This window comes from Pseudomonas farris (assembly GCF_019145235.1).
GTDB lineage: Bacteria > Pseudomonadota > Gammaproteobacteria > Pseudomonadales > Pseudomonadaceae > Aquipseudomonas > Aquipseudomonas farris.
The window spans coordinates 170612-217809 of the sequence record NZ_JAHSTV010000012.1 but is presented as its reverse complement, the minus strand read 5'-3'; the positions used below and the strand labels follow the sequence as shown (position 1 = coordinate 217809).

55 protein-coding genes and 4 tRNA genes (1 of these 59 cut by a window edge) are annotated in these 47198 nt (G+C 55.5%); 52 read left to right on the top strand and 7 right to left on the bottom strand.

Annotated elements, in window-relative coordinates:
- The first annotated feature begins 87 nt into the window (after positions 1-87).
- From birA to bfr, 50 genes are all read left to right on the top strand, one after another.
- Entirely contained in the window at positions 88-1047 is a 960-nt protein-coding gene (gene birA, locus KVG95_RS24425; RefSeq protein WP_217858222.1) for a bifunctional biotin--[acetyl-CoA-carboxylase] ligase/biotin operon repressor BirA, read from the top strand.
- Positions 1037-1786: a pantothenate kinase gene (locus KVG95_RS24420; RefSeq protein WP_052967039.1), complete on the top strand. Its 750-nt coding sequence runs from the start codon at positions 1037-1039 to the stop codon at positions 1784-1786. The genes birA and KVG95_RS24420 overlap by 11 nt, the downstream gene beginning before the upstream one ends.
- Before the next feature lie 7 nt (positions 1787-1793).
- On the top strand, positions 1794-2234 hold the full coding sequence (locus tag KVG95_RS24415) for a hypothetical protein (protein ID WP_217858221.1): 441 nt from the start codon (positions 1794-1796) through the stop codon (positions 2232-2234).
- A 142-nt stretch (positions 2235-2376) separates the two neighbouring features.
- Positions 2377-2461, top strand: a tRNA-Tyr gene (locus KVG95_RS24410).
- 24 nt (positions 2462-2485) lie between these two features.
- A tRNA-Gly gene (locus KVG95_RS24405) sits at positions 2486-2559 on the top strand.
- A 26-nt stretch (positions 2560-2585) separates the two neighbouring features.
- Positions 2586-2661, top strand: a tRNA-Thr gene (locus KVG95_RS24400).
- A gap of 84 nt (positions 2662-2745) precedes the next feature.
- Positions 2746-3939 (top strand): elongation factor Tu, encoded by a 1194-nt coding sequence (gene tuf / locus KVG95_RS24395; RefSeq protein WP_007896619.1) that lies wholly within the window; start codon positions 2746-2748, stop codon positions 3937-3939.
- A 53-nt stretch (positions 3940-3992) separates the two neighbouring features.
- Positions 3993-4068, top strand: a tRNA-Trp gene (locus KVG95_RS24390).
- Positions 4069-4113: 45 nt separating this feature from the next.
- Positions 4114-4482 (top strand): preprotein translocase subunit SecE, encoded by a 369-nt coding sequence (gene secE, locus KVG95_RS24385; RefSeq protein WP_007896620.1) that lies wholly within the window; start codon positions 4114-4116, stop codon positions 4480-4482.
- 9 nt (positions 4483-4491) lie between these two features.
- Positions 4492-5025 (top strand): transcription termination/antitermination protein NusG, encoded by a 534-nt coding sequence (nusG, locus tag KVG95_RS24380; protein WP_217858220.1) that lies wholly within the window; start codon positions 4492-4494, stop codon positions 5023-5025.
- 117 nt (positions 5026-5142) lie between these two features.
- Positions 5143-5574 (top strand): 50S ribosomal protein L11, encoded by a 432-nt coding sequence (gene rplK, locus KVG95_RS24375; RefSeq protein WP_008008888.1) that lies wholly within the window; start codon positions 5143-5145, stop codon positions 5572-5574.
- Entirely contained in the window at positions 5574-6269 is a 696-nt protein-coding gene (gene rplA / locus KVG95_RS24370) for a 50S ribosomal protein L1 (RefSeq protein WP_007896626.1), read from the top strand. Before rplK ends, rplA begins: the two co-directional genes overlap by 1 nt.
- 198 nt (positions 6270-6467) lie before the next feature.
- Positions 6468-6968, top strand: a complete 501-nt coding sequence (gene rplJ, locus KVG95_RS24365) for a 50S ribosomal protein L10 (RefSeq protein WP_007896629.1) — start codon at positions 6468-6470, stop codon at positions 6966-6968.
- An 80-nt stretch (positions 6969-7048) separates the two neighbouring features.
- Positions 7049-7414: a 50S ribosomal protein L7/L12 gene (gene rplL, locus KVG95_RS24360; protein ID WP_008073881.1), complete on the top strand. Its 366-nt coding sequence runs from the start codon at positions 7049-7051 to the stop codon at positions 7412-7414.
- Positions 7415-7634: 220 nt separating this feature from the next.
- Positions 7635-11708 (top strand): DNA-directed RNA polymerase subunit beta, encoded by a 4074-nt coding sequence (gene rpoB, locus KVG95_RS24355; protein WP_007896631.1) that lies wholly within the window; start codon positions 7635-7637, stop codon positions 11706-11708.
- Positions 11709-11772: 64 nt separating this feature from the next.
- The gene (gene rpoC / locus KVG95_RS24350; protein ID WP_217858219.1) at positions 11773-15972 is read left to right on the top strand and encodes a DNA-directed RNA polymerase subunit beta'; all 4200 of its coding nucleotides are present in this window, start codon (positions 11773-11775) and stop codon (positions 15970-15972) included.
- 216 nt (positions 15973-16188) lie between these two features.
- On the top strand, positions 16189-16560 hold the full coding sequence (gene rpsL / locus KVG95_RS24345; protein ID WP_002555494.1) for a 30S ribosomal protein S12: 372 nt from the start codon (positions 16189-16191) through the stop codon (positions 16558-16560).
- Positions 16561-16678: 118 nt separating this feature from the next.
- Positions 16679-17149 (top strand): 30S ribosomal protein S7, encoded by a 471-nt coding sequence (gene rpsG / locus KVG95_RS24340; RefSeq protein WP_002555493.1) that lies wholly within the window; start codon positions 16679-16681, stop codon positions 17147-17149.
- 30 nt (positions 17150-17179) lie between these two features.
- A complete protein-coding gene (gene fusA / locus KVG95_RS24335; RefSeq protein ID WP_038981309.1) occupies positions 17180-19285 on the top strand; it encodes an elongation factor G in 2106 nt (701 codons plus the stop codon).
- Positions 19286-19316: 31 nt separating this feature from the next.
- Positions 19317-20510, top strand: coding sequence for an elongation factor Tu (gene tuf, locus KVG95_RS24330; protein WP_007896660.1), 1194 nt, complete (start codon positions 19317-19319; stop codon positions 20508-20510).
- Between the two features lie 157 nt (positions 20511-20667).
- Positions 20668-20979: a 30S ribosomal protein S10 gene (gene rpsJ / locus KVG95_RS24325; protein WP_003186070.1), complete on the top strand. Its 312-nt coding sequence runs from the start codon at positions 20668-20670 to the stop codon at positions 20977-20979.
- An 80-nt stretch (positions 20980-21059) separates the two neighbouring features.
- Entirely contained in the window at positions 21060-21695 is a 636-nt protein-coding gene (gene rplC, locus KVG95_RS24320; RefSeq protein ID WP_003186059.1) for a 50S ribosomal protein L3, read from the top strand.
- 12 nt (positions 21696-21707) lie between these two features.
- A complete protein-coding gene (gene rplD / locus KVG95_RS24315; RefSeq protein ID WP_007896707.1) occupies positions 21708-22310 on the top strand; it encodes a 50S ribosomal protein L4 in 603 nt (200 codons plus the stop codon).
- Positions 22307-22606 carry a 50S ribosomal protein L23 gene (rplW, locus tag KVG95_RS24310; protein WP_002555488.1) on the top strand — a complete coding sequence of 100 codons (300 nt, stop codon included), beginning with the start codon at positions 22307-22309 and terminating at the stop codon, positions 22604-22606. Before rplD ends, rplW begins: the two co-directional genes overlap by 4 nt.
- Positions 22607-22620: 14 nt before the next feature.
- A complete protein-coding gene (rplB, locus tag KVG95_RS24305) occupies positions 22621-23445 on the top strand; it encodes a 50S ribosomal protein L2 (protein ID WP_003176423.1) in 825 nt (274 codons plus the stop codon).
- A 16-nt stretch (positions 23446-23461) separates the two neighbouring features.
- Positions 23462-23737 carry a 30S ribosomal protein S19 gene (gene rpsS / locus KVG95_RS24300; RefSeq protein ID WP_002555486.1) on the top strand — a complete coding sequence of 92 codons (276 nt, stop codon included), beginning with the start codon at positions 23462-23464 and terminating at the stop codon, positions 23735-23737.
- Between the two features lie 13 nt (positions 23738-23750).
- A complete protein-coding gene (gene rplV / locus KVG95_RS24295; protein ID WP_003103908.1) occupies positions 23751-24083 on the top strand; it encodes a 50S ribosomal protein L22 in 333 nt (110 codons plus the stop codon).
- Between the two features lie 13 nt (positions 24084-24096).
- Positions 24097-24783 (top strand): 30S ribosomal protein S3, encoded by a 687-nt coding sequence (rpsC, locus tag KVG95_RS24290; protein WP_003176422.1) that lies wholly within the window; start codon positions 24097-24099, stop codon positions 24781-24783.
- A gap of 12 nt (positions 24784-24795) precedes the next feature.
- Positions 24796-25209, top strand: a complete 414-nt coding sequence (gene rplP / locus KVG95_RS24285) for a 50S ribosomal protein L16 (protein WP_007896757.1) — start codon at positions 24796-24798, stop codon at positions 25207-25209.
- A complete protein-coding gene (gene rpmC / locus KVG95_RS24280) occupies positions 25209-25400 on the top strand; it encodes a 50S ribosomal protein L29 (RefSeq protein ID WP_002555481.1) in 192 nt (63 codons plus the stop codon). The genes rplP and rpmC overlap by 1 nt, the downstream gene beginning before the upstream one ends.
- A gap of 2 nt (positions 25401-25402) precedes the next feature.
- Complete coding sequence (gene rpsQ / locus KVG95_RS24275) at positions 25403-25669, top strand: 30S ribosomal protein S17 (protein WP_003176419.1); 267 nt, start codon at positions 25403-25405, stop codon at positions 25667-25669.
- A gap of 23 nt (positions 25670-25692) precedes the next feature.
- Positions 25693-26061 carry a 50S ribosomal protein L14 gene (rplN, locus tag KVG95_RS24270; protein ID WP_002555479.1) on the top strand — a complete coding sequence of 123 codons (369 nt, stop codon included), beginning with the start codon at positions 25693-25695 and terminating at the stop codon, positions 26059-26061.
- An 11-nt stretch (positions 26062-26072) separates the two neighbouring features.
- Positions 26073-26387, top strand: a complete 315-nt coding sequence (gene rplX, locus KVG95_RS24265) for a 50S ribosomal protein L24 (RefSeq protein WP_003176416.1) — start codon at positions 26073-26075, stop codon at positions 26385-26387.
- Between the two features lie 20 nt (positions 26388-26407).
- Positions 26408-26947 carry a 50S ribosomal protein L5 gene (rplE, locus tag KVG95_RS24260; RefSeq protein WP_003176415.1) on the top strand — a complete coding sequence of 180 codons (540 nt, stop codon included), beginning with the start codon at positions 26408-26410 and terminating at the stop codon, positions 26945-26947.
- A gap of 13 nt (positions 26948-26960) precedes the next feature.
- Entirely contained in the window at positions 26961-27266 is a 306-nt protein-coding gene (rpsN, locus tag KVG95_RS24255) for a 30S ribosomal protein S14 (RefSeq protein ID WP_003176414.1), read from the top strand.
- Positions 27267-27475: 209 nt separating this feature from the next.
- Positions 27476-27868 (top strand): 30S ribosomal protein S8, encoded by a 393-nt coding sequence (gene rpsH, locus KVG95_RS24250; RefSeq protein WP_003186040.1) that lies wholly within the window; start codon positions 27476-27478, stop codon positions 27866-27868.
- Between the two features lie 12 nt (positions 27869-27880).
- Complete coding sequence (gene rplF, locus KVG95_RS24245; RefSeq protein ID WP_003176412.1) at positions 27881-28414, top strand: 50S ribosomal protein L6; 534 nt, start codon at positions 27881-27883, stop codon at positions 28412-28414.
- A 10-nt stretch (positions 28415-28424) separates the two neighbouring features.
- Positions 28425-28775 (top strand): 50S ribosomal protein L18, encoded by a 351-nt coding sequence (gene rplR / locus KVG95_RS24240; RefSeq protein WP_003186037.1) that lies wholly within the window; start codon positions 28425-28427, stop codon positions 28773-28775.
- 3 nt (positions 28776-28778) lie between these two features.
- Entirely contained in the window at positions 28779-29279 is a 501-nt protein-coding gene (rpsE, locus tag KVG95_RS24235; RefSeq protein ID WP_003186035.1) for a 30S ribosomal protein S5, read from the top strand.
- 2 nt (positions 29280-29281) lie between these two features.
- Positions 29282-29458: a 50S ribosomal protein L30 gene (gene rpmD / locus KVG95_RS24230; RefSeq protein WP_003186033.1), complete on the top strand. Its 177-nt coding sequence runs from the start codon at positions 29282-29284 to the stop codon at positions 29456-29458.
- Positions 29459-29461: 3 nt separating this feature from the next.
- Positions 29462-29899: a 50S ribosomal protein L15 gene (rplO, locus tag KVG95_RS24225; RefSeq protein WP_007896782.1), complete on the top strand. Its 438-nt coding sequence runs from the start codon at positions 29462-29464 to the stop codon at positions 29897-29899.
- Positions 29900-31228 carry a preprotein translocase subunit SecY gene (gene secY, locus KVG95_RS24220; RefSeq protein ID WP_008073883.1) on the top strand — a complete coding sequence of 443 codons (1329 nt, stop codon included), beginning with the start codon at positions 29900-29902 and terminating at the stop codon, positions 31226-31228.
- A gap of 27 nt (positions 31229-31255) precedes the next feature.
- Positions 31256-31372 carry a 50S ribosomal protein L36 gene (gene rpmJ, locus KVG95_RS24215; RefSeq protein WP_002555468.1) on the top strand — a complete coding sequence of 39 codons (117 nt, stop codon included), beginning with the start codon at positions 31256-31258 and terminating at the stop codon, positions 31370-31372.
- A gap of 130 nt (positions 31373-31502) precedes the next feature.
- Positions 31503-31859 carry a 30S ribosomal protein S13 gene (gene rpsM / locus KVG95_RS24210; RefSeq protein WP_003186020.1) on the top strand — a complete coding sequence of 119 codons (357 nt, stop codon included), beginning with the start codon at positions 31503-31505 and terminating at the stop codon, positions 31857-31859.
- A 30-nt stretch (positions 31860-31889) separates the two neighbouring features.
- Complete coding sequence (rpsK, locus tag KVG95_RS24205; RefSeq protein ID WP_002555466.1) at positions 31890-32279, top strand: 30S ribosomal protein S11; 390 nt, start codon at positions 31890-31892, stop codon at positions 32277-32279.
- Between the two features lie 18 nt (positions 32280-32297).
- The gene (gene rpsD / locus KVG95_RS24200; protein WP_003176404.1) at positions 32298-32918 is read left to right on the top strand and encodes a 30S ribosomal protein S4; all 621 of its coding nucleotides are present in this window, start codon (positions 32298-32300) and stop codon (positions 32916-32918) included.
- A 22-nt stretch (positions 32919-32940) separates the two neighbouring features.
- Positions 32941-33942 carry a DNA-directed RNA polymerase subunit alpha gene (locus KVG95_RS24195; protein WP_003186012.1) on the top strand — a complete coding sequence of 334 codons (1002 nt, stop codon included), beginning with the start codon at positions 32941-32943 and terminating at the stop codon, positions 33940-33942.
- A gap of 42 nt (positions 33943-33984) precedes the next feature.
- Complete coding sequence (rplQ, locus tag KVG95_RS24190) at positions 33985-34371, top strand: 50S ribosomal protein L17 (RefSeq protein WP_007896790.1); 387 nt, start codon at positions 33985-33987, stop codon at positions 34369-34371.
- Between the two features lie 240 nt (positions 34372-34611).
- Complete coding sequence (locus KVG95_RS24185) at positions 34612-36060, top strand: catalase (RefSeq protein ID WP_217858218.1); 1449 nt, start codon at positions 34612-34614, stop codon at positions 36058-36060.
- A 155-nt stretch (positions 36061-36215) separates the two neighbouring features.
- Positions 36216-36680: a bacterioferritin gene (gene bfr / locus KVG95_RS24180; RefSeq protein WP_123359019.1), complete on the top strand. Its 465-nt coding sequence runs from the start codon at positions 36216-36218 to the stop codon at positions 36678-36680.
- A gap of 71 nt (positions 36681-36751) precedes the next feature.
- On the opposite strand, the gene uvrA is transcribed toward bfr, so the two are convergent.
- Positions 36752-39586 (bottom strand): excinuclease ABC subunit UvrA, encoded by a 2835-nt coding sequence (uvrA, locus tag KVG95_RS24175; RefSeq protein ID WP_052967045.1) that lies wholly within the window; start codon positions 39584-39586, stop codon positions 36752-36754.
- 191 nt (positions 39587-39777) lie between these two features.
- On the opposite strand from uvrA, the gene KVG95_RS24170 reads away from it, so the two are divergent.
- Positions 39778-41175 carry an MFS transporter gene (locus tag KVG95_RS24170; RefSeq protein ID WP_217858217.1) on the top strand — a complete coding sequence of 466 codons (1398 nt, stop codon included), beginning with the start codon at positions 39778-39780 and terminating at the stop codon, positions 41173-41175.
- A 9-nt stretch (positions 41176-41184) separates the two neighbouring features.
- Positions 41185-41712: a single-stranded DNA-binding protein gene (locus KVG95_RS24165; protein WP_016969466.1), complete on the top strand. Its 528-nt coding sequence runs from the start codon at positions 41185-41187 to the stop codon at positions 41710-41712.
- Positions 41713-41784: 72 nt separating this feature from the next.
- On the opposite strand, the gene KVG95_RS24160 is transcribed toward KVG95_RS24165, so the two are convergent.
- From KVG95_RS24160 to KVG95_RS24135, 6 genes are all read right to left on the bottom strand, one after another.
- The gene (locus tag KVG95_RS24160; protein WP_217858216.1) at positions 41785-43989 is read right to left on the bottom strand and encodes an OsmC domain/YcaO domain-containing protein; all 2205 of its coding nucleotides are present in this window, start codon (positions 43987-43989) and stop codon (positions 41785-41787) included.
- Positions 43990-44096: 107 nt separating this feature from the next.
- Positions 44097-45254, bottom strand: coding sequence for a glutathionylspermidine synthase family protein (locus KVG95_RS24155; RefSeq protein WP_217858215.1), 1158 nt, complete (start codon positions 45252-45254; stop codon positions 44097-44099).
- 12 nt (positions 45255-45266) lie between these two features.
- Complete coding sequence (locus tag KVG95_RS24150; protein WP_217858214.1) at positions 45267-46004, bottom strand: DUF1190 domain-containing protein; 738 nt, start codon at positions 46002-46004, stop codon at positions 45267-45269.
- Between the two features lie 19 nt (positions 46005-46023).
- Complete coding sequence (locus KVG95_RS24145) at positions 46024-46452, bottom strand: DUF350 domain-containing protein (protein ID WP_217858213.1); 429 nt, start codon at positions 46450-46452, stop codon at positions 46024-46026.
- Between the two features lie 14 nt (positions 46453-46466).
- Positions 46467-47141: a DUF2491 family protein gene (locus KVG95_RS24140; RefSeq protein ID WP_217858212.1), complete on the bottom strand. Its 675-nt coding sequence runs from the start codon at positions 47139-47141 to the stop codon at positions 46467-46469.
- On the bottom strand, positions 47128-47198 hold the end of the coding sequence (locus KVG95_RS24135; protein WP_217858211.1) for an ion channel. 964 nt of this gene lie beyond the right edge of the window; only the last 71 of its 1035 coding nucleotides appear in the window; the start codon falls outside the window, past its right edge; its stop codon occupies positions 47128-47130. The genes KVG95_RS24140 and KVG95_RS24135 overlap by 14 nt, the downstream gene beginning before the upstream one ends.

Here is a 47198-nt window from a genome sequence, read left to right as displayed (position 1 = left end):
TCCGCAGGAAAATCTCGCTTGTAGGGTTTCTATGCAACAGCCCGGGGCATGGCTATCATGCGGGCCTCATTGTGAGGCGAGGCTTGCATGCTGACCTTGTTAAAGCTTCTTAAGGATGGTCGATTCCATTCGGGCCAAGCCCTGGGTGCTGCCTTGGGCGTCAGTCGTAGCGCTGTATGGAAGCAGCTTCAGCACTTGGAGGCTGAGCTCGGTTTATCCATTCATAAAGTGCGCGGTCGTGGCTATCAACTGGCTGCGCCGTTGACACTGCTTGATCCTGCGGAAATAAGCGCGCGGGAGCCTTCTTGCGAGTGGCCCATTCTAGTCTTCGATTCAATTGACTCTACCAACGCTGAAGCCTTGCGGGCTATCGAGCGTGGCCAGCCTGCGCCATTTCTGGTGCTCGCTGAGCGGCAGACGGCTGGTCGTGGGCGGCGTGGACGCAAATGGGTGAGCCCGTTCGCGGAAAACATCTATTACAGCCTGGTACTGCGCATTGATGGTGGGATGCGGCAGCTGGAAGGCTTGAGTCTTGTTGTCGGGCTTGCCGTAATGCAAGTCTTGCGAGGGCTTGGTATTTCAGGTGTGGGGTTGAAGTGGCCGAATGATGTTCTGGTGGGTCAGCAAAAGATTGCAGGAATACTGCTCGAATTGGTGGGGGATCCTGCTGATGTGTGTCACGTGGTGATCGGTGTCGGAATAAATGTGAACATGCAGATGACCGATGAGGTTGATCAGCAATGGACGTCCATGCGCCTCGAGTCGGGTAAGGCTGTTGATCGCAATCATCTGGTTGCGGAGTTAGGGTTGATGCTCCAGGCCTATTTAGATCGCCACCAGGCCGGCGGATTTCCGGCAATCCAGGCGGAGTGGGAGCAAAATCATCTATGGCAGGGGCGGGCGGTATCGTTGATTGCCGGTGTTAGTCAGATAGATGGTGAGGTGCTGGGTATCGATGGCCAGGGTGCCTTGCGCTTGAAGGTGAATGGTGTGGAGAAGGTCTTTAGTGGTGGCGAGCTCAGTCTGAGGTTACGTGATGATTCTTGAGCTCGATTGTGGAAACAGTTTCATCAAGTGGCGTGTGCTCGGCGAGGATGTCAGGCGGGTGATTGGCGAGGGGGTCGTTGATTCAGATCTCGCATTGCTGGAGAGCTTGAAAGGCCTCAAGGGGCTCGCTCTCATGCATTGTCGCTTAGTCAGTGTCAGAACCGCCGAAGAAACAAGTGCGCTGATTTCTCTGCTGACCGAGGCTTTCGGCGTTTCCGTAGTGTGCGCGACACCGGCTCGGGAGATGTCCGGGGTTCGAAATGGCTATGAGGAGTTCGAGCGGCTAGGGCTTGATCGCTGGCTTGCAATGCTCGGAGGATTTCATCTGGCTTCGGGTGCTTGTCTGGTGCTCGACTTTGGTACGGCGGTTACGGCTGACTTTATTGCAGGGGATGGTGAGCATCTCGGGGGATTTATCTGTCCGGGGATGCCTTTGATGCGCAACCAGCTGCGTACCCATACCCGTAGAATTCGCTATGGAGATCTTGCTGCCGAGCGCGCTTTGGAGAGTCTTGTTCCTGGACGTACAACCGTCGAGGCGGTCGAGCGTGGTTGTTTGCTAATGTTGAGAGGGTTTGTCCTGACTCAGCTAGAGTTGGCGCGCAGCTATTGGGGAGATGATTTCGCAGTCTTTCTGACTGGCGGGGATGCTGATCTGGTCTCCGAGATTGTGCCCGAAGCCAGGGTGGTTCCAGATCTGGTATTTGTAGGTTTGGCGATGGCGTGTCCCTTGTCCTGAGGTTTTTATGCGTTGGTTGTTTCTGCTGCTGCTTGTTCTCAATGTGTTCTATTACATCTGGCACCAACAAGAGGCTCCTCTGCGCGCAAAGGATGTAACCCCTTTGAGTTTGTATCGGGGTTCGCAGCAGGACATTCGCTTGTTGAGTGAAACGACTGACGCGGCTCGTGATAAAGGAAAGCCTGCCCAGGCAGACGATGGATGCCTCTATCTTGGCGGTTTTTCTCGTCAGGAAGCGGCTCAGGCGGTTGAGCGGCGATTGAGTAGCATGGAAATCAAGTTCGAGTCCTTGCTGAGGGCTCCCGCCGAGTCTGATGGTTACTGGGTGCGTGTGGCACCAGAAAGCCGGCGTTTGCTGGGTGACTCGCAGTTGCAAAACCTTTCTAAAGAATTCAATGGGTTAAAACATAAAATAATGCCGTGCGAGGGGGTTGCACCCGTCGAATAGTTTGCATAGAATGGCGCCCGCTTCGCAGTGAAGACCTTTAACAGTCAGCAGTGTGAAGCGAGGTCAACGCAGCTAACCTCAGGTTTTTAATGAGAAAATGCTTGACAGAAGGCTGGCATGATATAGAATGCCGGCTCGCTTAGGAGGGGTTCCCGAGCGGCCAAAGGGATCAGACTGTAAATCTGACGTCTACGACTTCGAAGGTTCGAATCCTTCCCCCTCCACCATTTTTAGCGAGAGCTGCAAGCTCCGCGGGTATAGTTTAGTGGTAGAACCTCAGCCTTCCAAGCTGATGATGCGGGTTCGATTCCCGCTACCCGCTCCAAGTTTGCAGGTCCTGCAAAGTGTTACGCTCTTGTAGCTCAGTTGGTAGAGCACACCCTTGGTAAGGGTGAGGTCAGCGGTTCAAATCCGCTCAAGAGCTCCATATAACAAGGCAGATATGAAAATATCTGCCTTTGTTTTAATGGCTGATAGTACTTGCTTAATTCTTCTGCTAGGGGTGATTTCGATGGCTAAGGAAAAGTTCGAACGTAACAAGCCGCACGTCAACGTTGGAACCATTGGTCACGTAGACCATGGCAAGACAACTCTGACCGCCGCTTTGACCCGTGTCTGCTCCGAAGTGTTCGGTTCGGCAAAGGTTGACTTCGACAAGATCGATAGCGCCCCAGAAGAAAAAGCTCGTGGTATCACCATTAATACTGCTCACGTTGAATACGATTCGGCTGTGCGTCACTACGCACACGTTGACTGTCCAGGTCACGCCGACTACGTAAAAAACATGATTACCGGTGCTGCACAGATGGATGGTGCGATTCTGGTTTGCTCGGCCGCTGATGGTCCGATGCCGCAAACCCGTGAGCACATCCTGTTGTCCCGTCAGGTTGGCGTTCCGTACATCGTTGTCTTCCTGAACAAGGCTGACATGGTTGACGATGCTGAGCTGCTGGAACTGGTTGAGATGGAAGTGCGCGATCTGCTGAGCACTTACGATTTCCCAGGTGATGACACGCCGATCATCATTGGTTCGGCGCTGATGGCGCTGAATGGTCAAGACGACAACGAGATGGGCACTACCGCCGTCAAGAAGTTGGTCGAGACTCTGGATAGCTATATTCCGCAGCCTGAGCGTGCTATCGATAAGCCGTTCCTGATGCCGATCGAGGATGTGTTCTCGATCTCCGGTCGCGGTACTGTTGTGACTGGTCGTGTTGAGCGTGGCATTGTCCGCATTCAGGAAGAAGTTGAGATTGTTGGTCTTCGTGACACTGTCAAAACTACTTGCACTGGTGTTGAGATGTTCCGCAAGCTGCTCGACGAAGGTCGTGCGGGTGAGAACTGCGGCGTTCTGCTGCGTGGTACCAAGCGTGATGATGTTGAGCGTGGCCAGGTTCTGGTTAAGCCCGGCACCGTCAAGCCGCATACCAAGTTCACTGCTGAGGTTTACGTTCTGAGCAAGGAAGAAGGTGGTCGTCATACGCCATTCTTCAAGGGCTACCGTCCACAGTTCTACTTCCGTACAACTGACGTGACTGGTAACTGCGAGCTGCCGGAAGGTGTTGAAATGGTGATGCCGGGTGACAACGTTCAAATGACCGTTACCCTGATCAAAACCATCGCGATGGAAGATGGTCTGCGTTTCGCTATCCGTGAGGGCGGTCGTACCGTCGGCGCTGGTGTCGTAGCAAAAGTCATCGAGTAAGTTGTTGTAATGTCTTTTTCGGGCCGGCATAATGGTCGGCCTGATTTTGTTTTAGGTCAGTAGCTCAATTGGCAGAGCGACGGTCTCCAAAACCGTAGGTTGGGGGTTCGATTCCCTCCTGACCTGCCAGATTCACTTGGTGTGTCTGGCTTTCTTTTCACAGGATCTTCATAGATGACTCCTAAAGCTGAAGCTCAAGGCTCTCGCTTCGATCTGCTCAAGTGGCTAGTAGTAGTCGCTTTGGTGGTTGTTGGCGTTGTTGGCAATCAGTATTACTCTGCTTCGCCGATCCTGTACCGCGTACTCGCTTTGCTTGTCATTGCTGCTGTAGCTGCCTTTGTAGGCCTGCAGACAGTCAAGGGCAAGTCTTTCTTTGTACTGGTTAAGGAAGCTCGCACCGAGATTCGTAAAGTCGTATGGCCAACTCGCCAAGAAACCACGCAGACCACGCTGATTGTTGTGGCTGTTGTTCTGGTTATGGCGTTGCTGTTGTGGGGGCTTGATTCCCTGCTCGGCTGGCTTGTTTCCTTGATTGTCGGCTAAGGGTGTCCCGTGGCTAAGCGTTGGTACGTTGTGCATGCTTACTCCGGTTACGAGAAGCATGTCATGCGCTCGTTGGTAGAGCGCGTAAAGCTGGCTGGCATGGAAGATGGCTTTGGCGAAATTCTGGTTCCCACTGAAGAAGTGGTTGAAATGCGTAATGGCCAGAAACGCAAAAGCGAGCGCAAGTTCTTCCCAGGTTATGTGCTGGTCCAGATGGACATGAGCGAGGGTACTTGGCACTTGGTCAAGGATACTCCTCGGGTGATGGGTTTCATCGGCGGTACTGCTGATAAGCCTGCACCGATCACTGATAAAGAGGCAGAAGCGATTCTGCGTCGCGTTGCTGATGGTAGCGACAAGCCGAAGCCGAAGACGTTGTTCGAGCCAGGCGAGTCGGTACGTGTCAATGACGGACCGTTTGCTGATTTTACTGGCACGGTTGAAGAAGTTAACTACGAGAAGAGCCGGATCCAAGTGGCAGTGCTCATTTTCGGTCGCTCTACTCCGGTAGAGCTAGAGTTCAGCCAGGTCGAAAAGGTCTAGTTGAGCAAGCATCCCAACCCCGCAGCCCTAGGCTGTGGGGTTTTGTCGTCACTGGGATAAACGCGCAAGTAACCGGGGAGCCTTTCGAGGCGTTCGAACCCGTAATTGGAGTGCCTCATGGCCAAGAAGATTACCGCTTACATCAAGCTGCAAGTGAAGGCCGCTCAGGCTAACCCAAGCCCACCTGTTGGTCCTGCTTTGGGTCAGCACGGCGTGAACATCATGGAATTCTGCAAGGCTTTCAACGCCCGTACTCAGGGTATTGAGCCAGGTCTGCCGACTCCAGTGATCATCACTGTCTACAGCGACCGTAGCTTCACTTTCGAAACCAAATCCACACCTGCTTCGGTTCTGCTGAAGAAGGCTGCTGGTCTGACTAGCGGTTCTGCTCGTCCGAACACCGTTAAGGTTGGCACCGTGACCCGTGCTCAGCTGGAAGAAATCGCGAAAACCAAAAACGCGGATCTGACTGCAGCTGATATGGAAGCAGCCGTGCGTACTATCGCCGGTTCTGCTCGTAGCATGGGCCTTAACGTGGAGGGTGTGTAATGGCTAAGTTGACCAAGCGTCAAAAGGCTATCGCCGGCAAAATCGAAGCAGGCAAGTCCTACAACTTTGTAGACGCTGCTGCTCTGCTGGCTGAGCTGTCGACTGTCAAGTTCAGCGAGTCGTTCGACGTTGCTGTGAACCTGGGTGTTGACCCGCGTAAATCCGACCAGGTCGTTCGTAGCGCTACCGTGCTGCCACACGGCACTGGCAAGACTGTTCGCGTTGCTGTGTTCACCCAGGGTCCAGCTGCCGAGGCTGCTCTGGCTGCCGGCGCTGACCGTGTAGGTATGGACGACCTGGCTGCCGAAATGAAAGGCGGCGACCTGAACTATGACGTGGTTATCGCATCCCCGGATGCCATGCGCGTTGTTGGTCAGTTGGGTCAGATCCTGGGCCCACGCGGCCTGATGCCTAACCCTAAAGTCGGCACTGTAACTCCAGACGTAGCTACCGCGGTTAAAAACGCCAAGGCTGGTCAGGTTCGTTATCGCACCGACAAAAACGGCATCATCCACACCTCCGTTGGCAAAGTCGGCTTCGATGCCGTCAAGCTGAAGGAAAACGTTGAAGCCCTGATCGCTGATCTGAAGCGTATCAAGCCAGCTTCCTCGAAAGGTATTTACGTCAAGCGCGTTACCCTGAGCACCACCATGGGTCCAGGTCTGGTCATCGACCAAGGCTCGCTCGACGCGTAAGACACAGGTTGGCGCAAGCGATTGCGCCAATTGAAAGATTGGGGTCCCTGCCTGGCGGGGGCTATCCAAGACCGTAGGCGACGCAAGTCTTAAACCTCAAGCCTACGCAGATGGTGCTCCCGGTTCCTTACCGAATCAGACACCAAAACGACATCCGGCTTCGGTTGGATGAAACGGTAACAAGCAGGAGTTAAACCCGTGGCAATTAAACTCGAAGACAAGAAGGCCATCGTCGCTGAAGTCAACGAGGCTGCCAATGTTGCCCTGTCTGCTGTTGTGGCTGATGCCCGCGGCGTGACAGTTGGCGCTATGACCGGACTCCGTAAAGAGGCTCGTGAAGCTGGCGTTTACGTACGTGTTGTACGTAACACCCTGCTCAAGCGCGCCGTTGCTGGCACTCAATATGACGTGCTCAACGACGTGTTCACTGGCCCGACCTTGATTGCATTTTCGAAAGAACATCCGGGCGCTGCTGCTCGTATCTTCAAAGAATTCGCAAAAGGTCAGGATAAGTTCGAGATCAAGGCAGCTGCGTTCGAGGGCAAGTTCCTCGCAGCTAATCAGATCGACGTACTGGCAAGTCTGCCGACCCGTGACGAAGCAATTTCTCAGCTGATGAGCGTGATTCAAGGCGCAACCAGCAAATTGGCTCGTACTCTGGCGGCCCTTCGCGACCAGAAAGAAGCTGCCGCAGCCTAAGGCTGAGCGACTCCTTTCAGCGTTTATTGTTTATTTCGATGGCCGCGTAGGCTGTCACCCCAATACAGGAATTTATAGTCATGTCTCTGACTAACGACCAAATCATCGAAGCAATCGGCGAAAAATCCGTTCTGGAAATCGTTGAGCTGATCAAGGCCATGGAAGAGAAGTTCGGCGTTTCCGCTGCCGCTGCTTCCGCTGGTCCAGCTGCTGTTGCTGCCGTTGTTGAAGAACAAACTGAATTCAACGTCATGCTGACCGAAGCTGGCGAGAAGAAAGTTAACGTGATCAAGGCAGTACGTGAACTGACCGGTCTGGGCCTGAAAGAAGCCAAGGCTGTAGTTGACGGCGCTCCTGCCATGGTTCTGGAAGCTGTTTCGAAAGACGCAGCTGACAAAGCCAAAGCTACTCTGGAAGAAGCAGGCGCTAAAGTCGAGCTGAAGTAAGCATCGACTTTGCACCTCCAGCCCGAGCGTTAAGCGAAAGGCTGATGGCTGGTGGCTCTTGCCACCGGCCTTTTTCCGTTATTGGCAGCCGACTGGGTCGGTGCTGGTAACGAGCTGTAACCACCCGATGCGGTGGCGCAAACCATGGGGTTTGCACGATTTTCTGGCTGCTCCCGTCGGGAGGGGCCAAACAAGCAGGTGACCAAGCTGGGGAACGCTGATGGCTTACTCATATACTGAGAAAAAACGTATCCGCAAGGACTTTAGCAAGTTGCCGGACGTCATGGATGTGCCGTACCTCCTGGCCATCCAGCTGGATTCGTATCGTGAATTCTTGCAAGCGGGAGCGACTAAAGATCAGTTCCGCGACGTGGGCCTGCATGCGGCCTTCAAATCCGTTTTCCCGATCATCAGCTACTCCGGCAATGCTGCGCTGGAGTACGTCGGTTATCGCCTGGGCGAACCGGCATTTGATGTCAAAGAATGCGTATTGCGCGGTGTAACTTACGCCGTACCTTTGCGGGTAAAAGTGCGCCTGATCATTTTCGACAAAGAATCGTCGAACAAAGCGATCAAGGACATCAAAGAGCAAGAAGTCTACATGGGTGAAATCCCCCTGATGACTGAAAACGGTACCTTCGTAATCAACGGTACCGAGCGTGTAATCGTTTCCCAGCTGCACCGTTCCCCGGGCGTGTTCTTCGACCACGACCGTGGCAAGACGCACAGCTCCGGCAAACTGCTGTACTCCGCGCGCATCATTCCTTACCGCGGTTCGTGGCTGGACTTCGAGTTCGACCCGAAAGACTGCGTGTTCGTGCGTATCGACCGTCGTCGCAAGCTGCCTGCATCGGTACTGCTGCGCGCGCTGGGCTATACCACTGAAGAAGTGCTGGACGCGTTCTACACCACCAACGTCTTCCACGTGCAAGGTGAAAACCTCAGCCTGGAACTCGTGCCTCAGCGCCTGCGTGGTGAAATTGCTGTCCTGGATATCCTGGATGACAAAGGCAAGGTTATTGTCGAGCAAGGTCGTCGTATCACTGCTCGCCACATCAACCAGCTGGAAAAAGCAGGGATCAAAGAGCTGCAAGTGCCTCTGGACTACGTCCTGGGTCGCACTACCGCCAAGGTCATCGTGCATCCGGCAACCGGCGAAATCCTGGCAGAGTGCAACACCGAGCTGAACACCGAGATCCTGGCGAAAATCGCCAAGGCTCAGGTTGTTCGCATCGAAACTCTGTACACCAACGATATCGACTGCGGTCCGTTCGTCTCCGACACTCTGAAGATCGACTCCACCAGCAACCAATTGGAAGCGCTGGTCGAGATCTATCGCATGATGCGTCCTGGCGAGCCGCCAACCAAAGACGCTGCCGAGACTCTGTTCAACAACCTGTTCTTCAGCCCTGAACGCTATGACCTGTCTGCGGTCGGCCGGATGAAGTTCAACCGTCGTATCGGTCGTACCGAGATCGAAGGTTCGGGCGTGTTGTGCAAAGAAGACATCGTCGCGGTATTGAAGACTCTGGTCGACATCCGTAACGGTAAAGGCATCGTCGATGACATCGACCACCTGGGTAACCGTCGTGTTCGCTGCGTAGGCGAAATGGCCGAGAACCAGTTCCGCGTTGGCCTGGTACGTGTTGAGCGTGCGGTCAAAGAGCGTCTGTCGATGGCTGAAAGCGAAGGCCTGATGCCGCAAGACCTGATCAACGCCAAGCCAGTGGCTGCGGCGGTGAAAGAGTTCTTCGGTTCCAGCCAGCTCTCCCAGTTCATGGACCAGAACAACCCGCTGTCCGAGATCACCCACAAGCGTCGTGTCTCTGCACTCGGCCCTGGCGGTTTGACTCGTGAGCGTGCTGGCTTTGAAGTGCGTGACGTACACCCGACTCACTACGGTCGTGTATGCCCGATTGAAACGCCGGAAGGTCCGAACATCGGTCTGATCAACTCCTTGGCTGCCTATGCGCGCACCAACCAGTACGGCTTCCTCGAGAGCCCGTACCGTGTGGTGAAAGACGCTCTGGTCACCGACGAGATCGTGTTCCTGTCCGCCATCGAAGAAGCTGATCACGTGATCGCTCAGGCTTCGGCCACGATGAACGACAAGAAAGTCCTGATCGACGAGCTGGTAGCTGTTCGTCACTTGAACGAGTTCACCGTCAAGGCGCCGGAAGACGTCACCTTGATGGACGTATCGCCGAAGCAGGTAGTTTCGGTTGCAGCGTCGCTGATCCCGTTCCTCGAGCACGACGACGCCAACCGTGCGTTGATGGGTTCGAACATGCAGCGTCAAGCTGTACCAACCCTGCGCGCTGACAAGCCGCTGGTCGGTACCGGCATGGAGCGTAACGTAGCCCGTGACTCCGGCGTTTGCGTCGTGGCTCGTCGTGGTGGCGTGATCGATTCCGTCGACGCCAGCCGTATCGTGGTTCGTGTTGCTGATGATGAAGTTGAAACCGGTGAAGCTGGTGTCGACATCTACAACCTGACCAAGTACACCCGCTCCAACCAGAACACCTGCATCAACCAGCGTCCGCTGGTGAGCAAGGGTGATCGGGTTCAGCGCAGCGACATCATGGCCGACGGTCCGTCCACCGATATGGGTGAACTGGCTCTGGGTCAGAACATGCGCATCGCGTTCATGGCATGGAACGGCTTCAACTTCGAAGACTCCATCTGCCTGTCCGAGCGTGTTGTTCAGGAAGACCGTTTCACCACGATCCACATTCAGGAACTGACCTGTGTGGCGCGTGACACCAAGCTTGGGCCTGAGGAAATCACTGCAGACATCCCAAACGTGGGTGAAGCTGCACTGAACAAACTGGACGAAGCCGGTATCGTTTACGTAGGTGCTGAAGTTGGCGCAGGCGACATCCTGGTTGGTAAGGTCACTCCGAAAGGCGAGACCCAACTGACTCCGGAAGAAAAACTGCTGCGTGCCATCTTCGGTGAAAAAGCCAGCGACGTTAAAGACACTTCCCTGCGTGTGCCTACCGGCACCAAGGGTACTGTCATCGACGTACAGGTCTTCACCCGTGACGGCGTTGAGCGTGATGCTCGTGCACTGTCGATCGAGAAGACTCAACTCGACGAGATCCGCAAGGATCTGAACGAAGAGTTCCGTATCGTTGAAGGCGCCACTTTCGAACGTCTGCGTTCCGCTCTGGTCGGCCACAAAGCCGAAGGCGGCGCCGGTCTGAAGAAAGGTCAGGAAATCACCGACGAAGTTCTCGACGGTCTTGAGCATGGTCAGTGGTTCAAGCTGCGCATGGCTGAAGATGCTCTGAACGAGCAGCTCGAGAAGGCTCAGGCCTACATCGTTGATCGCCGCCGTCTGCTGGACGACAAGTTCGAAGACAAGAAGCGCAAACTGCAGCAGGGCGATGACCTGGCTCCAGGCGTGCTGAAAATCGTCAAGGTTTACCTGGCAATCCGTCGTCGCATCCAGCCGGGCGACAAGATGGCCGGTCGTCACGGTAACAAAGGTGTGGTCTCCGTGATCATGCCGGTTGAAGACATGCCGCACGATGCCAATGGCACCCCGGTCGACGTCGTCCTCAACCCGTTGGGCGTACCTTCGCGTATGAACGTTGGTCAGATCCTTGAAACCCACCTGGGCCTCGCAGCCAAAGGTCTGGGCGAGAAGATCAACCGGATGGTAGAAGAGCAGCGTAAAGTTGCTGAACTTCGCACCTTCCTGGACGAGATCTACAACCAGATCGGCGGTCGTAACGAAGATCTGGATAGCTTCTCCGACCAGGAAATCCTGGATCTGGCGAAGAACCTGCGTGGCGGCGTACCAATGGCCACTCCAGTGTTCGACGGCGCCAAGGAAAGCGAAATCAAGGCCATGCTGAAACTGGCAGACCTGCCAGAAAGCGGCCAGATGCAGCTGACCGACGGTCGTACCGGCAACAAGTTCGAGCGCCCGGTTACTGTTGGCTACATGTACATGCTGAAGCTGAACCACTTGGTAGACGACAAGATGCACGCTCGTTCTACCGGTTCGTACAGCCTGGTTACCCAGCAGCCGCTGGGTGGTAAGGCGCAGTTCGGTGGTCAGCGTTTCGGGGAGATGGAGGTCTGGGCACTGGAAGCATACGGTGCTGCTTACACTCTGCAAGAAATGCTCACAGTGAAGTCGGACGATGTGAACGGCCGGACCAAGATGTACAAAAACATCGTGGACGGCGATCACCGTATGGAGCCGGGCATGCCCGAGTCCTTCAACGTGTTGATCAAAGAAATTCGTTCCCTCGGCATCGATATCGATCTGGAAACCGAATAACACGTGACGCGAATCGAGAGCGGGGCAGGATTGCCCGCTCTCTGCTCCGCCAGGAGGAAAGGCCTTGAAAGACCTACTGAATTTGCTGAAAAACCAGGGTCAAGTCGAAGAGTTCGATGCCATCCGTATTGGATTGGCATCGCCTGAGATGATCCGTTCGTGGTCGTTCGGTGAAGTTAAAAAGCCGGAAACCATTAACTACCGTACGTTCAAACCTGAGCGTGACGGCCTGTTCTGCGCCAAGATCTTTGGCCCGGTAAAGGATTACGAGTGCCTGTGCGGTAAGTACAAGCGCTTGAAGCACCGTGGTGTGATCTGCGAAAAGTGCGGCGTTGAAGTCGCGCTGGCAAAAGTTCGTCGTGAGCGCATGGCGCACATCGAACTGGCCTCGCCAGTTGCCCACATCTGGTTCCTGAAATCGCTGCCGTCCCGTATCGGCTTGCTGATGGACATGACCCTGCGTGATATCGAACGCGTTCTCTACTTCGAGAGCTATGTCGTTATCGATCCAGGCATGACCACCCTTGAAAAAGGTCAGCTGCTCAACGACGAGCAGTACTTCGAAGCGCTGGAAGAGTTCGGCGACGATTTCGATGCCCGCATGGGTGCCGAAGCTGTCCGCGAACTGCTGCACGCTATCGACCTGGAACACGAGATTGGCCGCCTGCGTGAAGAAATTCCGCAAACCAACTCCGAAACCAAGATCAAGAAGCTGTCCAAGCGTCTGAAGTTGATGGAAGCCTTCCAGGGTTCCGGCAACCTGCCAGAGTGGATGGTGCTGACCGTTCTGCCGGTTCTGCCGCCAGATCTGCGTCCACTGGTCCCGCTGGACGGCGGTCGCTTCGCGACTTCCGACCTCAACGATCTGTATCGTCGAGTGATCAACCGTAACAACCGCTTGAAGCGTCTGCTCGATCTGTCCGCTCCGGACATCATCGTGCGCAACGAAAAGCGTATGTTGCAGGAAGCTGTCGATGCACTGCTCGACAACGGTCGTCGTGGTCGCGCTATCACCGGTTCCAACAAGCGTCCTCTGAAATCCCTGGCTGACATGATCAAGGGTAAGCAGGGTCGTTTCCGTCAGAACTTGCTCGGTAAGCGTGTTGACTACTCCGGTCGTTCGGTAATTACCGTTGGCCCGACCCTGCGTCTGCACCAGTGCGGTCTGCCGAAGAAGATGGCTCTCGAGCTGTTCAAGCCGTTCATTTTCGGCAAGCTGGAAATGCGTGGTCTTGCTACCACCATCAAAGCTGCCAAGAAGATGGTTGAGCGCGAGCTGCCAGAGGTTTGGGACGTTCTTGCTGAAGTGATTCGCGAACACCCGGTTCTCCTCAACCGTGCACCGACCCTTCACCGTCTGGGTATCCAGGCGTTTGAACCGGTACTGATCGAAGGTAAGGCTATCCAGCTGCACCCTCTGGTCTGTGCTGCGTACAACGCCGACTTCGACGGCGACCAAATGGCCGTGCACGTACCGCTGACACTGGAAGCCCAGTTGGAAGCGCGTGCGTTGATGATGTCGACCAACAACATTCTGTCGCCAGCCAACGGTGAGCCAATCATCGTTCCGTCGCAGGACGTTGTATTGGGTCTGTACTACATGACTCGTGAAGCGATCAACGCCAAGGGCGAAGGTCGTGTGTTCGCGGATCTGCAGGAAGTTGACCGTGTGTTCCGTGCCGGCGAAGCCGCACTGCACGCCAAGGTCAAAGTGCGGATCAACGAAACCGTCAACGATCGTGATGGTGGCAGCGTCAAGAACACCCGTATTGTCGACACCACTGTCGGCCGTGCGCTGTTGTTCCAGGTTGTTCCACCTGGCCTGTCGTACGACGTCGTCAACCAGCCGATGAAGAAAAAGGCGATCTCCAAGCTGATCAACCAGTGCTACCGCGTGGTTGGTTTGAAAGAGACTGTGATCTTCGCTGACCAGTTGATGTACACCGGTTTTGCTTATTCGACCATCTCCGGCGTTTCCATCGGTGTTAACGACTTCGTTATCCCGGATGAAAAAGCCCGCATCATCGGTGCAGCCACCGACGAAGTGAAAGAGATTGAAAGTCAGTACGCCTCCGGCCTGGTAACCCAGGGCGAGAAGTACAACAAAGTGATCGACCTTTGGTCCAAGGCGAACGACGAAGTTTCCAAGGCGATGATGGCCAACCTCTCGAAAGAGAGAGTCATTGACCGTCATGGCGTCGAAGTCGACCAAGAGTCTTTCAACTCGATGTACATGATGGCCGACTCGGGCGCACGGGGTTCTGCTGCGCAGATCCGTCAGCTCGCCGGTATGCGTGGCCTGATGGCCAAGCCGGACGGTTCCATCATCGAAACGCCGATTACTGCGAACTTCCGTGAAGGTTTGAGCGTACTTCAGTACTTCATCTCCACTCACGGTGCTCGTAAAGGTTTGGCGGATACCGCGTTGAAAACTGCGAACTCCGGTTACCTGACTCGTCGTCTGGTAGACGTGGCGCAGGATCTGGTTGTGACCGAGATCGATTGCGGCACCGAACATGGCCTGGTAATGACTCCGCACATTGAAGGCGGTGACGTTGTTGAGCCGTTGGGTGAGCGCGTATTGGGTCGTGTCATTGCCCGTGACGTATTCAAGCCAGGTACCGAGGAAATTATCGTTCCTGCCGGCACTCTGGTAGACGAGAAGTGGGTCGAGTTCATCGAGCTGAACAGCATCGACGAAGTGATCGTGCGTTCGCCGATCAGCTGCGAAACCCGCTACGGCATTTGCGCCAAGTGCTACGGCCGTGACTTGGCTCGTGGTCACCAGGTGAACATCGGTGAAGCGGTCGGCGTTATCGCTGCCCAGTCCATCGGTGAGCCGGGTACCCAGCTGACCATGCGTACGTTCCACATCGGTGGTGCGGCAAGCCGGACCTCCGCAGCCGACAGCGTTCAGGTGAAGAATGGCGGTACCGTCCGTCTGCATAACCTGAAGCACGTTGAGCGAGTGGATGGTTGCCTGGTTGCTGTGTCCCGTTCCGGTGAGCTGGCGATCGCTGATGACTTCGGTCGTGAGCGCGAGCGTTACAAGCTGCCGTACGGTGCTGTGATTTCGGTTAAAGAAGGTGACAAGGTCGACGCTGGCGCAATCGTGGCCAAGTGGGATCCGCACACTCACCCAATCGTTACCGAAATGAAAGGTACCGTGACCTACGTGGGCATGGAAGAAGGCATCACGATCAAGCGTCAGACTGACGAATTGACCGGTATGACCAACATTGAAGTACTCGACGCCAAAGACCGTCCAGCTGCCGGTAAAGATATCCGTCCTGCTGTGAAGATGGTTGATGACAACGGCAAGGATCTCTTGCTGCCGGGTACCGACGTAATTGCTCAGTACTTCCTGCCTGCTAACGCCCTGGTCGGTGTAGCGGACGGTGCGAAAATCGCGATCGGTGATGTTATCGCTCGTATTCCGCAAGAGACTTCGAAGACCCGTGACATCACCGGTGGTCTGCCGCGCGTTGCCGACTTGTTCGAAGCCCGTCGTCCGAAAGAAGCCTCGATTCTGGCTGAAGTCAGCGGCACCATCGCGTTCGGTAAAGAGACCAAAGGCAAGCGCCGTCTGGTTATCACCCCGAACGACGGTAGCGATCCGTACGAAGAGCTGATTCCGAAGTGGCGTCACCTGAACGTCTTCGAAGGCGAACAGGTAAACCGCGGCGAAGTTATCTCCGACGGCCCGAGCGATCCACACGACATCCTGCGTCTGCTGGGTGTGAGTGCGCTGGCCAAGTACATCGTGAACGAGATCCAGGACGTTTACCGTCTACAAGGCGTGAAGATCAACGATAAGCACATCGAGACCATCCTGCGTCAGATGCTGCGTAAAGTTGAAATCGCTGAATCCGGCGATTCCAGTTTCATCAAGGGCGACCAGATGGAATTGACTCACGTTCTGGTAGAGAACGAGCGTCTGGCTGGCGACGAGAAATTCGTTTCCAAGTTCACTCGCGTACTGCTGGGTATCACCAAGGCGTCGTTGTCCACCGAATCGTTCATCTCGGCGGCTTCCTTCCAGGAAACCACTCGCGTACTGACCGAAGCGGCGGTAACCGGCAAGCGCGATTACCTGCGCGGCCTGAAAGAAAACGTAGTCGTGGGTCGTCTGATCCCGGCCGGTACCGGTCTGGCTTATCACAGCGAGCGCAAGCGCCGCCGTGATGCTGACAAACCGTTGCGCGTAAGCGCCAGTGAAGTGGAAGCTGCACTGACCGAAGCGCTGAACTCAAGCGGTAACTGAGTTCTGCGATAAATGAGCGTAAGGCCCTGGCCGTTCCGTTCATCGAATCGAGACAATTTGTCGAGGTTGGATGAGCGGGGAGGTCGGGGCCTTGCCTTGACTGGGGGCAAGATCCTCTTTAGACTCTTGTACCCCTAAATTTGGCGGGAATTCGTTCCTGCCATTTTGCTTTTCTTGCAAGACAATAGCGTCGCAAGACAACAGTGGAGCTAGTAGATGGCAACTATCAACCAGCTGGTACGTCAGCCGCGTAAGCGTATCGTCGAGAAATCCGACGTGCCTGCGCTGCAGAACTGCCCGCAACGTCGTGGCGTATGCACCCGTGTGTATACCACCACGCCGAAAAAACCTAACTCGGCACTGCGTAAAGTATGCCGTGTGCGTCTGACCAACGGTTTCGAGGTTTCCTCGTACATCGGCGGTGAAGGCCACAACCTGCAAGAGCACAGCGTGGTACTGATCCGCGGCGGTCGTGTAAAAGACTTGCCAGGTGTTCGTTACCACACCGTACGCGGTTCTTTGGATACTTCCGGCGTTAAAGGTCGTAACCAGGGTCGTTCGAAGTACGGTACCAAGAAGCCTAAGTAGTAGTGGCTTTTTGTAAAAACTGATTTTCTATTTTTCTGAGTCGATAAGAGTAAGGTCGGAGGCGTCCCGAAAGGGCACCGATTCCGAGCGAACCTGAAGACCGTTTGAGGGCTTATCCATGCCAAGAAGACGCGTAGCAGCCAAGCGCGAAGTGCTTGACGATCCAAAATACGGCAGCCAGATCCTGGCCAAGTTCATGAACCACGTAATGGAAAGCGGCAAGAAAGCCGTTGCCGAGCGTATCGTTTATGGCGCGCTGGAAAAGGTTAAAGAACGCAAGAACAGCGATCCCCTGGAAATCTTCGAGAAAGCTCTCGACGCCATCGCTCCGCTGGTCGAAGTAAAGTCGCGCCGTGTAGGCGGTGCTACTTACCAGGTTCCGGTCGAAGTTCGTCCGTCCCGTCGTAACGCTCTGGCAATGCGCTGGTTGGTAGACTTCGCCCGTAAGCGCGGCGAGAAGTCTATGGCTCTGCGTTTGGCTGGCGAACTATTGGACGCTGCCGAAGGCAAAGGTGCTGCAGTTAAGAAGCGTGAAGACGTGCACCGTATGGCTGAAGCCAACAAGGCTTTCTCGCACTACCGCTTCTAATTTTAGCGTCACTAATTTTGCGAGGGCTTTATGGCTCGTACTACACCGATTAACCGCTACCGTAACATTGGTATCGTTGCTCACGTGGATGCTGGTAAAACCACCACCACCGAGCGCGTCCTTTTTTACACTGGCAAAAGTCACAAAATGGGCGAGGTGCATGACGGCGCCGCGACCACAGACTGGATGGTGCAGGAGCAGGAGCGTGGTATTACCATTACTTCTGCTGCTATTACCGCCTTCTGGCAGGGTTCCGAGAAGCAGCACAAGGACCAATACCGCTTCAACGTCATCGACACCCCGGGCCACGTTGACTTCACTATTGAAGTTGAGCGTTCCCTGCGTGTTCTCGACGGCGCGGTCGTTGTGTTCTGCGGCACCTCGGGTGTTGAGCCTCAGTCGGAAACCGTATGGCGTCAAGCCAACAAATACGGCGTTCCACGTCTTGTTTACGTAAACAAGATGGACCGTGCTGGTGCCAACTTCCTGCGCGTGATCGGTCAGATCAAGCAGCGTCTGGGTCACACTCCGGTGCCAATCCAGTTGGCCATCGGTTCCGAAGACAACTTCCAGGGTCAGATCGATCTGATGGCCATGGAAGCTGTTTACTGGAATGACTCTGACAAAGGCATGGTTCCAGTTCGCAAGCCTATCCCTGCTGAACTGCAGGAACTGGCTGACGAGTGGCGCGGCAATATGGTTGAGGCTGCGGCCGAAGCCAGCGAAGAGCTGATGAACAAGTACCTCGAAGGTGAAGAACTCACCAACGCGGAAATCAAGGCCGCTCTGCGTCAGCGTACTATCGCTGGTGAGATCGTTCTGGCTGTTTGCGGTTCTTCCTTCAAGAACAAGGGTGTTCCCCTGGTTCTCGACGCCGTTATCGACTACCTGCCTGCTCCTACCGACATTCCTGCCATCAAGGGTACTGACCCGGATGACGAGACCAAGGAAATGGAGCGTCACGCAGACGACAGCGAGCCGTTCTCGGCTCTGGCGTTCAAGATCGCTACCGACCCATTCGTGGGTACCTTGACCTTCGTTCGAGTTTACTCGGGCGTGTTGGCCTCCGGCGACGGCGTGATCAACTCGGTTAAAGGCAAGAAAGAGCGCGTGGGTCGTATGGTGCAAATGCACGCAAACGCCCGTGAAGAAATCAAGGAAGTGCGCGCTGGTGACATCGCGGCCTTGATCGGCATGAAGGACGTCACCACTGGTGAAACTTTGTGCAACGCTGACAAGCCAATCATCCTGGTTCGCATGGACTTCCCGGAGCCGGTTATTTCGGTTGCCGTAGAGCCTAAGACCAAGGACGACCAGGAAAAAATGGGTATCGCTCTGGGCAAGCTTGCTCAGGAAGACCCGTCTTTCCGCGTCAAGACTGATGAAGAGACTGGTCAAACGATCATCTCCGGCATGGGCGAGTTGCACCTGGACATCCTGGTTGACCGGATGCGCCGTGAGTTCAACGTCGAAGCCAACATCGGTAAGCCTCAGGTTTCCTATCGTGAGCGCATCACGAAGAACTGTGAAATCGAAGGTAAGTTCGTTCGTCAATCCGGCGGTCGTGGCCAGTTTGGTCACTGCTGGATTCGTTTTGCGCCGGCTGATGAAGGTCAGGAAGGTCTGCAATTCGTGAACGAAGTAGTGGGTGGTGTGGTTCCTAAGGAATACATCCCGGCTATCCAGAAGGGTATCGAAGAGCAGATGAAGAACGGCGTTGTTGCCGGCTATCCGCTGATCGGCCTGAAGGCTACCGTGTTTGATGGTTCCTACCACGACGTCGACTCCAACGAGATGGCGTTTAAAGTGGCTGCTTCCATGGCAACCAAGCAACTGGCCCAGAAGGGCGGTGGTGAGTTGCTTGAGCCGATCATGGCGGTAGAGGTTGTTACGCCTGAAGACTATATGGGTGACGTGATGGGCGACCTTAACCGTCGTCGCGGCATGATCCTGGGTATGGAAGACACGGTCTCCGGCAAAGTGATTCGCGCCGAAGTTCCGCTGGGTGAGATGTTCGGTTATGCGACCGACGTCCGTTCCATGTCCCAAGGTCGCGCAAGCTACTCTATGGAATTCAAAAAATACAATACAGCTCCGTCGCATATCGTCGAAACTGTTACCAAAAAACAAGGCTGATTCAGCCCCTTTAGGCTAGGAGTTAATTGTCGTGGCTAAAGAAAAATTTGACCGTACCCTCCCGCACGTCAACGTTGGCACCATCGGTCACGTCGACCACGGTAAAACCACGCTGACCGCTGCTCTGACTCGCGTCTGCTCCGAAGTTTTCGGTTCGGCCGTTGTTGCTTTCGACAAAATCGACAGCGCTCCGGAAGAAAAGGCTCGTGGTATCACCATCAACACCGCGCACGTTGAATACAACTCGCTGATCCGTCACTACGCTCACGTTGACTGCCCAGGTCACGCTGACTATGTGAAGAACATGATCACCGGTGCTGCTCAGATGGACGGCGCTATCCTGGTTTGCTCGGCCGCTGATGGTCCGATGCCACAAACCCGTGAGCACATCCTGCTGTCCCGTCAGGTTGGCGTTCCGTACATCGTTGTCTTCCTGAACAAGGCTGACATGGTTGACGACGCTGAGTTGCTGGAACTGGTTGAGATGGAAGTGCGCGATCTGCTGAGCACTTACGACTTCCCAGGTGACGACACTCCGATCATCATCGGTTCGGCTCTGATGGCTCTGAACGGCCAAGACGACAACGAAATGGGCACCACTGCCGTTCGTAAACTGGTTGAGACTCTGGACAGCTACATCCCAGATCCAGTCCGTGTTATCGACAAGCCGTTCCTGATGCCAATCGAAGACGTATTCTCGATCTCCGGTCGCGGTACTGTTGTAACTGGCCGTATCGAGCGCGGTATCGTCAAGGTTCAGGATCCACTGGAAATCGTTGGTCTGCGTGACACTACCGTCACCACCTGCACCGGTGTTGAAATGTTCCGTAAGCTGCTCGACGAAGGTCGTGCTGGCGAGAACTGCGGCGTTCTGCTGCGTGGTACCAAGCGTGACGACGTTGAGCGTGGCCAGGTTCTGGTTAAGCCAGGTTCGGTTAAGCCGCACACCAAGTTCGAAGCTGAAGTCTACGTTCTGAGCAAAGAAGAAGGCGGTCGTCACACTCCGTTCTTCAAAGGCTACCGTCCACAGTTCTACTTCCGTACTACTGACGTGACTGGTAACTGCGAACTGCCGGAAGGCGTTGAAATGGTAATGCCAGGCGACAACATCAAAATGGTTGTCACCCTGATCAAGACCATCGCAATGGAAGACGGTCTGCGTTTCGCTATCCGTGAAGGCGGTCGTACCGTCGGCGCTGGCGTCGTAGCCAAAATCATCGAGTAAGCTCTTTTTTGAGTAAGCTTCGATGAGTTGAAAAAGCCCCCGCTTAGCGGGGGCTTTTTTATTGGGTTGACACCTATATGGGGCGTCTATAGAATTGCGCCTCCTTTTAACGGGCGTATTGCGCTCGGTGGGAATAGCAGCCGGAGTCTGAAATCCAATGCAAAATCAGCAAATCCGTATCAGGTTGAAGGCTTTTGACCATCGCCTGATCGACCAATCCACCCAGGAAATCGTGGAAACCGCGAAACGTACTGGTGCTCAAGTGCGTGGTCCAATTCCACTGCCTACCCGTAAAGAGCGGTTCACCGTTCTGGTCTCCCCGCACGTCAACAAAGACGCGCGTGACCAGTACGAGATCCGTACTCATAAGCGCGTTCTGGACATCGTCCAGCCAACGGATAAAACCGTTGATGCACTTATGAAGCTTGATCTTGCGGCCGGTGTGGAAGTGCAGATCAGCCTCGGCTAAGACTCGGTCTTAGTCGTGTAACGCTCTGAAATGGGCGGCCATAGCGGGTGAAAGCCCCGTACACTCATGAGGTTTACAACATGACTATTGGTGTAGTCGGTCGTAAATGCGGTATGACCCGTATTTTCACCGAAGAAGGTGTCTCCATTCCGGTCACGGTCATTGAGATCGAGCCGAATCGCGTCACCCAGTTCAAAACTGAAGAGACCGATGGCTATCGTGCAGTGCAAGTCACTGTAGGCGAGCGTCGTGCTTCGCGTGTTACAGCTGCTCAGGCTGGCCACTTCGCTAAAGCGAACGTTGCTGCTGGTCGTACCGTAATGGAATTCCGCCTTGAAGAAGGCGAGTACCAGGCCGGCGATCTGATCAACGCTGAAATCTTCGCTGCTGGTCAACTGGTTGATGTAACCGGTCAGTCCAAAGGTAAAGGCTTCCAGGGTACGATCAAGCGTTGGAACTTCCGCGGGCAAGATAATACCCACGGTAACTCCGTGTCCCACCGCGTTCCAGGCTCTATCGGCCAGTGCCAGACTCCTGGTCGTGTATTCAAGGGCAAAAAAATGTCCGGTCATATGGGCGCTGAGCGCGTGACCGTGCAGTCCCTCGAAGTAGTGCGCGTGGACGCTGAACGCAATCTGTTGTTGGTCAAGGGTGCTGTTCCTGGCGCTACTGGCGGCAACTTGGTTGTACGTCCAGCAGCCAAGGCTCGCGGTTAAGGGGAAGCTGACATGCAATTAAATGTAAATGACGCTCAAGCGATCGAAGTTTCCGAACTGACATTTGGCGGCGAATTCAACGAGACGCTGGTTCACCAAGCAGTCGTGGCCTACATGGCCGGCGGCCGTCAAGGTAGCAAGCAGCAAAAGACCCGTTCCGACGTTCGTGGTGGCGGTAAGCGCCCATGGCGTCAGAAAGGTACTGGCCGTGCTCGTGCCGGTACTATCCGTAGCCCAATCTGGCGTGGCGGCGGTACCACTTTCGCAGCTCGTCCTCAGGATCACACCCAGAAGCTGAACAAGAAGATGTATCGCGCAGCAATGCGTTCCATCCTTGCTGAGCTGGTGCGTACTGATCGTCTGGTTGTGGTTCAGGACTTCGCTGTTGATGCACCGAAGACCAAAGATCTGCTGAACAAACTGACCGGCATGGGCCTGACTGACGTCTTGATCGTGTCTGAAGTGGTTGATCAGAACCTGTACCTGGCTGCTCGCAACCTGCCACACGTTGATGTACGTGACGTGCAAGGTTCCGATCCAGTTAGTCTGATCGCATACGACAAGGTGTTGATCACCGTGTCGGCCGTGAAGAAATTCGAGGAGCTGCTGGGATGAACCAGGAACGCGTATTTAAAGTTCTGCTTGGCCCGCACGTTTCCGAGAAGGCTACGGTTCTGGCTGACAAGAAAGGCCAGTTCGTTTTCAAGGTTGCGACTGACGCAACCAAGCTGGAAATCAAGAAGGCCGTCGAAAGCCTGTTCAGCGTGAAAGTAGAGCGTGTTACTACCCTGAATGTTCTGGGTAAGAGCAAGCGCACTGCTCGCGGTCTGGGCAAGCGTAATGACTGGAAGAAGGCAGTTATCTCCCTTCAGCCAGGCCAAGATCTCGATTTCAGCAGCAGTGCTGAGTAAGGAAGGGGTGCATCATGGCAATCGTTAAATGCAAACCGACTTCCCCTGGCCGCCGTTTTGTGGTCAAGGTGGTCAACCAGGAGCTGCATAAAGGCGCTCCTCACGCACCGCTGCTCGAGAAAAAATCGAAGACTGGTGGTCGTAACAACAATGGTCGTATTACCACTCGTCACATCGGTGGTGGCCATAAGCAGCATTATCGTCTGGTCGATTTCCGTCGCAACGACAAAGATGGCATCTCTGCCACTGTCGAGCGTATCGAATACGATCCAAACCGTACTGCTCACATCGCTCTGCTGCTGTACGCAGATGGCGAGCGTCGCTACATCATCGCCCCTAAAGGCGTGAGTGCTGGTGACCAGCTGATCGCAGGTGCTTTGGCACCGATCAAGCCGGGCAACGCTCTGCAACTGCGTAACATTCCAGTTGGTAGCACCGTACACGGCATCGAATTGAAGCCAGGTAAAGGCGCGCAAATCGCTCGTTCCGCTGGTGCTTCGGCTCAGCTGATCGCTCGTGAAGGTGTCTACGTGACCCTGCGTCTGCGTTCTGGTGAGATGCGTAAAGTGCTGGCTGAATGCCGCGCGACCCTGGGTGAAGTCTCGAACTCCGAGCACAGCCTGCGTTCGCTGGGTAAAGCTGGTGCCAAACGCTGGCGTGGCGTTCGCCCAACCGTTCGTGGTGTTGCCATGAACCCGGTTGACCACCCACATGGTGGTGGTGAAGGTCGTACCTCTGGTGGTCGTCATCCGGTATCGCCATGGGGCTTCCCGACTAAGGGCGCGAAGACTCGTGGTAATAAGCGTACCGACAAAATGATCGTCCGTCGTCGCAAGTAAATAGAGGGATACGACAGTGCCACGTTCTCTGAAAAAAGGTCCTTTTATTGATCTTCACCTACTGAAGAAGATCGAAGTGGCGGCGGAAAAGAACGATCGCAAACCAGTTAAAACCTGGTCGCGTCGTTCGATGATCCTGCCACAAATGGTCGGTCTGACCATTGCAGTGCATAACGGTCGTCAACATGTTCCAGTTCTCGTGAACGAAGACATGGTCGGCCACAAACTGGGCGAGTTTGCCGGTACCCGCACATATCGTGGGCACGTGGCAGACAAGAAAGCCAAGCGTTAAGGGGTAAGGAACGATGGAAGTAGCCGCTAAGTTGTCGGGCGCTCGAATCTCCGCCCAGAAAGCCCGCTTGGTCGCCGACCAGATCCGCGGGAAGAAGGTGGGCGAAGCGCTCAACCTGTTGGCTTTCAGCAGTAAGAAAGCCGCCGAGATCATGAAGAAAGTGCTGGAGTCGGCCGTAGCCAACGCCGAGCATAACGAAGGCGCAGACGTTGATGACCTGAAGGTCAGCACCGTTTTCGTCAACGAAGGGCGTTCGCTGAAGCGAATCATGCCACGTGCCAAAGGCCGTGCTGATCGCATCGTCAAGCGGTCTTGCCATATCACTGTCAAGGTTGCTGACAAGTAACGGAGTCGAAGAGATGGGTCAGAAAGTACATCCCATTGGCATTCGCCTGGGAATCGTCAAGGAGCACACCTCCGTCTGGTACGCAGACGGTCGGACTTATGCGGACTATTTGTTCGCTGATCTGAAGGTGCGTGAGTATCTCCAAGACAAACTAAAAAGCGCGTCCGTAAGCCGTATCGATATCCATCGTCCGGCTCAGACTGCACGTATCACCATCCACACCGCTCGTCCAGGTATCGTTATCGGGAAGAAAGGTGAAGATGTTGAGAAACTGCGTCAGGACCTGACCAAGCAAATGGGTGTGCCTGTGCACATCAATATCGAAGAGATCCGCAAGCCGGAGCTCGACGGTATGCTGGTTGCGCAGAGCGTAGCTCAGCAGCTGGAGCGTCGCGTAATGTTCCGTCGCGCTATGAAGCGCGCTGTTCAGAACGCCATGCGCATTGGTGCCAAAGGCATCAAAATCCAAGTGAGCGGTCGTCTCGGCGGTGCTGAAATCGCACGTACTGAATGGTATCGCGAAGGTCGTGTGCCACTGCACACCCTGCGTGCCGACATCGACTATGCCAACTACGAAGCTCACACCACTTACGGTGTGATCGGTGTAAAGGTTTGGATCTTCAAAGGCGAAGTAATTGGTGGTCGCCAAGAAGAACTGAAACCACAAGCACCAGCGCCTCGTAAAAAAGCTGCTAAGTAAGGGGTACGCCAAATGTTGCAACCAAAGCGTACGAAGTTCCGCAAGCAGATGACAGGCCACAACCGTGGTCTGGCTCAGCGCGGTAGCAAAGTCAGCTTCGGCGAGTTCGCGCTGAAGTCTGTAGCTCGTGGTCGTCTCACCGCTCGTCAGATCGAGTCAGCGCGTCGTGCTCTGACCCGTCACGTTAAACGTGGCGGCAAGATCTGGATCCGTGTATTCCCGGACAAGCCTATTTCCAAAAAGCCTCTCGAAGTTCGGATGGGTAAAGGTAAGGGTAGTGTGGAGTACTGGGTTGCCCAGATTCAGCCAGGCAAAGTCCTGTATGAAATCGAGGGTGTTTCTGAAGAGCTGGCGCGTGAGGCTTTTGCCCTGGCTGCTGCAAAGCTGCCGCTCGCCACCGCCTTTGTTAAACGGACGGTGATGTGATGAAAGCGAATGAACTTCGTGAAAAATCCGCACAGCAGCTGAACGAGCAACTGCTCGGCTTGCTGCGCGACCAGTTCAATCTGCGTATGCAGAAAGCAACTGGCCAGTTGGGGCAGTCTCATCTGCTCTCGCAAGTTAAGCGTGACATCGCTCGCGTGAAGACTGTGCTCAACCAGCAGGCAGGTAAGTAATCATGGCTGAAGCCGAAAAAACTGTCCGTACGCTGACTGGCCGTGTTGTCAGCGACAAGATGGACAAAACCATCACCGTTCTGATCGAGCGTCGCGTTAAGCACCCGATCTACGGTAAATACGTTAAGCGTTCGACTAAGCTGCACGCGCACGACGAAACCAATCAGTGCCACATCGGCGACAAAGTCACTATTCGTGAAACTCGTCCTTTGGCCAAGACCAAGTCTTGGGCGCTGGTTGATGTTCTCGAACGCGCTGTGGAAGTCTAAGGACTAGGGGTCGGAGAAATTATATGATTCAGACTCAATCCATGCTCGATGTGGCCGATAACAGCGGCGCTCGCCGTGTTATGTGCATCAAGGTGCTGGGTGGCTCCCATCGTCGTTACGCTGGTATCGGTGACATCATCAAAGTTACCGTGAAGGAAGCAATTCCTCGCGGTAAAGTGAAAAAAGGCCAAGTGATGACTGCTGTTGTAGTCCGCACTCGTCACGGCGTACGTCGTGCTGATGGCTCCATTATCCGCTTTGATGGCAACGCTGCTGTTCTTCTGAACAACAAGCAAGAGCCGATCGGCACCCGTATCTTTGGGCCAGTGACCCGTGAACTTCGTACTGAGAAGTTCATGAAGATCGTCTCGCTCGCCCCAGAAGTGCTGTAAGGAGATCCGACATGCAAAAGATTCGTCGTGACGACGAGATCATCGTGATCGCCGGCAAAGACAAAGGTAAGCGCGGTAAGGTGCTTAAGGTTCTCGCTAACAACCGTTTGGTTATTGGCGGTCTGAACCTGGTTAAGCGTCATACCAAGCCTAACCCGATGTCGGGCGTGCAGGGCGGTATCGTCGAAAAAGAAGCTCCGCTGGATGCTTCTAACGTCGCCATTTTCAACGGCGAAACCAACAAGGCTGACCGCGTTGGTTTTAAAGTAGAAGACGGCAAGAAAATTCGTGTCTTCAAGTCGACCCAAAAAGCGGTTGATGCTTGAACACTGCTAGGTAGAAGACCATGGCACGACTAAAAGAGATTTACTGGAAGGAAATCGCACCGAAGCTTAAGGAAGAACTTAAGCTTTCGAACGTGATGGAAGTTCCACGCGTTACCAAAATCACCCTGAACATGGGTCTGGGCGAAGCGGTCGGTGACAAAAAAGTCATCGAGCACGCTGTTGCCGACCTGGAAAAGATCACCGGTCAGAAAGTCGTTGTGACTTACGCTCGGAAATCCATCGCTGGCTTTAAAGTCCGTGAAGGTTGGCCGATCGGCGTCAAAGTGACTCTGCGCCGTGAGCGTATGTACGAATTCCTGGATCGTCTGCTGTCGATCTCCCTGCCTCGGGTTCGCGACTTCCGCGGCCTGAATGCCAAGTCCTTCGATGGTCGTGGTAACTACAGCATGGGCGTTAAAGAGCAGATCATCTTCCCGGAAATCGACTACGACAAGATCGATGCTCTCCGCGGTCTGGACATTACCCTGACCACCACTGCCAAGAACGATGATGAAGGTCGCGCTCTGCTGCGCGCTTTCAAATTCCCGTTCCGCAACTGATTGGAGTAGGAAAATGGCCAAGATGAGCATGAAAAACCGCGAGCTGAAGCGTCAGCTCACGGTTGCCAAGTACGCCAAAAAGCGTGCAGCACTGAAAGCTATCATCGTTGATCTGAACGCAAGTCCAGAAGCGCGTTGGGAAGCTACAGTAGCTCTGCAGAAGCAGCCACGTGACGCAAGCGCTTCGCGCATGCGTAACCGCTGCCGCCTGACCGGTCGTCCACACGGCGTTTACCGCAAGTTCGGCCTCGGCCGTAACAAACTGCGTGAAGCTGCTATGCGTGGTGACGTACCTGGTCTGGTTAAAGCCAGCTGGTAAGCACTATCAAAGTCTCGGTGCTCGGGATCGCAAGATCCTGACCATCGGTGACCTTGAACTTGAATCAAGCCCCTATTGGGGCTTGATTCATTTGTGGGGTGTGTCTAGAATACCCGGCTCGCCTGAGCCCGTGCTTTTTTTGCATGGATGTCCTCGGCGACAAGTAGTAGCCGCAAGGCTAATTTTTTTGTATTAGGAGCGTCTAGCCCATGAGTATGCAGGACCCGTTAGCGGACATGCTAACTCGAATCCGTAATGCCCAGATGGCTGAAAAGTCCGTCGTAAGCATGCCATCTTCTACTTTGAAGGTAGCTGTTGCCAAAGTCCTGAAGGACGAAGGTTACATTGCGGGTTATCAGATCAGCAGCGAAATCAAACCACTGCTGTCCATCGAGCTGAAGTACTTCGAAGGCCGTCCGGTCATCGAAGAAGTGAAGCGCGTTAGCCGTCCAGGCCTGCGTCAGTACAAGTCCGTCGATGATCTGCCAAAAGTTCGTGGCGGTCTCGGTGTGTCTATCGTCTCCACCAACAAAGGTGTGATGACGGATCGTGCTGCGCGCGCTGCCGGTGTCGGCGGCGAAGTTCTTTGCACTGTGTTCTAAGGGGGGATAAGCATGTCACGCGTCGCTAAGAACCCCGTTAAGCTGCCAGCCGGTGTCGAAGTCAAATTCGCAGGCCAACAGCTTTCGGTGAAGGGTGCCAAGGGTACTCTCGAACTGAACATCCATTCGTCCGTTGAGATTGTTGAAGAAGCTGGTGAGCTGCGTTTTGCTGCTCGCAATGGCGATCAACAGACTCGCGCAATGGCTGGTACCACTCGTGCGTTGGTTAACAACATGGTCCAAGGCGTAAGCCAAGGCTTCGAGCGCAAGCTCCAGCTGGTCGGTGTTGGTTACAAAGCGCAAGCAAAAGGCACAGTGCTGAACCTGGCTCTTGGCTTCTCGCACCCAGTGGATTATGAACTGCCGGAAGGCATCACCGCTGAGACTCCTAGCCAGACCGATATCCTGATCAAGGGCATCGATAAGCAGCTGGTAGGTCAAGTGGCCGCCGAGATCCGCGACTTCCGTCCACCAGAGCCGTACAAAGGCAAAGGTGTGCGCTACGCGGACGAAGTCGTCCGTCGTAAAGAAGCCAAGAAGAAGTAGGGCATAGCAAATGACCGACAAAAAAGTTACTCGACTGCGTCGCGCTCGCAAAGCACGCCTGAAAATGCACGAACTCGAAGTCGTGCGTCTCTGCGTGTTCCGCTCGTCGCAGCACATCTACGCCCAGGTCATTTCGGCCGACGGCAACAAAGTCCTGGCAAGTGCCTCGACTTTGGATAAAGAACTGCGTGATGGGGCCACTGGCAACATCGACGCGGCCACTAAGGTTGGCCAGCTGGTCGCTACGCGTGCTAAAGCCGCTGGCGTCTCGCAGGTGGCTTTCGACCGCTCTGGCTTCAAGTACCACGGCCGCGTCAAGGCGCTGGCTGATGCTGCTCGTGAAGCTGGGCTGGAGTTCTAAGTTATGTCAAATAACGACCAAAAGCGCGACGAAGGCTACATCGAGAAGCTGGTTCAAGTTAACCGCGTAGCCAAAACCGTTAAAGGCGGCCGTATCTTCACTTTCACCGCGTTGACCGTGGTTGGTGATGGTAAAGGGCGTGTTGGCTTCGGCCGTGGCAAGTCGCGTGAAGTGCCTGCTGCGATCCAGAAGGCAATGGAAGCTGCTCGCCGCAACATGATCCAAGTTGATCTGAACGGCACCACTCTGCAGTACGCAATGAAGTCCGCCCATGGCGCTTCGAAGGTGTACATGCAGCCTGCTTCTGAAGGTACCGGTATCATCGCTGGCGGCGCTATGCGTGCTGTCCTCGAAGTTGCTGGCGTTCAGAACGTTCTGGCCAAGTGCTACGGCTCGACTAACCCGGTAAACGTGGTTCACGCCACTTTCAAAGGTTTGAAAGCTATGCAGTCTCCTGAATCCATTGCCGCCAAGCGTGGCAAAAGCGTCAAGGAGATCTTCTGATCATGGCTACCGTTAAAGTTACGCTGATCAAAAGCATGACCGGCCGCATCCCTAACCACAAACTGTGCGTTAAGGGTCTGGGTCTGCGTCGCATCGGTCACACTGTAGAAGTACTTGATACTCCCGAGAATCGCGGGATGATCAACAAGGCTTACTACATGCTGCGTGTCGAGGGTTAATCGATGAAACTCAATGATCTGAGTCCAGCGCCGGGTTCCCGTCGCGAAAAGCATCGTCCGGGCCGTGGTATCGGTAGTGGTTTGGGCAAGACCGGTGGCCGTGGCCACAAAGGTCAGTCCTCCCGCTCCGGTGGCACCATTGCTCCAGGCTTTGAAGGCGGTCAACAGCCGCTGCATCGTCGCCTGCCGAAGTTCGGTTTCGTTTCCCTGAAAGCCATGGATCGCGCAGAAGTGCGTTTGTCCGAACTGGCTAAAGTGGAAGGCGACATCGTCACCGTGCAGTCCCTGAAAGATGCCAACGTGATCAACGTCAACGTACAGCGTGTGAAAATCATGCTGTCCGGCGAAGTTACTCGCGCTGTTACCATCGGAAAGGGAATCGGCGCCACCAAAGGTGCGCGTGCGGCTATCGAAGCAGCTGGCGGCAAGTTCGAGGAATAAATGGCTAAGCAAGGTGCTCTCTCTGCGCTCGGCAAAGGCGGTATGTCTGAACTCTGGGCTCGTCTGCGTTTTCTATTCTTGGCGATTATCGTCTACCGAATAGGCGCACACATCCCGGTTCCAGGTATCAACCCGGACCGACTCGCGGACCTGTTTCGACAGAATGAGGGGACCATTCTTAGCTTGTTCAACATGTTTTCCGGCGGCGCGCTGGAACGGATGAGCATCTTTGCACTGGGGATCATGCCGTACATTTCGGCATCGATCATCATGCAGCTGATGACCGCCGTCAGCCCGCAGCTGGAACAGTTGAAGAAGGAAGGTGAAGCTGGGCGTCGCAAGATCGCTCAGTACACCCGCTACGGCACTGTCGTCCTCGCTCTCGTTCAGGCAATTGGCATGTCCATTGGTCTTGCGGGGCAGGGCGTTTCGTTCACTGGTGACTTTGGCTTCCATTTCGTCGCGGTATCCACTTTTGTGGCTGGTGCGATGTTCATGATGTGGCTGGGTGAGCAGATTACTGAGCGTGGTGTTGGCAACGGTATCTCGATGTTGATATTCGCAGGTATCGTCGCCGGTCTTCCGAGAGCGATCGGGCAGTCTTTCGAGTCTGCGCGTCAGGGTGATATCAACATTTTTGCCTTGGTTGCCATCGGTTTGCTGGCAGTAGCGATTATCGGTTTCGTGGTGTTCATTGAGCGTGGTCAGCGTCGTATTGCTGTTCATTACGCCAAGCGTCAGCAGGGCCGCAAGGTCTTTGCTGCGCAGACTAGCCACTTGCCGTTGAAGGTGAACATGGCCGGTGTTATTCCAGCCATTTTCGCGAGCAGCATTTTGCTGTTCCCGGCTTCGTTGGGTACCTGGTTTGGTCAGTCTGAAGGTATGGGCTGGCTGCAGGACATCTCGCAGTCGATCGCTCCTGGTCAGCCGTTGAATATTCTGCTGTTTAGTGCAGGGATTATTTTCTTCTGCTTCTTCTATACGGCGTTGATGTTCAATCCGAAAGACGTAGCGGAAAACCTGAAGAAGTCCGGTGCCTTTATTCCGGGCATCCGTCCAGGTGAGCAGTCTGCGCGCTACATTGATGGCGTTCTGACTCGTTTGACCCTGTTCGGTGCTCTATATATGACGGCCGTGTGCCTGTTGCCCCAGTTCCTGGTGGTTGCAGCAAACGTTCCGTTCTACCTTGGCGGGACCTCGTTGCTGATCGTGGTCGTGGTTGTGATGGACTTCATGTCTCAAGTACAATCGCACCTCGTTTCGCACCAGTACGAATCCCTGATGAAGAAAGCCAACCTGAAGGGTTACGGCAGCGGCATGTTGCGCTGAGTACCCATAAGGTTCGAGGAGTTGGTGATGAAAGTTCGTGCATCGGTGAAAAAGCTGTGCCGTAACTGCAAGATTATTCGCCGCGAAGGTGTTGTTCGAGTAATTTGCAGCGCGGAACCGCGTCACAAACAGCGCCAAGGCTGAGTGTGATTGTGCTTCAAGCCCGGCAGCTAGTGCGCTGCCGGGTTGATTATTTGTTATTACAGCGATATTATCTCGCGCCCTATTTCTTGGCTTCCGGGGCGTAGGTAGCTGTCAATTGGAGTCCCACTGAATGGCCCGTATTGCAGGCGTTAACATTCCAGATAACAAGCATACTGTTATCTCGCTGACCTACATCTATGGTGTTGGTCGCACTACTGCACAGAAAATTTGTGCAGTGACTGGGGTAAACCCAGCCGCAAAGATCAAAGATCTGAGCGACGAGCAGATTGAACAGCTGCGTGGCGAAGTGGCGAAGTTCACCACTGAAGGTGACCTGCGTCGCGAAATCAACATGAAAATCAAGCGTTTGATGGACCTCGGTTGCTATCGCGGTCTGCGTCATCGTCGTGGTCTTCCAGTGCGCGGTCAGCGTACCAAGACTAACGCGCGTACCCGTAAAGGTCCGCGTAAGCCGATCCGCAAGTAATCGCCCCAGCGAATCGACAGGAAATTAATCATGGCTAAACCTGCTGCTCGTCCTCGTAAAAAAGTTAAAAAGACAGTGGTTGATGGCATCGCCCACATCCATGCTTCTTTTAACAACACAATCGTGACCATCACCGACCGTCAAGGCAACGCTCTTTCCTGGGCTACCTCCGGTGGTTCGGGTTTCCGCGGTTCCCGCAAGTCCACCCCGTTTGCTGCTCAAGTAGCTGCTGAACGTGCTGGTCAAGCTGCGCTGGAATACGGCCTGAAAAACCTCGACGTTAACGTCAAAGGTCCAGGCCCAGGTCGTGAATCTGCAGTCCGCGCTTTGAACGGCTGTGGCTACAAGATCGCCAGCATCACCGACGTGACGCCAATCCCGCACAACGGGTGCCGTCCGCCGAAGAAGCGCCGCGTGTAATCCAGGAGATTGTAAAGAATGGCTCGTTACATTGGTCCAAAATGCAAACTCGCTCGTCGCGAAGGCACCGATCTCTTTCTGAAGAGCGGCGTGCGCGCGATCGAATCGAAGTGCAACATCGAAGCAGCACCTGGTATCCACGGCCAACGCCGCGGTCGCCAGTCCGATTACGGCACCCAACTGCGTGAAAAGCAGAAGGTCCGTCGTATCTACGGCGTTCTCGAGCGTCAATTCAGCGGCTACTACAAAGAAGCTGCTGGCAAGAAAGGTGCAACTGGCGAAAACCTGTTGCAACTGCTCGAATGCCGTCTGGACAACGTTGTATACCGTATGGGTTTTGGCTCTACTCGTGCCGAATCCCGTCAGCTGGTATCGCACAAGTCGATCAGCGTTAACGGTCAGACCGTAAACGTTCCGTCTTACCAGGTTCGTGCTGGTGACGTGGTCGCAGTTCGCGAGAAAGCAAAGAACCAACTTCGCATTGTCCAAGCTCTCGATCTGTGTGCCCAACGTGGCCGCGTAGAATGGGTAGAAGTAGACACTGAGAAGAAGTCGGGCGTTTTCAAGAACGTTCCAGCTCGCAGTGATCTGTCCGCCGACATCAACGAAAGCCTGATTGTCGAGCTCTACTCCAAGTAAGGGCTAGAAAATAGGTGCATCCATGCAGATTTCGGTAAATGAGTTCCTGACACCCCGCCATATTGATGTGCAGGTTGTCAGTCCAACCCGCGCCAAGATCACTCTCGAGCCTCTCGAGCGTGGTTTCGGCCACACCCTGGGCAACGCGCTGCGCCGCATCCTGTTGTCCTCAATGCCCGGCTGTGCAGTAGTCGAGGCCGAGATTGACGGTGTGCTCCACGAGTACAGCGCCATCGAAGGTGTACAGGAAGACGTAATTGAAATCCTGTTGAACCTTAAAGGTCTGGCTATCAAGCTGCACGGTCGAGACGAAGTTACGCTGACCTTGTCGAAGAAGGGTTCGGGGGTGGTTACCGCTGCCGATATTCAGCTGGATCATGATGTCGAGATCGTTAACCCCGATCACGTAATCGCTAACCTGGCGTCTAACGGCGCCCTGAACATGAAGCTCACCGTAGCTCGTGGTCGTGGTTATGAACCGGCAGACTCGCGTCAGAGCGATGAAGACGAAAGCCGCAGCATCGGTCGCTTGCAGCTTGACTCTTCGTTCAGCCCGGTTCGCCGTATCGCATACGTGGTGGAAAACGCCCGTGTCGAACAGCGTACTAACCTGGACAAGCTGGTTATTGATCTGGAAACCAACGGTACCCTGGATCCTGAAGAGGCTATCCGCCGTGCTGCAACCATTCTGCAACAGCAGTTGGCTGCGTTCGTCGATCTCAAAGGTGACAGTGAGCCAGTGGTTGTCGAGCAGGAAGACGAGATCGATCCGATCCTGCTTCGCCCGGTTGACGATCTGGAACTGACTGTACGTTCGGCTAACTGCCTTAAGGCGGAAAACATCTACTACATCGGTGACCTGATTCAGCGTACCGAAGTAGAGCTGTTGAAGACTCCGAACCTTGGCAAGAAATCCTTGACTGAAATCAAGGACGTTCTGGCCTCCCGCGGTCTGTCCCTCGGCATGCGCCTCGACAACTGGCCGCCTGCAAGTCTTAAGAAGGACGACAAGGCGACTGCCTGATCGTCGTAATCACCGAACGTTGTGTTTGGTAAGGAATGAACCATGCGTCATCGTAAAAGTGGTCGTCACCTGAGCCGCACCAGCTCGCACCGCAAGGCCATGTTTCAAAACATGGCGGTGTCGCTGTTCGAGCACGAGCTGATCAAAACTACACTGCCAAAAGCCAAAGAACTGCGCCGCGTTGCTGAGCCGCTGATCACTTTGGCCAAGACAGACAGCCTGGCTAACCGCCGTCTGGCTTTCGACCGTACTCGTTCGAAAGCTATCGTTGGTAAGCTCTTCAACGACCTGGGCAAGCGTTACGCTACCCGTGAGGGTGGCTACCTGCGCATCCTCAAGTGCGGCTTCCGCACTGGCGACAACGCGCCTATGGCGTACGTCGAGTTGGTTGATCGTCCTGTCGGCGGTGAAGCTGTATCCGCTGAGTAAGACGTCAGTCTGAAACAAAGAACCGGGCCTAGTGCCCGGTTTTTTGTGCGTGTAAGAAATGCACTGTTTGTACAAGCTTCCTTGCGGTTCATGCCTTCAGTATATGAGGGGGGATTGTTGGTAGTATTTTTCTATTGATGTCTGCAAATTAATGAATTTGTAGGTGTCATGATTGATGGTCAATACTCCCTCCCACGCCGATTAGCCGGCAGTTCCAAAACTGACAGAGGATGAGATCGCATGAGCCAGAACAGCACGCTTACGACCGCCAGTGGCGCTCCTGTCGCCGACAACCAGAATTCCCGCTCCGCCGGCCCTCGTGGCCCTTTGCTGCTCGACGATTTTCACCTGATCGAGAAGCTTGCTCATTTCAACCGTGAAAACATCCCTGAGCGTCGTGTGCACGCCAAAGGTTCGGGTGCCTACGGTACGTTCACCGTGACTCGCGACATCACTCAGTACACCAGTGCCAAGCTGTTTGAGTCCGTCGGCAAACAAACCCCGACCTTCCTGCGGTTCTCTACTGTGGGCGGCGAACGCGGTTCGGCCGACACCGAGCGTGATCCACGCGGTTTTGCCCTGAAGTTCTACACAGAGGAAGGCAACTGGGACATCGTCGGTAACAACACGCCGGTGTTCTTCATCCGTGATCCGCTGAAATTCCCTGACTTTATTCATACCCAGAAGCGCCTGCCGCAAAGCAACCTGAAAAGCGCGCAGATGATGTGGGATTTCTGGTCGCATTCGCCTGAGGCGTTGCACCAGGTCACCATTCTGTTCTCGGACCGTGGCATCCCTGACGGCTATCGCCACATGCACGGCTTTGGTAGCCACACCTACAGCCTGATTAACGCCAATGGCGAGCGTCACTGGGTGAAGTGGCACTACAAAACCAAGCAAGGGATCAAGAACCTCGCTCCGGCAGAAGCAGCGCGCCTGGCGGGTACCGATCCGGACTACGCGCAACGTGACCTGTTCGGCGCCATTGAGCGCGGTGATTTCCCGAAATGGAGTGTCAATATCCAAATCATGACCGAGGCCCAAGCCGAGGCTCATTACGAGAACCCGTTTGACGTGACCAAAACCTGGTCGCAGAAAGAGTTCCCATTGATCGAGGTGGGTGAGCTTGAACTCAACCGCAATCCGCTGAACTACTTCGCTGAAGTCGAGCAGGCGGCGTTCGGTCCGAGCAATATGGTCCCGGGTGTCGGTCTGTCGCCTGACCGCATGCTCCAAGGTCGTGTATTCGCTTACGCTGATGCCCACCGGTACCGTGTGGGGACCAATCACCAGCAACTGCCGGTGAACGCGCCTCGCAGCCCGGTCAACACTTACCAGCGCGACGGCTCCATGGCGTTTGGCGCCAATGGCGGCGCAGCGCCGAACTATGAGCCGAACAGTTACGTAGAATCACCGAAACAGGCACCGCGCTACGCGGAACCTGCTTTGGCCTTGAGCGGCGCGGCTGATCGTTACGATCATCGCGAAGACACCGACTACTACAGCCACGCCGGTGCGTTGTTCCGTTTGATGAGCGAGGAGCAGAAAAACCTGCTGATCAACAACATTGCCGGCGCAATGGCAGGAGTTTCCAGCGATGTGGTTGATCGCCAATTGCAGCATTTCTTCAAGGCCGACCCGGCGTATGGAGAAGCAATCGCAAAGGCACTCAACGTACAGCTTAACTAAGTCTAAACGATAAGCAGAACCGCCCTCATTTGGGCGGTTTTTGCGTTATTTAAGCTGCTTTTCTAAGAATATCTTCGCTTTTATAGCGTCGGGTGAGTGACCTTCCGGTCAGGTTGGTTCAAACTACAGACTTTAAAGCAGGGAGATGTAGGGCGATGCAAGGTCACCCAGACGTAATCGATTACCTCAACACGTTGCTGACAGGCGAACTGGCAGCCCGTGATCAATATTTCATCCATTCGCGGATGTACGAGGACTGGGGTTTCACCGAGCTCTACGAACGTATCAACCACGAGATGGAAGAAGAGGCGCAACACGCTGACGCCCTGATGCGTCGGATCCTCATGCTCGAAGGCACCCCGCGTATGCGTCCGGACGATCTGGATGTCGGCACCACCGTGCCTGACATGCTCGCCGCTGACCTGCGTCTGGAATACAAAGTTCGTGCAGCTCTCTGCAAAGGCATCGAGCTTTGCGAACTGCACAAGGATTACGTCAGCCGCGAGATCCTGCGTATTCAGCTGGCCGATACCGAAGAAGATCACACCTACTGGCTCGAGAAGCAGCTGGGTCTGATCAAGCTGATTGGTCTGGAAAATTACCTGCAATCGCAGTTCTGATGCTGTTGTAGGCGCGTACGAAAAAGCCCCTGTCACCGATGAAGTGACAGGGGCTTTTTCGTGGCCCTGATTCAGGCTCTGTCGCGAGCCAGCAATGGTTTGAGATAGAAGCCAGTATGAGACTGCTTCATCTCCGACACTTCCTCAGGCGTACCGACGGCAATGATCTGGCCGCCTTTGGAACCACCTTCCGGCCCCAGGTCCACCAACCAGTCGGCGGTCTTGATCACATCCAGGTTGTGCTCGATCACCACCACGGTATTGCCGTGGTCGCGCAGACGATGCAACACGTCGAGCAGCTGTTGGATATCCGCAAAGTGCAGGCCGGTGGTCGGCTCATCGAGGATGTACAGGGTCTTGCCGGTATCGCGCTTGGACAGCTCGCGAGACAGTTTCACCCGCTGGGCTTCACCGCCGGACAGCGTCGTCGCCGATTGCCCCAGCTTGATGTAGGAAAGGCCTACGTCCATCAGCGTCTGAAGCTTGCGCGCCAAGGCTGGAACCGCGTCGAAGAACACCCGGGCTTCCTCGATGGTCATCTCGAGGGTTTCGTGGATGCTCTTGCCCTTGTACTTGATCTCCAGCGTCTCGCGGTTGTAGCGCTTGCTCTTGCAGACGTCGCAAGGGACATAAATGTCCGGCAGGAAGTGCATTTCCACCTTGATCAGGCCATCGCCCTGACAGGCTTCGCAGCGTCCGCCCTTCACGTTGAAGGAGAAACGCCCCGGCCCATAACCGCGGGAGCGGGATTCCGGCACACCGGCGAACAGTTCGCGTATCGGCGTGAACAGCCCGGTGTAGGTCGCCGGGTTGGAGCGCGGCGTGCGACCGATCGGGCTCTGGTCAATGTCGACGACCTTATCCAGATGTTCCAGACCTTTGATGCTCTCGTGAGCAGCCGCTTCCAGGGTCGTTGCTCCATTGAGTGCGGTAGCGCTCAAAGGAAACAGTGTGTTGTTGATCAGTGTCGATTTGCCCGAACCGGATACACCGGTCACGCAGGTCAACAGACCGATTGGAATCTCCAGGTCAACGTTGCGCAAATTGTTGCCGCGAGCGCCTTTGAGGGCCAACGACAGCTTCTTGTTGCGCGGCGTGCGTTTGGCTGGAACTGCGATCTTTACCCGACCCGAAAGGTACTTGCCGGTCAGCGAATCAGGGTGAGCCATAACCTCGGCCGGGGTACCTTCGGCGACGATATGTCCACCGTGCACACCTGCGCCCGGGCCGATATCCACCACATAATCGGCCAGACGAATCGCGTCTTCGTCGTGCTCGACCACAATTACCGTGTTGCCGATGTCCCGCAGGTGCTTGAGGGTACCCAGCAACCGGTCGTTGTCCCGTTGATGCAGACCGATCGATGGCTCATCGAGAATGTACAGAACCCCCACCAGGCCGGCGCCAATCTGGCTGGCCAGGCGAATCCGCTGGGCTTCGCCGCCGGACAGCGTGTCGGCACTGCGATCCAGTGACAGATAGTCCAGGCCGACGTTGACCAGGAACTGCAGCCGCTCGCGGATTTCCTTGAGAATCTTGTCGGCGATCTCGCCACGGCGACCGGTCAGTTTCAGCACGCCGAAATATTCACAGGCGTCGCCGATCGGCAGATTGGTCACCGCCGGCAAGGTCTTCTCGCCAACCCACACGTGCCGCGCCTCGCGACGCAGACGGGTGCCGCGGCAATCCGGGCAGGGCTGGGTGCTGAGGAATTTGGCCAGCTCTTCACGGACCGAAGCCGATTCGGTTTCGCGGTAGCGGCGTTCCAGGTTCGGCACGATGCCTTCGAACGGGTGCGAACGTTTGACGATGTCGCCACGGTCGTTCAAGTATTTGAAGTCGACGTTCTGCGAACCACTGCCATGCAGGATGAACTTCTGCTGATCGGCCGGCAGGTCGTTGAACGGCACTTCAAGGCTGAACTTGTAGTGCGAGGCCAGCGACCCGAGCATCTGGAAGTAATAGACGTTGCGCCTGTCCCAGCCGCGAATAGCGCCTTCCGCCAGCGTCAGTTCGCCATTCACCAATCGCTTGATATCGAAAAACTGCTTAACACCCAAGCCATCGCACGTCGGGCAAGCGCCAGCCGGGTTGTTGAAGGAAAACAGCTTGGGTTCCAGCTCGCTGATGGCATGACCGCAGATCGGACAGGCGAAGCGCGCGGAGAAGATGATTTCTTCGCCAGGCTCGTCATCCATTGGTGCGACCAGTGCAATGCCGTCCGCCAGTTTCAACGCAGTCTCGAACGACTCAGCCAAACGCTGTTGCAGATCGGCGCGGACCTTGAAGCGGTCGACCACGACATCGATCGAGTGCTTCTTCTGTTTATCCAGCTTTGGCAACTCGTCCAGCTCGCAGAGCCTGCCGTTGACCCGGGCCCGTACAAAACCCTGGGCGCGCAGCTCTTCGAAGACCGAAAGATGTTCTCCTTTGCGCTCGCGAATCACCGGCGCCAGCAGCATCAGTTTGCTGCCCTCCGGTTGTGCCAGCACCAGGTCGACCATCTGGCTGACGGTCTGGGCTTCCAGCGGAATGTCGTGGTCCGGGCAGCGCGGAATACCGACGCGAGCGTAGAGCAGGCGCAGGTAGTCGTAGATTTCGGTAATGGTGCCAACCGTCGAGCGGGGGTTGTGCGAGGTCGACTTCTGTTCGATGGAGATCGCTGGCGACAGACCTTCGATGGTGTCGACGTCAGGTTTTTCCATCATCGACAGGAACTGCCGGGCGTAGGCCGACAGCGATTCGACATAACGGCGCTGGCCTTCGGCGTACAGCGTGTCAAAGGCCAGGGACGACTTGCCGGATCCGGACAGGCCGGTGATAACGATCAGTTTGTCCCGTGGCAGGGTCAGGTCGATGTTCTTCAGGTTGTGGGTTCGGGCCCCACGAATCAGGATCTTGTCCAAAGTGGCCTCGCTCGGCGGGCGTCGAAAACGTAGGAGTATACGGCCAAATACTGGATGGATGCACACTATCAAATGCGGGGCGCGCAGCCTTGCATGAAGACTGCGTCATCTGTGCGCGTCATAGCGTCGCGATATACCCCGTCAATCGATGGGACTGGTAGAATCGCCGCCGGTTCACATGAGGTTTTTCCATGCACGATCCCCACAGCGAACGCATGAGTGGCAGTGAGACCCGCGCAGCAAGCGGTCTGGCCCTGGTGTTCGCCTTCCGTATGCTTGGCATGTTCATGGTGTTGCCGGTTCTGGCGACCTATGGGATGGACCTGGCAGGAGCGACCCCGGCCCTCATCGGGTTGGCGATTGGCGCTTACGGCCTGACCCAGGCGATCTTTCAGATTCCTTTTGGCTTCATTTCCGACCGCATCGGTCGTCGTCCGGTGATTTACCTGGGGCTGATCATCTTCGCCCTAGGGAGCGTGCTGGCGGCCAATGCCGATTCGATCTGGGGCGTCATTGCCGGACGCATCCTGCAAGGCGCAGGGGCGATTTCCGCGGCGGTCATGGCGTTGCTGTCAGACCTGACCCGGGAACAGCATCGGACCAAAGCCATGGCCATGATCGGCATGACGATTGGTCTGTCGTTCGCTGTCGCCATGGTTGTAGGACCATTGCTGACCCGTGTCTTCGGTCTGTCCGGGTTGTTCTTCGCCACCGGAGGCATGGCGCTGGTCGGCATCGTCATTGTGATGTTCATGGTGCCGCGCGCAACCGGGCCGTTGCAGCACCGCGAGTCCGGCGTCGCGCGCCAGGCGCTGATACCGACGCTCAAGCACCCGGACCTGCTGCGCCTGGACCTGGGCATTTTTGTGTTGCACGCGATGTTGATGTCGAGCTTCGTTGCATTGCCCCTGGCCCTGGTCGAAAAAGCCGGGCTGCCTAAAGAGCAGCACTGGTGGGTGTACCTGACCGCGTTGCTGATTTCCTTCTTCGCCATGATCCCGTTCATTATCTACGGCGAGAAGAGACGCAAAATGAAACGAGTTTTATTGGGCGCAGTGCTGACGCTGATGCTCACTGAGCTATTCTTCTGGCAGTTCGGCGATAGCTTGCGGGCTCTGGTGATTGGTACGGTGGTGTTCTTCACCGCGTTCAATCTGCTGGAAGCCTCTTTGCCATCGCTGATCAGCAAAGTTTCACCGGCAGGCGGCAAGGGCACAGCGATGGGGGTTTATTCCACCAGTCAGTTCCTCGGTTCGGCGCTGGGCGGGATCCTCGGCGGCTGGATGTTCCAGCACGGCGGTTTGTCGGTTGTATTCCTCGGATGCGCCGGCCTGGCTGCCCTCTGGCTGGCCTTTGCTGTTACCATGCGCGAACCACCTTACGTCACGAGCCTGCGCTTGCCGTTGTCGCCCGAGGCGATCCGCGAAGCGGGTCTGGTCGAGCGCCTGAAGGCCGTCGTAGGGGTAACAGATGCAGTGATCGTCGAAGATGAAGCGGCGATTTACATCAAATTGGACACAGAACTATTGGATCGCACCACCCTTGAGCGCCTGGTGAACAACCCGGCCGGGGCAGCGTGCGTAGCCTAGGAGAACGTTATGGCCCGTGGGGTTAACAAAGTCATATTGGTCGGCACTTGCGGCCAGGATCCCGAAGTTCGCTACTTGCCTAACGGTAACGCCGTGACCAACCTGAGTCTGGCGACCAGCGAACAGTGGACCGACAAGCAAACCGGTCAGAAGGTCGAGAAGACCGAATGGCACCGTGTGTCGATGTTCGGCAAGGTTGCCGAAATTGCCGGCGAATACCTGCGCAAAGGTTCGCAGGTGTACATCGAAGGCAAGCTGCAAACCCGCGAGTGGGAAAAAGACGGTATCAAGCGTTACACCACTGAAATCGTGGTCGACATGCAAGGCACCATGCAATTGTTGGGCGGCCGTCCACAGCAGGGTGACCAACAAGGCGGGGGCAATAACTACCAGCAGTCCGCCCCGGCCCCACGCCAACAGGCTCCGCGTCCACAGCAGTCGGCACCGCAACAGTCGCGCCAGGCACCAGCTCCACAGCAGGCCGCTCCGCAGCCGGCTCCGGATTTCGACAGCTTTGATGACGATATCCCGTTCTAAAAAAGCTGCTGTCCAGTAAGTAATAAAAAAAAGCGAAGCCCGTAATCTGGCTTCGCTTTTTTGTGGGCGCTGTTAACTGAATAAAGTGGTCACATTGGCCCGTGCCGAGTGCAGTTTCTTGTAGCTATCGATCAACCGCAGGTGCCTGTCGAGCCCCTCCAGTTTCATGCTGGTCGGCGTCAAGCCATGGAAACGCACGCTGCCGTCCACCGATCCGATTGCTGCATCCATCCGCTCGCTGCCAAACATCCGGCGGAAATTGGCCTCGTAGTCTTCCAGCTCCAGGTCTTCGTCCAGCTTCATCTCCAGCACCACGTTGACGGCCTGGTAGAACAAGCCACGCTCAACCGTGTTGTCGTTGTACTGCAGGAACATTTCCACCGCCTCTTTCGCCTCTTCAAACTGTTGCAAGGCGAGATAAATCAGCAACTTCAACTCCAGGATCGTCAGCTGACCCCAAGCCGTATTGTCGTCAAATTCGATGCCGATCAAGGAGGTGATGTCGGTGTAGTCGTCCAGCTCGCTTTCCACCAGGCGCTCAACCAGCGCTTGCAGTTCGTCTTCGCCCAGGCGATGCAGGTTCAGGATGTCGGCGCGGAAGAACAGCGCTTTGTTGGTGTTATCCCAGATCAGATCGTCCACGGGATAGATTTCCGAATAGTTCGGCACCAGAATGCGGCACGCCTTCGCGCCGATATGCTCGTAGACCGCCATGTACACTTCTTTGCCCATGCCTTCGAGAATGCCGAACAAGGTCGCGGCTTCCTCGGCATTCGAGTTTTCGCCCTGGCCGGAGAAGTCCCACTCCACGAATTCGTAATCCGATTTGGCACTGAAGAAGCGCCACGACACCACGCCGCTGGAGTCGATAAAGTGCTCGACGAAGTTATTCGGCTCGGTCACTGCGTGACCTTCAAACGTCGGCTGGGGCAAGTCGTTGAGGCCTTCGAAGCTGCGGCCCTGCAGCAATTCGGTCAGGCTGCGTTCCAGCGCCACTTCCAGGCTCGGATGCGCGCCGAACGAGGCGAACACGCCGCCGGTACGCGGGTTCATCAACGTGACGCACATCACCGGGAATTCACCACCCAGGGACGCATCCTTCACCAACACGGGGAATCCCTGTTCTTCCAGCGCCTGAATGCCGGCCAGTATCCCGGGGTACTTCGCCAGCACGTGGGCCGGCACATCCGGCAGTGCAAATTCACCTTCGATGATTTCGCGTTTTACCGCGCGCTCGAAAATCTCCGACAGGCACTGCACCTGGGCTTCGGCCAGCGTGTTACCGGCACTCATGCCGTTGCTCAGGAAAAGGTTTTCAATCAGGTTGGACGGGAAATACACCACCTCGCCGTCCGACTGGCGCACGTACGGCAGCGAGCAGATGCCGCGCTCTTCATTGCCCGAGTTGGTATCGATCAGATGGGAACCACGCAACTCGCCGTCGCGGTTGTAAATTTTCAGGCAGTACTCGTCGAGAATTTCAGTTGGCAGCTCATCTTTTCGGCCAGGCTTGAACCAGCGTTCGTCCGGGTAGTGCACAAACGCTGCGTTGGCGATGTCCTCGCCCCAGAACTGGTCGTTGTAGAAGAAGTTGCAGTTGAGTCGCTCGATAAACTCGCCCAACGCCGACGCCAACGCGCCTTCCTTGGTCGCACCCTTGCCGTTGGTAAAGCACATCGGCGAGTGCGCATCGCGGATATGCAGCGACCACACATTGGGCACGATATTGCGCCACGAGGCGATTTCAATCTTCATGCCCAGGTCCGCCAGAATGGCTGACATATTGGCGATGGTTTGCTCCAGCGGCAGATCCTTGCCCGCGATATAGGTGCCCGTCCCGGAATTGGATGCAGGCATCAACAACGCCTGGGCATCGGCGTCGAGGTTTTCCACCTCTTCGATCACAAACTCAGGTCCGGCTTGCACCACTTTTTTCACGGTGCAACGGTCGATGGAACGCAGGATGCCCTGGCGGTCCTTGTCGGAGATGTCCGCCGGCAACTCGACCTGGATCTTGAAAATCTGGTTGTAGCGGTTTTCCGGATCAACAATGTTGTTCTGCGACAGGCGGATGTTATCCGTGGGAATACTGCGGGTGTCGCAGTACAACTTCACGAAATAAGCCGCACACAACGCCGACGAAGCCAGGAAGTAGTCGAATGGGCCAGGTGCCGAGCCATCGCCCTTGTAGCGGATAGGTTGATCGGCCACCACCGTGAAGTCATCGAACTTGGCTTCAAGTCGAAGGTTGTCGAGAAAGTTGACCTTTATTTCCATGGGGGATTACCAGAATAACGGGCTAGACGATTTGGCCGCCATTATCCGGTATTTCAGCCGTAAGTCTTGCGGGCATCTTACTTATGTCCACACCGGCGATGGATGGGTCAGTCGAGTATCAGGTGCGGCAAAAACCGGCTTGAATCCTTGGTGATCAAACTGTTGTCTTCCCGCACGCCAATACCGGCCGCCTGATCGCCGATCACCCAGGAGCCAACCAGCGTAAAGCTGTCGCCAAACTTCGGCAGCGGGGCGAATTCCTGAAGGATAAACGGCGCGTCGGTGTAGGGCCCGTCCTCTTTCACGATCAGACCGTCAGCGGTTTGCAGCTCAATGTTGGCGCCTTCCCGGGAGAAGAACGGCTTGCGCACCCAGCCTTTTGGCACCGCTTTGCTTGGGTCTGGATCCAGGTGCGCCGCGAGCAGGTTCGGGTGACCTTTGTTGAACTCCCACAGCAGTGGCAGGATACCCTTGTTGGAAATGATCGATTTCCAGGCGGGCTCGAAAAACTGTGTGTCACTCTGGGCAATCGCCGAGCCGAAGGGTTCGTGGAAGATGAACTCCCAGGCATGCAGCTTGAACAGATGAGGAATCCAGCGATCTTCTAAGTCGACGAAACGTCCTTCATGGGTGAGGCCGATGTCTTCGATGTCGATGTGCCGCGATTCGATGCCGACCTTTTCCGCGATCAGGCGCAAGTAGTCGGTGGTGCCTTTGTCTTCGACCGAGTCTTTCATCGAGGCGAAATAGAAGGGCTGTTTGAGCTGCAGCTGGGCAAAGGCCTGATGCAGCTTGGTGTCGATGCTGTTGAACTGGTCGGCATGCTTGGGCAGCAAGCCGCGTTCGATGCATTGCTCCAGCCAGCCCCACTGAAACGCCGCCGCCTCATACAGGCTGGTCGGCGTGTCGTAGTTGAGTTCCAGCAACTTGGCCGGCCCGCTGCCGTCGTAGGAAAAATCCATGCGTCCATACAGGTGCGGGTGGCCTTCGAGCCATGAAGTGCGAACCATGTCGAAGAATGGCGCTGGAATGCTCAGGCGCTCCAGCAACTCCTCGCTCTGAACCACGCGGGCCACCAGGTCCATGCACATCTCATGAATCTCGGTGGTCGGGTCTTCGAGATCGTTCTCGATCTGCTTGAGCGTGAACTGGTAATACGCGCTTTCGTCCCAATAGGGTTCGTCGTCGATGGTATGGAACAGAAAGCCAAGACTTTCGGCGGTCTGTTTCCAGTCATGACGCTCTGCGCAGAGGATCTTCTTCATGGCGTTTGTTCCTTAACTGCTCGATCGGCCAGCGCTGCTCGAACCGCCCCAACCGCTGCGGGCGCTGGCTTTGCTGCCGAAGCCGCCACGAGACGTGGATGAGGCAACGGATATCGGCTTGCTGCCTGAACGGATTGAGTCGGTGTAGCTGCTGCTGCTGCTGCTGCTGCCGTACCTTGCCTGATTGGACTTGGTAAAGGTTGAGCCTTTGGAAATCCGCTGGTTGAGCGTTGAGGAGCCGTAGTTGCCGCGATCATCGCGGTAGCGGTAGACCGGCTCGGAGAAGTAGCTATTGCGATTGCTACTCAGCATGTTGCCGATCAGCAGGCCGGTCAGCAGGCTGGTGCCGGAGAATCCGGAGCCTCCGCTGTTCGCTTCCGAGGCCGGCAGTTGAGCCTTGGCCGCGTCCACCTGGGATTGCGTCACCTCGCCATCGGCGGTCAGTTCGAAACCGCCCAGCTTGGGGATGAACTTGCCGGCGGAATCCTGCTGGCACCAGTCGGCGACAAAGTCGGCATCGCAATCGGCCTGGTTGTCGTACACCGGCGCGATACGGCGATGCTCTGCCATGGCGGTCATGTAGGCGTCAGAGCAGACGTCTACCGGGAGTTTTTCATCGGCACACTGCTGAACAGACTGGAAGTTGTACTTCTTCTGCACCGGGTAGGTTTTTTCTGTCGGCCCGCAACCTGATATCGCCATGGCGACCGACGCTGCCAGCGAGAGCTGAACGTACTTGCTTCGTTTCATCGGAATCTCCGTGGCGCAATCAGTTCGAGGAAGGGGTCATGCACGCGGCGTTCAACATGCCGACGCTGATGGCCACTGCCGCGATATAGATACCCGCAGCGATTTCACCTTTTTTAATGCGTTCAGAGGCGCCTTTGAGCACCAGACTGGTCACCAGAAACGCCAGCAATTGTACGAAAGCGGCGATCACTGCCCAGACGACGAAGTCCAGAATGCTGATCGAGTAGGCAATCACATTACTGGCCGGAATGGCGAAACCGATGATGGCGCCACCCAGCGCGATCGCGGCCGCAACGTTACCCGAGCGGATCAGTTCGAATTCTTTGTGCGGGGTGATTCGGGTGTAGATGAACTGGAACAGCGCGAACAGCACGGCGGCGCCGAGGATGTACAAAACAAACCCGAGCACGGCGGCTTTATTCAGGGAGATGGAGAGCGCTTCAAGCATGGACTTCTTCCTTTTTAAAAAGTGTTCAGGTCAGTGGTGTACAGCGAAATGCCCAGCGAAGTACTCAAGCTGATAGTGCCTTCGGCGTCTTCTTCGACGGAAAACAGCAGGAATTCCCGGCGATCGGTCAGGCCGGTTTCGCGGGCGTACAGCATCGAACGGTGCTCGATGCTGTAGGACTCATCCGGGTTTTTCAGGTGTTCGCTCAGCCCCACCAGTTCTGTCTGGCCACTCTCGGTGCCCCATTCGCGGGTGTATTCGACACCGTTATGGGTATAAGTCGGCAGCCCGATCAGGCTTTGAGGGCCGGCCAGACGACTCAGCTCCGCTTCACTGTTGATGGTGACGTAACTGAGGTAATTGAACAGGATCACTGACTCGACCTGTCCGGCGATGTCACCGGTGGTGTGCACTTGCAGCCAGTAGTCTTCGTCGTTCATGTAATAGCGTGACAGGCAGTTCGACTGCCCGAGATCAACAGTGCCAGCGCTCCAGATCTGTTGGGCGCCAGGGATGACCACGGTGGTGTTACCGTCGAGCAACAACTTCAGGGTGGTGTCGAACATCACCTCTTTACCCAATGCCAGGCCCAGCGGACCGATGGCGGGCAGGGTTTCGTTGGCTGTCCATTTCGATTCCGTATTCGCTTTCGGGGCCTCAAGCCCCATCAACTGTTTAAACCATCCCATTGGTGATTTCCTTGAGGCGAGTGGAGGCGATGTAGAAGAGTTCGCCGCCCTCAACGC

Bases quoted from the DNA above. Each gene is read 5' to 3' on its own strand.
- birA (WP_217858222.1), top strand. From the start codon at position 88: ATGCTGACCTTGTTAAAGCTTCTTAAGGATGGTCGATTCCATTCGGGC.
- KVG95_RS24420 (WP_052967039.1), top strand. From the start codon at position 1,037: ATGATTCTTGAGCTCGATTGTGGAAACAGTTTCATCAAGTGGCGTGTG.
- KVG95_RS24415 (WP_217858221.1), top strand. From the start codon at position 1,794: ATGCGTTGGTTGTTTCTGCTGCTGCTTGTTCTCAATGTGTTCTATTAC.
- tuf (WP_007896619.1), top strand. From the start codon at position 2,746: ATGGCTAAGGAAAAGTTCGAACGTAACAAGCCGCACGTCAACGTTGGA.
- secE (WP_007896620.1), top strand. From the start codon at position 4,114: ATGACTCCTAAAGCTGAAGCTCAAGGCTCTCGCTTCGATCTGCTCAAG.
- rplK (WP_008008888.1), top strand. From the start codon at position 5,143: ATGGCCAAGAAGATTACCGCTTACATCAAGCTGCAAGTGAAGGCCGCT.
- rplA (WP_007896626.1), top strand. From the start codon at position 5,574: ATGGCTAAGTTGACCAAGCGTCAAAAGGCTATCGCCGGCAAAATCGAA.
- rplL (WP_008073881.1), top strand. From the start codon at position 7,049: ATGTCTCTGACTAACGACCAAATCATCGAAGCAATCGGCGAAAAATCC.
- rpoB (WP_007896631.1), top strand. From the start codon at position 7,635: ATGGCTTACTCATATACTGAGAAAAAACGTATCCGCAAGGACTTTAGC.
- rpsL (WP_002555494.1), top strand. From the start codon at position 16,189: ATGGCAACTATCAACCAGCTGGTACGTCAGCCGCGTAAGCGTATCGTC.
- rpsG (WP_002555493.1), top strand. From the start codon at position 16,679: ATGCCAAGAAGACGCGTAGCAGCCAAGCGCGAAGTGCTTGACGATCCA.
- fusA (WP_038981309.1), top strand. From the start codon at position 17,180: ATGGCTCGTACTACACCGATTAACCGCTACCGTAACATTGGTATCGTT.
- rpsJ (WP_003186070.1), top strand. From the start codon at position 20,668: ATGCAAAATCAGCAAATCCGTATCAGGTTGAAGGCTTTTGACCATCGC.
- rplC (WP_003186059.1), top strand. From the start codon at position 21,060: ATGACTATTGGTGTAGTCGGTCGTAAATGCGGTATGACCCGTATTTTC.
- rplD (WP_007896707.1), top strand. From the start codon at position 21,708: ATGCAATTAAATGTAAATGACGCTCAAGCGATCGAAGTTTCCGAACTG.
- rplW (WP_002555488.1), top strand. From the start codon at position 22,307: ATGAACCAGGAACGCGTATTTAAAGTTCTGCTTGGCCCGCACGTTTCC.
- rplB (WP_003176423.1), top strand. From the start codon at position 22,621: ATGGCAATCGTTAAATGCAAACCGACTTCCCCTGGCCGCCGTTTTGTG.
- rplV (WP_003103908.1), top strand. From the start codon at position 23,751: ATGGAAGTAGCCGCTAAGTTGTCGGGCGCTCGAATCTCCGCCCAGAAA.
- rpsC (WP_003176422.1), top strand. From the start codon at position 24,097: ATGGGTCAGAAAGTACATCCCATTGGCATTCGCCTGGGAATCGTCAAG.
- rplP (WP_007896757.1), top strand. From the start codon at position 24,796: ATGTTGCAACCAAAGCGTACGAAGTTCCGCAAGCAGATGACAGGCCAC.
- rpmC (WP_002555481.1), top strand. From the start codon at position 25,209: ATGAAAGCGAATGAACTTCGTGAAAAATCCGCACAGCAGCTGAACGAG.
- rpsQ (WP_003176419.1), top strand. From the start codon at position 25,403: ATGGCTGAAGCCGAAAAAACTGTCCGTACGCTGACTGGCCGTGTTGTC.
- rplN (WP_002555479.1), top strand. From the start codon at position 25,693: ATGATTCAGACTCAATCCATGCTCGATGTGGCCGATAACAGCGGCGCT.
- rplX (WP_003176416.1), top strand. From the start codon at position 26,073: ATGCAAAAGATTCGTCGTGACGACGAGATCATCGTGATCGCCGGCAAA.
- rplE (WP_003176415.1), top strand. From the start codon at position 26,408: ATGGCACGACTAAAAGAGATTTACTGGAAGGAAATCGCACCGAAGCTT.
- rpsN (WP_003176414.1), top strand. From the start codon at position 26,961: ATGGCCAAGATGAGCATGAAAAACCGCGAGCTGAAGCGTCAGCTCACG.
- rpsH (WP_003186040.1), top strand. From the start codon at position 27,476: ATGAGTATGCAGGACCCGTTAGCGGACATGCTAACTCGAATCCGTAAT.
- rplF (WP_003176412.1), top strand. From the start codon at position 27,881: ATGTCACGCGTCGCTAAGAACCCCGTTAAGCTGCCAGCCGGTGTCGAA.
- rplR (WP_003186037.1), top strand. From the start codon at position 28,425: ATGACCGACAAAAAAGTTACTCGACTGCGTCGCGCTCGCAAAGCACGC.
- rpsE (WP_003186035.1), top strand. From the start codon at position 28,779: ATGTCAAATAACGACCAAAAGCGCGACGAAGGCTACATCGAGAAGCTG.
- rpmD (WP_003186033.1), top strand. From the start codon at position 29,282: ATGGCTACCGTTAAAGTTACGCTGATCAAAAGCATGACCGGCCGCATC.
- rplO (WP_007896782.1), top strand. From the start codon at position 29,462: ATGAAACTCAATGATCTGAGTCCAGCGCCGGGTTCCCGTCGCGAAAAG.
- secY (WP_008073883.1), top strand. From the start codon at position 29,900: ATGGCTAAGCAAGGTGCTCTCTCTGCGCTCGGCAAAGGCGGTATGTCT.
- rpmJ (WP_002555468.1), top strand. From the start codon at position 31,256: ATGAAAGTTCGTGCATCGGTGAAAAAGCTGTGCCGTAACTGCAAGATT.
- rpsM (WP_003186020.1), top strand. From the start codon at position 31,503: ATGGCCCGTATTGCAGGCGTTAACATTCCAGATAACAAGCATACTGTT.
- rpsK (WP_002555466.1), top strand. From the start codon at position 31,890: ATGGCTAAACCTGCTGCTCGTCCTCGTAAAAAAGTTAAAAAGACAGTG.
- rpsD (WP_003176404.1), top strand. From the start codon at position 32,298: ATGGCTCGTTACATTGGTCCAAAATGCAAACTCGCTCGTCGCGAAGGC.
- KVG95_RS24195 (WP_003186012.1), top strand. From the start codon at position 32,941: ATGCAGATTTCGGTAAATGAGTTCCTGACACCCCGCCATATTGATGTG.
- rplQ (WP_007896790.1), top strand. From the start codon at position 33,985: ATGCGTCATCGTAAAAGTGGTCGTCACCTGAGCCGCACCAGCTCGCAC.
- KVG95_RS24185 (WP_217858218.1), top strand. From the start codon at position 34,612: ATGAGCCAGAACAGCACGCTTACGACCGCCAGTGGCGCTCCTGTCGCC.
- bfr (WP_123359019.1), top strand. From the start codon at position 36,216: ATGCAAGGTCACCCAGACGTAATCGATTACCTCAACACGTTGCTGACA.
- KVG95_RS24170 (WP_217858217.1), top strand. From the start codon at position 39,778: ATGCACGATCCCCACAGCGAACGCATGAGTGGCAGTGAGACCCGCGCA.
- KVG95_RS24165 (WP_016969466.1), top strand. From the start codon at position 41,185: ATGGCCCGTGGGGTTAACAAAGTCATATTGGTCGGCACTTGCGGCCAG.
- KVG95_RS24160 (WP_217858216.1), bottom strand. From the start codon at position 43,989: ATGGAAATAAAGGTCAACTTTCTCGACAACCTTCGACTTGAAGCCAAG.
- KVG95_RS24155 (WP_217858215.1), bottom strand. From the start codon at position 45,254: ATGAAGAAGATCCTCTGCGCAGAGCGTCATGACTGGAAACAGACCGCC.
- KVG95_RS24150 (WP_217858214.1), bottom strand. From the start codon at position 46,004: ATGAAACGAAGCAAGTACGTTCAGCTCTCGCTGGCAGCGTCGGTCGCC.
- KVG95_RS24145 (WP_217858213.1), bottom strand. From the start codon at position 46,452: ATGCTTGAAGCGCTCTCCATCTCCCTGAATAAAGCCGCCGTGCTCGGG.
- KVG95_RS24140 (WP_217858212.1), bottom strand. From the start codon at position 47,141: ATGGGATGGTTTAAACAGTTGATGGGGCTTGAGGCCCCGAAAGCGAAT.